Here is a 53,009-nt window from a genome sequence, read left to right as displayed (position 1 = left end):
TTCCCCTGATCGATGCCGGCATCGGCCGCCAGCGTCGCTTCCAGGCTGGCGATGATCGGCTCGACCCTTTCCCGGTCGTCGTGGCGAAGGCTGAATTCAATCCACAGCCGGCGGCTGTCGATCCGGCCGCTGTTGATCACCGGTTTCACCGTGAAGATGCCGTTCGGAACGAAGATGGGTTGCCGCTCCGGGTCCCGCAGGCGGGTGTAGAACCAGCCGATCTGCTCCACGGTGCCAGAAAGGTTCTCCTCGGGGATGCGGATCAGATCGCCCACCACGAACGGGCGGTTGACATACAGGCTGATGCCGCTGAGCGCGTTTTCCACGATCGTCTTGGCGCCGAAGCCCAGGGCGGCGGCCCCGAATCCTCCGGTGGTGGCCAGCACCGCCAGCGGCGCCCCGAGCAACCGCAGGATCAGCAGGGCCAGCAGGGCGAACACCGCCGTGGCGAGCAGCTTGTCGGCGACATCGAAGAGGAACAGCCGATCCCTGACCGGCAAGGTGGGAAAGAGCTGCTCGGAATAGCGCTCCGCCTTGCCCAGCAGCTCGGCCTTGCAGCGCAGCAGCGTCCAGATCACACCGAGGCTGATCACCCCATCGCGCAGGTTTGACCCGCCGATCGGCAGCGAAAACGGCAGGGGGCCGGGCCGGGCGGCCAGCCACCAGCTGAGGCTGGCCACCACCACCGTGGCGCAGAGGCTCAAGCGGCAGCGCTGCAGCAAGGCCCTGCCCACCGACCCTGCCGCCAACCGCCTGCCCAGGAACTCGAGCGCAATCCAGAGGCCGGCCGCGACCAGGGCGCCCAGCAGCGGAAACTCCAGCGAGAACGGCACCCCGCTCACCACGGCAACCCGCTGTCCAGTTCCCAGAGCAGATCACGGCCCAGCCAGCGGCAGGGGCGCCCCTGCCAGGGGGTGGCCGCCTCGACCCGCTCCAGGCCCAGGTCCGCCAGGGGGGTGCGGGCCGCCTCACCCCCCAGCAGGACCGGGGCGACCACGGCGGCGAGCTGCTGCACACAACCCTGGCGCAGCGCCGCCGCCGCCAGGGCGGGACCGCACTCCCAAAGCACCCGGTTGCAGCCCCGCTGCGCCAGGGCCCTGAGCAGTGCATCCGGTTCGCAAGCTGCCAGTTCCAGCCGCTCCACGCCCACCTGATCGAAGGCCTGGCGGCTCTCGGGGCCGGCGTCGGGTCCATGGACCACCAGGGTGGGGGCCACCGCCTGGTCCCAGAGCTGGGCGCGACTGGGCAGATCCAGCCGGCGGCTCAGCACCACCCGCAGCGGCTCCGGTGAACGCCTGCCGCGGCTGGTGAGCAGGGGATCGTCGGCCCGAACGGTGCCACCGCCCACGATCACCGCATCGCAGCGGGACCGCAGCCCGTGCACCCACTGCCGGGCCTCAGGGCAGCTGATCCACTGGCTGTCTCCGTTGGGCAGGGCCGTGCGGCCATCGAGGCTCATCGCCCATTTGAGGATGGCCAGGGGCCGGCCGGTTTGCACCCGGTGGCAGAAGGCGGCATTCAGGCGGCGGGCCTCCGGCTCCCGCACCCCTTCGATCACCTCGATCCCCGCCTGCTTCAGCCGGGCGATGCCTCCGCCGGCCACGCGGGGATCGGGATCGCGCATGGCCACTACCACCCGGGCGACCCCCGCGCCGATCACCGCCTCGCTGCAGGGCGGGGTGCGGCCCTGGTGGCAGCAGGGTTCAAGCGTGACGATTAGGGTGGCGCCGGAGGCTCGCCCGCCCGCCTGGGCCAGGGCCCCCACCTCGGCGTGGGCCTCGCCGGCGCGGGCGTGGTAGCCCTCCCCCACCAGCGTGCCATCGGCTGCCAGTACCACCGAGCCCACCAGGGGGTTGGGGCTGGTGCGGCCGTCGCCGAGAGCCGCCAGTTGCAGGGCGCGGGCCATCCAGGACTTCCAGGCGCTCAGCTTCGGCCGGCGGTGCGGCTCAACCGTACTGGCCAACAACGGCGACCAGCAAAAAGCCGTGGCCAGGAGGCCACGGCTTGGGGTGTGTGTGGAGAGATCCCGGCGCGACCGCCGAGGCAGGGGCTCAGAACTTGAAGGTGGTCTTCACCAGGGCTCCGAAGTTGTTCAACCCCACGCCAGGGCCGCCTTCGACCTGCTGCCTCTTGCCAAGGGGGTTGGCGATGTAGAAGACCGCGGGGGTGACGCTGATGTTGTCGGTGACCTGGAACTTGTACCAGAGCTCCGAGATGAAGTTCTGGTCTCGCGGCGTGTCGCCGAACGTGTTTTTGACGCCGTTGTTGCCACCGAAGCTGGTGATGAAGGGGGCCTGGCCCACGGCCACGCCGAGTTCGTTGCCCTTGATGAAGGCATCCTTCCAGTTGAGGCAGGTGAACCACGACTGGCTGATCAGACCGTTGGCGTTGATGCTACCTACGCCTGGGCTACTAAAGTCGTTGGAGTTGTAGCTGTTGATGCCCCAGCCGGCGCTGATCGAGGGGATCCAGCCGCTGGTGGAGGGCTGCCAGTAGCCATTAATGGAGTAGGCGTTGGTCGTGAGGGAGGTGCCAACACCACCTAAGAAACCGTAGCGATTGATGGCGAAAAATGACCCCATGTTGGGGCCAAGATTCTGGCTGTAGGTGTAGGCGCCCGAGATCGCCCAGCGGGAGCCGGTATAGGCGAGCTGCACGGTGCCGGTGGAGGCGCTGCAGTTGTGTTGCCGATACCCCCACAGGTGCCACCGGTCAGGAGGGCATCCTGGTTCGGGCTGCCGACGTTGCCGTTGGCGCTGATGTATTGGCCGGCGATCGAGAAGCCGTTCTTTCTCCACTAGATGCCGGCGCCTGAGCCTAGGTTGACGCTGTAGGTGCCGTTGGTACCGTTGTGAACGAAGAAGGCCAGGACGGGGTCTGACGAGTAGGCCGTCGGCCACAAGGGCAGCATGTTATCTTGGCGGAACCGCCCCCCTACCGTGGCCACGAAATCGGAGCCGATCGGGAACTGATAGAAGAGGCGGTTGATGCCCACCGTGTCAGCGGTGGCGGGCTCCTGGAAGGCGTCGTAGATGAGGTTGAGGAGGGTGTTCCCGCACCGAAACCGGATTGCTGGAAGTTGCCGGTCCGCAGTTCCGTGCGCAGCAGGTCCTTGCCGGTGAAGCTGGTGTCGAAGGCAAGGCGCACGTCCTAGTTGAAGGTGACGGCGCCTTGAGCGGTCTGGTTTGATTTGACCAGGTCGGTGTTCGAGCCTCCGAAGGCATTGCCTCCCACCACGAAGACGGCCTGACCCCTGAGCTTGGTGGTAGTGGAGAACTGATTCGCCTCCAGTTCAACCACCTTGGCTTCGAGGCCATCCACCCGGCCCTTGAGCACGGCGAGTTCCTTCTCGAACTCCTTCATCAGGCGGCGCAGCTCATCGGTCACCTCGGTGATCCGATCGAGGCAGGCATTGAGCAGGGCGGCGGCTTCCCAGCGGCTCAACGGCTTCTTGCCGCGGAAGGTGCCATCGGGATAGCCGGCCACGCAGCCGTAGCGCTCCACCAGATTGGAGAGGGCCTGGTAGGCCCGGCCCACTCGGTGGGCTGAACATCAGAGAACTGGCTGATGCTGGTGAGCTGCTGCTCAGAGCCGGCGTACTTGTTGACGCCGTCGAGGTTGAGTTCAGCGGCCGTGGCAGCCACCGGAGCGAGAAGGCCCAGGGCTGCAGGAGCCAGCAGAACGTGCTGGAAAAGGTTCATTGAGGTCCTCACACACGACAGAGGCTTTTTGCCACTGTCGTGAAACGAAAACCGAGCTGGAAAGGTGATCGATGCCGCCTATGGCTATGAGTTGGGCCCTGTGTTGTTCAAGCCCACCTTGACGGTGGTTCCCCAGACCTTTCGCACCAGCCGCCAGGAGGCCTTGCCTACTTCATTGGCGGGGACGCTGATTATCCTGGTGACAAGGGATTTGTCCTCAAGGGATGGCGTCAATGCGACATCAAAAATGCTGCCATCTTCATCATCGACAACATCGCCACCACGATGGGGAACGTCATGATCACCGACAAGAATGGCAAGATGGTGACGGTGGACAGGACTTGGGAGTTCTACAAGGGCAGCGATGGCAAGTTGCGGATCATCCTGCATCACTCCTCCCTGCCTTATAATCCGGCCCCCTGACCCAGGCGGAGGCCGCCCTTCGGCAGCTGCCGCCATTCCTGCACCACGTAGGGCGGCACCACCAGCTCGCTGAACACGCCGGGCAGGCGCAGGCGCAACGGCCGGTCCTCGTCAAGGTCGGCCAGCAGGGGGGCCAGATCGAACTCGGCGGCGGCGGAGCGGCCGTCGCCGGCCAGGGCGTCGTTGGCCAGGGTGATGTCCTCCAGCTCCCAGCGGTAGCGCCCGGAGCGAACCTGCAGGGGGGTGGGGTGATCGAGTCGCACCTTGCCCGGATAGCCCACGATCCGCAGCCGCAGCGGACCCCCCGGCCCTCCTTCGCGGTAGCCCACCAGCTGCCAGCTCTGGTCGTCGAGGTCGCGGAGGCTTTCGAGGCTGCGCAGCAGCGGTGTGCCGTTGGCGTCGGGGTGGCCGTGCAGCTGGGCGAGTGGGCCGACTGCCAGGGCAGCGCCGGGTGCGATCAGCAGGCTGAGCCCACTCAGTAGCAGGGCCACCAGCAGGGTCGGCAACGAGCCCAGCCCCATGGGAGCGCTCACGCTTCCAGGGCGGCGCCGGGGATCGGCTGCCAGCCGGTGTGGGTGGCCCAGAGGGCCCAGATCGCCATCGCCCGCAGGTAATGGCAGGCCCGGAAGGTGCCCGCGGCGGTGATCGCCTCGGGGGTGCGGAACTGCAGCCCGCCGCTGTACACCTGCTCCACCACAGCGCCGGTGATTGCCAGGGCCGTGGCTGTCTCGCCCATCAGCCGGTAGTAGGCCGCCAGGCCGAAGTTGATCCCCGTCCACACCTCCAGGGGGTGGGTGCCCTTGGGATCGAGGGGGGTGCCGTCGCGGCGCAGACCGTTGGCCACCCCCAGCCGGCCGCCCTCGAAGGCCTCGAAACAGGACTCCTTGATTGCTTTCAGCGAAGAGCGGGCCCGTTCGTCGGCCACCACAGGCGGCAGCCCCAGCAGGCGGGCATAGAAATCACCGCAGAGTTGGTCGGCCATCACCACCGGCGTGCCGCTGTCGGCATCGATGCGGTAATACTCGCCATTCCAGAGCAGGTCGTCGAAGTTGGCCCGCGATTGCTCCAACCAGCCCCCGAACTCCCGCTGCTCCGCGGAGGTGTCGAGCCCCAGCTCCAGCTGCAGCCGCTGGCCCATGGCCAGGGCCGCCTCCAGGGCGGCGATCCAGAGGGCACCGCAGTAGGCGCTTACCCCTTGCAGCGGCCAGTCGTCGAAGGTTTGGTCCGGGGCGCCGCCGTTGTCGGGCAGGCCGTCGTCGTTGGCATCAAAGGTCTTGAGATACCGCAGGGCCTCCACCGCCGCCGGCCAGCAGTCGGCGAGAAAGCGCAGGTCTTCGCCGCTGGGGGCCAACTTGAAGGTGCGCCACACCTGCAGCACGAAATCGGAGGCCAGGTCTTTCCAGAGGTTGCAGTCCTGGTAGGCGGTGTAGTTGGTCGCGTCGAACGGCCGCTCGTTCGGGGCTCCCAGATCGTGGGGGGTGGCGCCGGCCAGCTTGCGGGCCGCCTCCACGCGCCCCTTGCCCTGGGTGAAGTACCAGCCGATCGGCCGCGGCGTGGCATCGCTGGCGGGAATCGCCCGGGCGAAGCTGCGCAGCACCGCCTTGTCGAGCTCGGGCCAGAGCTGCAGCAGGGCGAAGGAGCCGTAGAGCCGCACGTCGAGGCTCTCGTACCAGGCGTAGTCGAGGCACTCCAGCACCCCGAAGCGGCCCACGGGATCGGTGGGGCTGGCGGCGGTCCAGAGGCTGCCGCCACTCGCCAGGTCGTAGAGCTCGTTGATGAGCGCCATGCGCAGGGGCTCGGGCAGGTCGCTGCGCTCCAGCACCGGCTGCTGCCAAGCCTCGATCTGCGTGCGCCAATCGCGCCAGTCCCTCAGCGCCTCGGCGGCGATAGCGGCGGCGTTGGCCCCGCAAGGGCCAAAGAAGTCGGTGTAGCGCCGCAGGGCCCGGGTGCCGCTGGCGAAGGCGGTCACCGGCAGGTCCCAGCTGATCACCACCGGCAGCTCGATGACGGCCCCGGGGTCCAGGCGGAAGCGCAGGGCGATCGCAGCGCTGGCCTGCTCGCTGCCGGTGCTGCGGCGGTCGTTGTTGCTGTCGGGGATCGAGCCGTCTGTGGCGAACGGGGTCCAGATTTCGGCGCCGCTGCCCGTGGGATCCCAGCGGCTGCAGCGCAGCACCTCGACGCCTTCGAGATCGTCAGGCACCACCAGGCACCACTGACCTTCCCCTTCCGCCAGGGGCTCGCTGCGGCGCCCCTCCAGCAGCACCCCCTTCAAGCCGGGGGCGTCGAGGCAGCGGTTGCGCTGGCCCTCCCCCCGGCCGATCGCCGGCACGTAGTTGTGCTCCGGGCTGCCGTCGTCGCGGAACGTCACGGCGGCGCTGGGGTCGGTGTTGGTGAACCAGCCCACCGTGTTGCGCCAGCTCAGCAGCAGCGAGAGATCCAGGGGCGTTTTGGTGGGATTGGCCAGCCGCCAGCGGAACACCGCCACCGGATAGCTGCTGCGCCTGTAATCACCGGGGAGGATCGGGCTGAAGGCCTCGCAGCTCACCTCCGCCTGGAACACCTTGCTGTGCTCAAACCAGCTGAGCGGGTAGCGGGCGGCGTAGGTGCCGGTGGACTGCTCGGCGGTGCTGGCCGGGTACCAGCTCCAGCTGTTCAGGGGTTCACCGGCATCGGGGCGGGAGGCGTCAAGCGTTGGCTTTACCGCCAAGGCGTGTGCGCGGCTGCTCTCCCCATCACGCTCGAACAGGGCAAACTGGCAGTCGGGCAGGGTGCCGAACCAGTGCTCGCCCCCGTCGAGGTGCCAGAGGTTGAAGCTGCCGTCCGGGGCGCGGCCGATGCAACCGGCGCCGAAGCCCCCCAGCGGCATGCCGTGATTGGGGCCGTCATCGAGGTTGCTGGCGTAGCGCACCGTGTAGGGCTGGGTCCAGCCCAGGCCGAACGGGCGGTGCCAGCTGGCCTCCGGGGCCTGCCAGGGGTGATCGTGGCCACGGCCCCGCCATAAATTGGAGAGGGTGGAGAGACCGAAGCGCGCCATCGAGCCTGAGAAGGTGCGGCCAGCTTGTCAGAGCCGTTCAGAACAGGCCCCCCCGGCCCTGGCGGCGAGCCTGTTCATTGGTGGCGGCCCACTTCCTGATCGATCAAGGCATCGAGGGTGACCGCCGAGCGCACCAGTGCTTGATAGCGCTGTACCACCCGGCGGTTGCGCTCCAACCACAGGGCCGGATCGCCGTCCACCCCACCCACCCCGTCGCCGGCGAGCAGTTCGAGCTCCCCCTGGCGGGCCAGCAGGCCGAGCACCAGGTCATGGAGTCGCCGGCGGCGGTCGGCGGACGGGGTGGGATCGGCCATCGGGGGCACAGCGGAGCGAGCATCATGGCCAGGCTGGTGAGCCGCCCTGGCGCAGGAGACCCATGATCGGCGCGCCAAACCCCTGCCCCGACTCGCTCCAGCCCCAGGACGGCCCAGCGGGATGGCGGCTCGATGTGATCGGCACCGATGCCGGTGGCCTCGAGTCCCTGGCGCCGCTGGCCCTTGCCCTGGTTCGCCAGGCGCGGCTGGTGGCGGCCCCTTCCCGGCTGCTGCCTGGGTTGGAGACCTGGTTGACCGCAGGGCTGCTACAGCAGCCGCAGCAACCCGGGTCACCGCCCATCCAGCTGCGCAGCAGTGACCGGCCTGACGCGCTGATCCTGGCATTGCGGGCCTCGCGGGCGGTGGGCCTGCCGGCGGTGCTGCTGGCCAGCGGCGATCCCCTCTGGTTCGGCATCGGGCGGCTGCTGCTGCAGCATTTCCGCCCCGATCAGCTGCGCTTTCACCCGGCCCCGAGCTCCCTGCAGCTGGCCTTCGCGCGCCTTGGCCGCCCCTGGCAGGACGCCGCCTGGGTGAGCCTGCATGGCCGCGACCCCGAACCGCTGGCGGCGGCGCTGCAGAAACGACCCGCAGCCCTGGCGGTGCTCACAGACCCCGGCCGCGGCGGCGCCGAGGAGGTGGGGAGGATCCTGCGTGCCTCCGGCCTGGAGCACGCCTATGCCTTTTGGCTGTGCGAGCGGCTGGGCCATCCGGCCGAACGGGTGCAGCGCCTCGCTCCTGACTTCGCCCTGCCTGCCGATCTGGATCCACTCCATCTGGTGGTGCTGCTCGCCGAGCCGGCGGCGGCCCCCGATTCGGCCAGCTTGCCCCTGTTCGGCCTCGAGGATGGTCTGTTCCTGCAGCACGTCGATCGCCCCGGCCTGATGACCAAGCGGGAGGTGCGGATCCAGCTGCTGGCCGATCTGGAGCTTCCCCCCACCGGTGCGCTCTGGGACCTGGGGGCCGGGGTGGGCTCGATTGGTCTCGAAGCGCTGCGCCTGCGGCCTGGCCTCGGCCTCTGGGCCGTGGAGCGCCGCGGCGGCTCGGCCGCCCTGATCGCCGCCAATGCCGAGCGGCTGGGGGTGAGTCCGGCGGCGGTGCTGGAGGGGGAAGCGCTGGATCTGATCGCAACCAGGCCAGCCGGCCAGAACTCCCCCTTGCCCGACCCCGACCGGGTGCTGCTCGGCGGCGGAGGGCGCGAGCGGGCGGCGGTGCTCCAGGCTGTGATCGAGCGGCTGCGGCCCGGGGGTGTGGTGGTGATTCCCCTGGCCACCGTGGAAGCCCTGGCGGAGTTGCGCCCCCTGCTGGAGGGTGCCGGGCTCGCTGTTCATGTGAGCCAGCATCAGGCCTGGCGCGGCGCAGCCCTGGCCGATGGCACCCGCCTGGCGCCGCTCAACCCGGTGCTCGTGCTGAAGGGGCGGCGTCCAGGTCCGGTGTTGTCGTGATGATTGGGTGCCGGGCCAACTGGAGGGGCTTTCTCCGGCCTTCTCTCCAGGTGCTGGCCTGCGGGCCATCTCCCGAATCAGCGTTACAACGGGGCAGCTCCAGAGGCGAAAGCATGGCGTCACCCAGGCTTCAGTGGCGGAGGCTTGCAACCTCCTGGATCGCCGCGCCCCTGCTCACCTTTGCGCTCCTGCCCGGTGCTGTGGCTCGGGCCCAGCCCATCGAGGATCCACCTCCGCCCAGGCCAACGAACACACCGGCGGAAATCGAGGTGGCCGCCCTTGGCAGCGCCGAGGGGGTGGGCCTGGCTGCCCTTGCCGGCCTGCCCGCACCCGGCCAGCCCCTCCGCCTCACCTACCCCCTGGATCAGCCAGCCACAGAGATCGATCCCTACGGCTGGCGCTTCTCCACGGCAAGGCAGGCCTGGCGCATGCACACCGGCGTGGATCTGATCGTGGCGGAGGGAACGGCGGTGCGCGCCGTCCTGCCGGGAAGGGTGCGGCTGGTGGAGGTGATCAGCGGCTACGGGCTCACCGTGGTGATCGAGCACGGCAGGGGCTGGCAGAGCCTCTACGCCCACCTGCTCGATGCCTCCGTGCGCCCCGGGGAGGCGGTCGTCGCCGGCCAGTCGCTGGGCCGGGTGGGCCAGAGCGGTCGGGCCACAACGCCCCATCTTCACGTCGAGCTGCGGCGCCTGCGCGAGGGCCGGCTGGTGGCGCTGGACCCAGGCCCCCTCTTGCAGGCGCCATTGGGAACCATGACGAAGCCGTTGCTCAGCTCGGAGCCTTCGCCTTGAATGGGGCGCCTGATCTCAACCGTTCATGACTGTCGGAGACATCTTCCGGATCATCCTCGCCTTCATCCTTCCCCCCTTCGCTGTGGCCACCCAGGTGGGGTTCAGCGGGGCCTTCTGGTTGAATCTGCTGTTCTGGCTGCTGAGCTTCGGAGCCCTTGGCCTGCCTTTCATGGCGGTGATGTGGCCTGTGGCGGTGATCCACGCGATCTACATCATCGTGACAAGAAAGTGAACCTCTAAGGCAATCAATGAGGTCGCACTTGATGGGCCGATCACGACGCTTTTCATGGGCGATACTGGATTCGAACCAGTGACCCCTTCCGTGTGAAGGAAGTGCGCTACCGCTGTGCTAATCGCCCGCACCCCTGGATCTTAAAACACCGCCCGCAGCCTTCTCAGGCCGGTGCGGGCCGGAACAGGTGATCGTGGCTGGCCGAATAGAGCCTGGAGCGGAACCCTGCGGGCTTCTCCAGGGCCGGGCTCACCACGTAAAGGGTGGTGCGGATCAACTGGCGCTCCAGGCTGGTGGCGGCCATCTCCCGCAAGGGCACCACCGTCAGCCACTGGTCCGGCCAGCTCACCCGGTAGCCGATCGCCACGGGGGTGTCGCCGGGATAGTGCTCCAGCAGGATCTCCTGCACTTCCTCCACATGCCGGGCGCTCAGGTAGAGGCAGAGGGAGGCCCGCAGGGCGGCGAGCCGCTGCAGGGATTCCCGCTCCGGCACCCCGGTGCGGCCGGAGGCCCGACTGAGCACGATCGTCTGCACCACTCCGGGGATGGTGAGTTCGGCGTTCAGGGCCGCGGCGGTGGCCTGGTAGGCACTGAGGCCCGGCACCACCTCCACGGCCAGTCCGGCCTCGTTGAGGCGGCAGATCTGCTCGGCCAAGGCCCCGTAGAGGCAGGGGTCGCCGTCATGGAGCCTCACCACCTTGAGCCCGGCCCGGGCCCGATCGATCAGCTGCTCCATCACCTGCTCCAGGGTGAAGCTGCTGGTGCGGATCCGCTCGCAGCCCGCCGGCGCCAGGGCAGCGATCTGGGGGGACACCAGGGAGTCGGTCCAGACGAGCACCTCGGCGGCTTCGATCGCCGCGGCCGCCCGCAGGGTGAGGAGATCGGGAGCACCTGGCCCGGCCCCCACGATCAGCACGGGCCGGCTCAAGAGCCGCTCCCCTGGGGGGTGGGCTGGCCCGGATCGGGCAGGGCCCGGTGGCGTCCGTACAGCCACCAGAGGCCGAAACCGCCGATCGCGATCAGCAGCAGACTCATTAACTGGGCCATCCGCAGGCCTCCATCACAGAAGGGCGGCACGGAAAAAAGGCAGAGCGGATCGGTGCGCAGCCCCTCGATCCAGAAGCGTCCCGCGCTGTAGGCGACCAGGTACACGCAACTCAAGGCCCCGTTCGGCAGGGACAGGCGGCCCCGCTCGCCCAGCCGGAACAGCACCAGCAACAGGGCCAGCACGCCGAGATTCCAGATGGATTCGTAGAGGAAGGTGGGGTGGAAGTAGGGCTCGTCGATGAAGGGGGCTGGCCGATTCAGCGGGGGAATCGAGAGCTTCCAGGGGAGATCGGTGGGGACACCAAAAGCTTCGGAATTGAAGAAGTTGCCCCAGCGCCCGATCGCCTGGCCCAGGGCCACCGACGGAACGAGCACATCGAGCAGGTTCCAGAAGGCGAGCCGGCGCCAGCGGCAGTAACCGATCACGGCCAGGGTTCCTCCGATCAGGGCGCCGTGGATGGCAATGCCGCCCTGCCAGATCGCCAGGGCGCTCAGCCAGTTGAGCTGGTATTGACGCCACTCCAGAAGCACGTAATACAGGCGGGCTCCCACCACGGCGGCCAGCACCAGGATGGGCAACAGGTCGGCGATCTGGGCAGGATCGATGCCGCGGCGACGACCCAACCGGGTGGCCAGGATCAGGCCCACCAGCACGGCCAAAGCGATCAGCAGCCCGTACCACCTAAGGGAAACAGGCCCCAGCTGGAACAGGAGGGGCCCCGGGGAGCTGAAGCTTGCCAGCGCGGGTGCGGGGGGGATCAAATCCCTTCGGCGGCCTGTACCTTCTCCACCTGCTTCTTTTTCAGAACCAGGAGGATCTGGGCGAGGACCACGGCGGCGAAGAAGGCAAGCAGCCCGTAAATCCGCACCGGATTCTGCAACACGATTTCGGCATCCAGCTGGCCGAAGCCCCCCACGTTCGGATCATCGGAAATCGGAGCACCTGCCTCAACGGGATCTCCCACCGCCACCACCAAGGCAGGACCGGCCGGAACGGTGTCGGTGATGCTGGTGCCATCTGCCGTGCTGATCTCCACCACCGATGCGCCATTCTCGCCCGCGTTGATGGCGCTCACCGTGCCGGTTGCGGAGGCGTTGTAGACGGTGTTGTTGCTCTTCTCACCGGTGGGGTACACCTGGCCGCGGCCCCGGTTGCCACCCACGTGAATGGAATACTTGCCGAAATGCACGGCGCTGTCGGCGTTTGGATCCGGAGAGAGGATCGGGAAGACGATCTCCTGGTGCTGATCACCGGGCAGGGGCCCCACCAGAAGGATGTTCGGGTTGTCGTCGCTGTACTGGGTGTAATACACGCCGGCCGTTTCTGCCTTGAGCTCCTCGCTCAGGCGCTCCGGTGGGGCCAGCTTGAAGCCATCGGGCAGCATCACCACCGCGCCCACGTTGAGGCCGGAGCGGCTGCCGTCGGCCGCCACCTGCTGCACGGCGGTGTCATAGGGAATCTTGACCACCGCCTTGAACACGGTGTCAGGCATCACGGCCTGGGGGACCTCCACCTGGGAGAGCTTCTTGGCCAGGTGGCAGTTGGCACAGACGAGCTTGCCCGTTGCCTCCCTGGGGTTGTCGTAGTTCTGCTGCGCCCAGAAGGGATAGGCCCAGCTGGCCTGGGGAGCCGCCAGCAGCACGCTGAAGAGCAGGAGTGTGGACGCCAGCAGGGAAGGCAGCAGGGGGGAGGAGGGGCGGCGCATGGGTTGAGCGGACGGGCGTGGGGAGGAGGAACGAACGCGGACGATCAAGCCCACCAGGGCTTTTCACCGGTACGGAAATCGGTGTCAGACCACTGACTCAGGAAGACGTTGTCGTTCTCGACCGTGACGTTGGCCAGGGCCAGGGAGAGGGGGGCGGGCCCCCGCACCACCTTGCCGGTGGCGTCGTACTGGCTGCCGTGGCAGGGGCAGACAAACCGGTTGGCGCCGTTGTTCCAGGGGACGACGCAACCCAGGTGGGTGCAGATCGCATTGATGCCGTAGCTGCCGATCGCCTCGGGCCCTTCCACCAGCAGATAGGTGGGATCCCCCTTGAGTCCCTGCACCAGGCTCCGGTCCCCTTCCTTATGGGTGGCCAGCCAGCCGCTGGCGGTGACGCTGTTGCCCAGTTCATCCTTGGCGGTGGTGCCGCCACTGCCGCCGGCGGGCCTGGGTGGGATGAAGTAGCGGGCCACCGGGTAGAGGGCCCCCAGGGCGACGCCGGTGACGGAGCCGAAGGTCAGCAGATTCATGAACTGCCGACGACCCATTCCGGGCACGTCGCTCGCTGGGATCTGGGTCATGGGGGCGTTCCTTGCAGCCGAAGCGACGTGCTGCCCATTATGACCATTGGTCTCCCCGCCACGCTTGGCCCCGACTGGGATCCGCCGGAGCCGCGCAACATGCTGTTGTGGAGTTGGTGCTTCAAGCCGCCGTGTCGCCCGCCGATCCCTGCGCCGAATTCGACCCATCCGGAGCCGAGGGGCCCCTGGGGCTGGACGAACTGCTGCAGCTGTTGCGATCGCGCTGGCAGGCCTCCTACGACCTCCAGCTCGTCCAGCGCCAGGGCCGCCTCTACCTCCAGGTGATGTGGGCCTACCTGGAGCAGCAGTCCTTTCCGCTCGATGCCGAGGCCTATGCCAGCAAACTGCAGGCCTTGCTCGAGGTGATCAACGGGTTGGGGGCGGCCGAGCAGGTGCGGCTGTGGCTGCGCACCACCCGGGACAAGCCCCGGCTTGGCAAGGCCATGAACCTGGTTCTGGAGCCCGTCGCCGGCGGCCGCAGCCGGGAATTCCTGCTATGAGGCGCTGGGTGACGGCGAAACCGGCCGGATCCTCTCGGCCAGGGCCACCAGTGCCACCCCCACGAGAAACAGGGCGGTGATCGCCCCGGTGAGCAGCAGCATCGTCACCGGGTCGGTGGAGGGGGTCAGCACCGCACCGGCCAGGGCCGCCACCAGCACCACCGAGCGCCAGGCGCCCAGCATCGCTGTGGAGCTGATCAGGCCGAAGGCCCCGAGCAGAAGCTGAAGGACCGGCAGCTGAAAGGCCAGGCCCGTGGCCACCATCAGCAACAGCACGAAATCCAGATAGCGCTCGATCGACCAGATCGGCTCGACCACATCGGCCCCGTAGCTGACCAGGAAGCGCAGGGCCGCCGGCACCAGGGCCCACCAGGCGAAGGCGAGGCCGGCCAGGAACAGCACGGCGGAGCCGGCCACCGCTGGTGCCACCAGGCGACGTTCGCGGCGGGTCAGGCCCGGCAGCACGAAGGCCAGCACTTCATAGAGGATGTAAGGGAGGACCAGGCTGAGCCCGGCGTAGCCCGCCACCTTGAACGACACGAACAGGAACTCGCCGGGCGCCAGCTGCAGAAACTTGATCCCCTCGGCCGGCACCTCCAACAGCCGCACCAAAGGGCGGGCCAGGGCCAGGCAGCCGCCGGATGCCAGCAGCAACGCCAGCAGGCTGCGCAGCACCCGGCGCCGCAGTTCCTCAAGGTGATCGACGAGGCTCATCTCCACCTCGCCGGGAAACTCATCGAGGTGGCTGGCTGGGACCGGCTGGGGCTGGCAGGAGGGTTCGCTCATGGTGGTGATCCGGCGGTGAGGCTAGGGAACCGGGGCGGCGGGGCGTTCAGCAGGGTCGCGGCGCGGCCCGGCTCAGCCCAGAGCACATCGCCACCGCGATGGTGCACCGTTCCAGGCCCTGCCCCGGCGATCCGCTGCAGTTGCTCGCTGGGCACCATCACCACGGCCACCCGGCGGTTGCCCCGGGCCCGGCTGAAGTGGGCCGCCAGGTCGGCGGCGGCCTGCAGATCCCCCTCGGCGGCAGGGGCTTCCGAGCTCTTCAGCACCACATGGCTGCCCGGACACTCCTGGGCGTGGAACCAGAGGTCACCGCGGCGGGCCTGCCGCAGACTGATCCAGTCGTTCTGGCGGTGGTTGCGGCCCACCTGCACCCGCAGTCCCCCCGGGGTGAGCAGCTCGAGGGGCTGGGGGGTGGCGGGGGGCTCCGGCGGGGCGGGGCGCCGGCGCTGCAGGCGAGGCTCACCGCCACCGCGCCTCAGCATCGCCTCGATGTCCTGCTCCAGGGCGAGCAGGTCGCCAGGCTGCTCGGCGTGCTGCTCCAGGAAGGTGAGGCTGCTCTCGATCTGTTCCAGATTTCTGGCGTGCAGCTCCAGCCGGGGCCTGATCGCTGCCAGCGAGCGCCGCAACCGACGGGCCCGCTTGTAGAGCGCCTGGGCCTCGCCGATCTGCTCCCGGCTGGGGTTGGCTGCACAAAGCAGGGCGTCGGCCTGTCGTTGCAGGGCGTCGCTGCCCGCCACCTGATCCAGCAGGCTCTGCTGCTCATCCCGCAGGCGTCCCTGTCGTGCCCGGGCGCTTTGCAACCGTTGCTCCAGGTGCTGGCGCAGGCGCAGGGCCTCCCGGCTGGCGAGCAGGGGGCCGTAGTAGGCGGCCAGCGCACCATTCACGCCACCCGCCGGAGCGCAGCCAGTGGAGCCCGTGCCCCAGCAGCGGTAGGCGGTGGCGCCACCGGTGACGAAGCCGTAGCGCTCCTGCTCCAGATCAGCGAGCCAGCGCCGCCACTGCCGCCAGAGTTCCGCCCACTGGGGCTCAATGAGGTCGTTCACCGGCAGGGCCAGCAGGCTCTCCGCCTCCCCGGGCTGATCGCCGGCCAGCTGCAGGGCCAGGGAGGGGCTGATCCCCTGGTAACTCTGCTGCAGGGCCCTCCGCAGGCTCACCGGCACCAGGGAAAGGCGGCGGCGCCAGCGCTCCAGGCTCTCGTCGGTGCGGGGCCGATCCCCCTGCAGGGGCGGCGGCGGTGCATAGGGATCGCCGCTGCTGATCGGCCGCAGCCGCGACTGCTGCTGCCGCACCTGCCGGGCCAGGGCGATCACCCGACGGTGGCCATCAAGCAGGAAGACATTGCTGTGGCGGCCCATGAGCTCAACGATCAGGTGGCGGCTGATCGGTTCGCCGGGCCGGGGGGCGAACTGGAGATCCACCACCCGCTCCCAGCCCTCCTGGGCGATGGCCACCAGGGCCAATCCCGCCAAACCATGCTGCAGTTGCTGGGCAAGGGTGCTGCCCTGCCCCTGCCGGGACGGCGGCTCGATCGCCAGCAGGCGTGGCGCCTCGGCCAGCCAGCTGACCTCCAGCCAGTGGCGGCCCTGCTGGCTGCGCAGGCCCAGCTGCAGCGTATGGGCGGCTGGCTGCTGGGCCTTCTCGAAGCGGCTGGGCAGCAGCATCGGCCGCAGCTCCGCCAGCACCGCCCGCAGGGTGGTGAGGTCGATGGCCTGGAGCGTCGTGACGTTCAACGCAGCGATGAAGCGGCCCGGGATCCCTACTCTGCTGTCTCACGGCGCAGCGAAGCCATGGGGGCGGCGGAGGAAGGAGGTCTGGCGATGGGAAAGGAGCCGGTGATCAAGCCGTTGCCGGGCCGGCTCAGCGTGATCACCGGCCCCAGCGGCGTCGGCAAGGGCACCCTGATCGCCGCCCTGCGCCGGCGGCATCCCAGCCTCTGGCTCTCGGTGTCGGCCACCACGCGGGCGCCCCGCAGCGGCGAGCGAGAGGGGGAGCACTACTTTTTTCTGCCGCGGCAGCACTTCGAAGACCTGGTGCGGCAGCAGGGCCTGCTGGAGTGGGCGGAGTTCGCCGGAAACCTTTACGGCACGCCGCGCCTACCCGTGGAGCAGCACCTGGCCCTGGGCCAATCGGTGCTGCTGGAAATCGAGCTGGAAGGGGCGCGGCAGGTGCGGCGCAGTTTCCCGGCAGGCTTTCAGCTGCTGATCAAGCCCCCGTCCTTCGCCGAACTCGAGCGCCGCATCCGCGGCCGCGGCACCGACAGCGCCGAGGCCATCGAACGGCGCCTGGCGCGGGCCCGCCAGGAACTCGAAGCCGAGACGGAATTCGATGCCGTGCTGGTGAACGGAGACCTGGAGGCGGCCTTGGCCCAGCTTGAGGCCCTGCTGGGGCTGGCAGCGTGAAGCATTCTCCGTTCCGCGTTCCGAAGCCTGGCCATGAAAAAGCGGCCCTGGGGGCCGCCGGAGGTGCTCGGAGGATCAGGCCTCCTCAGAGGGGGTGAAAGAGCAGATCAGGGAAGAAGCGATTGAATTCGATCATGATGCCTGCCGTGACGGTAAACCAGATCGCGGCGAAGACTGGAGCGGTGGTGAGGAATTTTTTCATGGATTCAGCGGGGTGAAACGGTGACCTTGCGGTCATCCTCCAGCAGCTTGCCGCTGGTGAATTCCTTGAAGGCGGCCAGGGGCCAGCTGGCGGCAGCCAAGGTGCTCTTGAAGGCGAGGGGAAGATCGATCTGGATCTCCTTCATCGCAGCGTCCTTGCCGCCACGAACGGCCTGGAGATAGCTTCGGCCAGCCCAGCCGATGCACCCGGCGATGTAAAGGAACATCAGGCCAGGCAGGGTGAAGTCACCGGCGTGGCTCCAACGGCCATCCACGATCAGGTGGGGCAGTCCGTCGGCGCCACAGACCGCTTGGCTGTACATCTCGAAGCGTGCCTTGGCCTGGGGAGTGGCGGCGGCACTGGCGCGGGATTGAAAGCGGGGGCTTTCCGCGCAGGGGGTCAGCCCGGCGACATCGGCCTGGGCCACAGGGGCGAAGCCGATGATCAGCAGAGCGGAAATCAGAACGGCGAAGAGGCGGCGCATCGTATCCGGTACCTGGGAATGACCTGCCGCAGGGCAGGATGTCACTGGCGGACAGTAAGAGAGTTCCACCGAGCCCATGCCCACGGTTCTGGCCGTCGAAACAAGTTGTGACGAGTCAGCGGCGGCCGTGGTGCGGGATCGCCAGGTGCTCGCCAGTGCGGTGGCTTCCCAGATGGACGAGCATGCCCGCTGGGGGGGCGTGGTCCCGGAGATCGCCTCCCGTCGCCATGTCGAAGCCCTGCCCCTGTTGATCACCGATGTGATGGCGCGGTCGGGCCTGGCCTACCGCGATCTCGACGCGATCGCCGCCACCGCCGCCCCCGGCCTGGTCGGTGCCCTGCTGGTGGGCTCGATCACCGGCCGCACCCTGGCGAGGCTTCATGACCTTCCCTTCCTGGCCGTGCATCACCTGGAAGGCCATCTTTGCTCCGGGCAGCTGGGGGAGCCGCTGCCGGCCGGCCCCTGCCTGGTGCTGCTGGTCAGCGGCGGCCACACGGAGCTGATCCGGGTGGATGGCCCGGGGGCCTACACCCGCCTCGGCCGTAGCCACGATGACGCCGCTGGCGAAGCCTTCGACAAGGTGGCCCGCCTGCTGGGACTGGCCTACCCGGGTGGGCCGGCGATCGAAGCGGCTGGAGCCACTGGCGATCCACTCCGGTTCCGTCTCCCCCAGGGGCGGGTTTCACGGCCGGAGGGGGGCTTCCATCCCTACGACTTCAGTTTCAGCGGCCTCAAGACCGCCGTGCTGCGCCTGGTGCAGAAGCTGGAAGCTGAGCGGGAGAGAGAGGGGAAATCCGGCTTGCTCCCGGTCGCCGACCTGGCTGCCAGCTTCGAGCACGTTGTGGCGGAGGTTCTTGTGGAGCGCACCTGCCGCTGTGCCCGCGACCATGGCCTCCCCACGGTGGTTCTGGTGGGGGGGGTGGCGGCGAACCGCCGGCTGCGGCAGCGGCTGGAGCGCCGCTGCGGCGAACTGGGCCTGGCCTGGCGCCTGGCCCCGCTGGCCTACTGCACCGACAACGCGGCGATGATCGGCGTGGCGGCGGCCCAGCGCTTCGCTTCCGGGGCCCGCAGTTCCACGGTCCTGGGGGTGGCGGCCCGGCTGCCGCTGGAGGAGGCTGATCGCCTTTACAGCCCGGCCGGGGGCTTTTCTTTCCCGTAAGGTGAAACCATTACTTTTGGGTGGGTCCGATGGCTGCAGCAGAGACCAGCGACCAGGGTCTCGATGCCGCCCAGGACAGTACCGCCCTGCACAATGTTGCCCAAGACAACGACCCGAAGGGGGATGGCGAAATCGAATCGGAGCTGAGCCACCCGGTGGGCCCCGACGAGCTCAATGCCTGGCGACGGGGGTTCACGCCCCAGGCCGAGATCTGGAATGGCCGCCTGGCCATGCTCGGCATTTCCATGGGCATCGCCGCGCTGCTGCTGATCCGGCTGGTCACCCATCCCTGAATCAGGTCCATCCCCGAACTGGAAAGGGGCGCCGATCCGGCGTCAGATCCGGCCCCGCAGGATCTGGGCCAGTTCGTTCGGCCTGTTGCTTTTGGCGAGAGCCTGCTCGGGAGCCACCCGGCCGCTCTGCACCAGCTCCGCCAGGGACTGGTTGATCGTGTGCATTCCATCGAAGGCGCTGCGGGCCATGATCTGCTCCACCTCATCGAGTTCAGCCCGTTGAATATAATCTCGGCAGGCATCGTTGTTGATCAGAATGTCATGAAAAGCAACCATCTTGCCATCCGTGGATTTCAGCAGCCCTTGGGAGATCACGGCCAGCAAGGATTCGGAAATTGCCAGGCGCACCCCATCCTGCTCCTGGGGTGGGTACATCCCCATCGCCCGCTCCACTGTCTTCACCGCTGAATCGGTGTGAAGGGTTCCCAGCACCAGATGGCCGGTCTGGGCAGCCTCCATCACCGTGGACAGTGTTTCCCTGTCTCGGATCTCACCGATCAAGATCACATCGGGATCTTCCCGCATCGCCGCCCGGAGGGCCGTTCTGAACAGGGCCGTGTGGCGACCCACCTCCCGCTGGCGAATCAACGACTGCTGGCTGGTGTGCACAAACTCCACCGGATCTTCGATGGTGATGATGTGCTTGCTCTGGGTGGTGTTGATCCATTGAATCATCGCGGCCAGGGTGGTGCTTTTGCCGCTGCCCGTCGGTCCGGTCACCAGTACCATCCCCTTCTGATAGGTGGTCAGGGTCTTGAGCACCTCCGGCATCTGCAGGGCCTCCAAGCTGGGAATGGCCTGGGGAATGAGACGCAGGACCATGCCAGGCCCGCGCAGGGCATCGAACAGGTTGATGCGCAGGCGCACGAACGGAAAGGCATGGGAGCCGTCGAAGTCGCGCTCGCGCAGGAACTGATCCAGCTCGACCGGGGTGAGGATCTCCCGCATCCAGCCCTGGAACTGGGCCAGGTCGGTGGGCGGCCAGCCCGTGGACCGCATTTCCCCCCGGGCGCGGAAGCGGGGTTCCTCCCCCACCCCCAGGTGCACATCCGAGAACCCATGGGCGGCGGCGATCCGGGCAATCTCCTCAAGGCTGGCCGGCAGTTCTGAGGCCATGGCACAGGCTGGGCCGGCCGATGCCAGCGGTGGCAGGGGAGGGGGTAAGGGGGGCGGCAGGGGCGGGGCTGCCGGCGTCCCAGACAGAACCGATTCCGGCATGGGAGTCAACACGTTGAGTCGAAGGTACTCAGCTTTGCCCGGATCGTGGCTTCTGTCATGGGCCACTCCGGTGCTCGCGGCTCGCTTCCTTAGGATTTCGACCCCCCGCCCTGGCCCCCTTGATCGCCCCTGCACCGTTGGTCAGCATCGTGCTCGGCACCCGGCCTGAAGCGATCAAGCTGGCTCCGGTGATCCTGGCGTTCCAGGCTGCGGCTGACCTGCGCACCAGGGTCGTGCTCACCGGCCAGCATCGCGAGATGGTGGCCCAGGTCATGGAGTTGTTCGGCCTCAGCGCCGACTGCGACCTGGCCCTGATGGAGCCGCGCCAGACCCTCACCCATGTCACCTGTGCGGCCTTGCAGGGGTTGCGCCATGAGTTCAGCGAGCACCGCCCCGACCTGGTGCTGGTCCAGGGCGACACCACCACGGCCTTCGCCTCGGCCTTGGCGGCGTTCTACGAACAGATCCCGGTGGGGCACGTGGAGGCGGGGCTGCGCACCGACAACCTGCTGGATCCCTTCCCGGAGGAGGCCAACCGCCGCCTGATCTCCCAGCTGGGCCAGCTCCACTTCGCCCCCACCAGCGTGTCGGAGGCCAACCTGAAGGCCTCGGGGGTGGTGGGCAGGATTCTTGTGACGGGCAACACGGTGATCGACGCCCTGCTGCGCATGGCTGAAACCGCCCCCCAGCTGGAGCTGCCCGGCCTCGACTGGCAGCGGCAGCGGGTGATCCTGGCCACGGTGCATCGGCGCGAGAACTGGGGCGAGCGGCTCCAATCGATCGGGCGGGGCTTCCTTGAACTGCTCGATCGCCATCCCGACACGGCCCTGCTGCTCCCCCTGCACCGCAACCCCACCGTGCGCGAGCCCCTGGAGGCCTTGCTGGGGAGCCATCCGCGCGCCTTCCTCACCGAGCCCCTCGATTACGACCGGCTGGTGGCGGCGATCCGCGGCGCCACCCTGCTGCTCACCGATTCCGGCGGCCTCCAGGAGGAGGCTCCCGCCCTGGGCAAGCCTGTGCTGGTGCTGCGCCGCACCACGGAACGGCCCGAAGCGGTCAGCGCCGGCACCGCCAAGCTGATCGGCACTGATGCGGAGGCGATCGTGCGAGAAGCGAGCCTGCTGCTCGACGATCCGGCGGCCTATGCCGCCATGGCCCAGGCCCGCAATCCCTTCGGTGACGGCCAGGCCAGCGGTCGCATCCTTGAGGCCAGCCGCGCCTTCCTGGCCAGCCGCACCCTGGAGCCGGCCTAGTCGTTGCTTCCCTTCTTGGCCCAGGGGGGCAGGTCGATGAAGATGCGTGTGCCCTGCTTGAGGCCATTGAGGATCTGGGTGTTGCGGCCGCTGCTTGAGCCGAGCGTCACCGGCTGGAAGCTGGGCTGATCGTCCTTGCCGACCAGCAGGACGCCCGGGCGGCCGCCGCGGGTCACGACGGCCACGGTGGGCACCAGGGTTTCGGCGGGCAGGGTGCCGGTCTGGAAGTCGATGTCGGCGGTCATGCCGATCCTGAGTTCGTTGTGGGGATCAACCAGCTGAAGCTTCACTTCAAAGGAGGTGACGTTGTTGGTCTTCACCGCCCGCGGGGCGATCTGGCGAACCCGGGCGGCAAAGCGGCGTTCGGGGAAGGCATCGACCCGCACGCTGGCCGCCTGGCCCTTCTTGATTCTGCCGATGTCGCTCTCCGGCACGCTGGCAACCGCCTCCAGTCCCTGGGCGATCTCCACCACGGAAGAACTGGAGGCCCCGGCATTGGCGGAAGCGGAGGTGGTGGGGGTGACGAAGGCGCCCGGATCGGCGAAGCGCTGGGTGATCACACCATCGAACGGGGCCCGGATCGTGAGCTCCCCTCGTTCCACGTCCCGCTGGCCGCTGCGTTGCCGGGCCGCATCCAGGGCGGCCTGGCTGGTCAGCAGGCGGGTGCCGAACGAGGCGAAGTCGTCCTGGCTGATCGCCCCTTGCTGGTACAGGGCCCGGCGGCGCTCGAATTCGGATCGGCTGCGGCCGTACTCCGCTGCGGCCTGGCGCACCTGGGCTTGCAGTTCATTCTGGCGATCGCGCAGATCACCACTGTCCATCAGGGCGATCGGCTGACCCTGCCGCACCGCATCCCCTTCCACCACATAGAGCTTTTCGAGCACCCCGCCCCGCTTGGGGCTCACGTTGACGCTGCGGGCCGCCTCGAGTTCGCCTGATGCCGTGACGGTGCCCGGCAGGGTGCCCCGGGCCGCCACGACGGTGAACGGGGAAAGGTTGCGCTGGGCGGCGGCGCGCTGCCGCTGCCAGAGACCAAGCCCGCCGGCCAGCACAAGCGCCGCCACCAGGCCAGCCCAGAGGCGGCGGCGCGGTGGGCGGCGGCCCTTGGCGGGCGGGCGCGGCGGCACGGGAGCGGACGTCGGGGCAGCCTTTGGGGCGGCCGACGGGGCGGATGGATGCGCCGGTGGGGCGGGATCGAGGGTGCGGGGGGGAATGGCGGCGCCGGAATCGCTGCCCCCAGTCTTCCTGGTGCGGGGGAAAACTGTGGCTTGCTGGCCCGCTGGAGGGGGCCGCTCTAGATTCCGGCCCATGCTCAAAGCCGGAATCGTGGGCTTGCCCAACGTGGGCAAATCCACCCTCTTCAACGCCCTGGTGGCCAGCGCCCAGGCCCAGGCCGCCAATTTCCCCTTCTGCACGATCGAGCCCAATGTGGGCAGCGTGGCCGTGCCCGACCCACGCCTGAAGGTGTTGGCAGATGTGTCTGCCTCCAAGGAGATCATCCCCACCCGGGTCGAGTTCGTCGACATCGCAGGCCTGGTGAAAGGGGCCAGCCAGGGGGAGGGGCTGGGCAACAAGTTCCTCGCCACGATCCGCGAGGTGGACGCGATCGTTCACGTGGTGCGCTGCTTCGAGGACGACGACGTGATCCATGTCTCGGGCAGCGTCGACCCGGTGCGGGATGCCGAGATCATCAACCTGGAGCTGGCCCTGGCTGATCTGGGCCAGGTGGAGAAGCGGCGGGAACGGCTGAAGAAGCAGCTCCGCACCAGCAAGGAGGCCCTGGCGGAAGACACGGCACTGGAGCGCATCCAGACCACCCTGGAGGCCGGTGGTGCCGCCCGCAGCGTCGGCCTCAGCGCCGAGGAGATCGCCCAGCTCAGGCCCCTGGGCCTGCTGACGCTCAAGCCGATCATCTATGCCACCAACGTGAGCGAAGACGACCTGGCCCGAGGCAATGGCTTCTGCCAGGCCGTGGCGGAGCTGGCGGCCCGGGAGGGCGCCGAAACCGTGCGCATCTCCGCCCAGGTGGAGGCCGAGCTGATCGAGCTGGGCGAAGCCGAGCGGACCGACTACCTGGAGGGCCTGGGGGTGAGCGAAGGGGGGCTGCGCAGCCTGATCCGCGCCACCTACCAGCTGCTGGGCCTGCGCACCTACTTCACCACCGGCGAGAAGGAGACCCGCGCCTGGACGATCACCGCCGGCATGACCGCCCCCCAGGCGGCCGGGGTGATCCACACCGATTTTGAGCGGGGCTTCATCCGCGCCCAGACGATCGGTTGCCAGCAGCTGGTGGAGGCCGGCTCCCTGGCCGAGGCCCGCACCCGCGGCTGGCTGCGAAGCGAGGGCAAGGAGTACGTGGTGGCCGAGGGGGACGTGATGGAGTTTCTGTTCAACGTGTGAGGGATGGTTCTCTGCCTTCGATCACTCATGGAACATTGTCTGGCGAGAGATCGAAATTCCTCAAAGTGAGCATGGAATCGGAGGCGCCGAAATCAAAACCAAAACGGCCCTCGATTGTTCCCTTCACCAAATGAACCATTCGTTTCAACCTCGAAAGGTGAGGCGTCATGGTGAGCGGCGGCAGCAATGAATTCCAGCCATAGGTGCGCCCATTCAATTTGCTCCTATGGATTCTGCTGGCTGGCAACCAACAGCTTCCAAAGATCCGGCGGGTCACTCCTCAGCGGTGTCAAGAGAACGCTCCACATCAGAAGCAGGCAGGCTCTCTTGGGCATGAAAGATAATCCATGCGCCCATCTTCTGCACCTGGATGCTAGGGGAGCTCTGGACAACAAGCCCGCATAGCCAGTTGCGGTCAGCTAATTGTTCGTCTTGGACTATTTCAGCGCAGATAAGGCTGGAGTCAACCTGATCTCACCATGTTTGGGGACTTGCCGCTTCCATTGAGCCGGAGCAGGACGCCGACGGGCAACCCTGCTGGCCTGCAGTGCCTCAGCCACCCATGCTCGCTGAGGCCACGGCCGCACCGGCTGCACGGAAGAAGCGCTCAGAAGGCGTGCGTTTCCCCCATCAGGCCAATGGCGGCAAGAAGCCCACCCACGCCGAGGTGGAGCAACGCATCGCCACCCTGCAGCTCTGGATCGCCCAGCGCCTTCACCCTCGACACATACATGAGCCTGGCGCGCACGCGGATGGTGGAGGAGCTGATCGACAACCGCCTGGTCCATCAGGCCGAGCAGATCTACGCCCTGATGGATTGCGCCCGCCGCGCTGCGGACGCTCAGCAGTTCTCCGCTGCTGTCGGTGCCCATCGGGTGATCGCCGAGATCGCCGGGATGCTGCGCGCCCCGGCCAAGCCTTACGCGGAGCGGCCATGACGCTGCTGATGCCCCGCTCTCCCGCAAGCCTCACCTGGGCTGGGCGCCCGGTTGATGGCGGCCTGCTCCATGGCCCGCACCACCCGGAGACCCGGGCTGATCCTGGCGTGCTGGCCTACCGCGATCCCGACCTGCTGAACGCTGACGCTGGGCCGCTCTCGCTGGAGCAGTTCATCGCCCTGGCCTTCCCCCGCTACGCCTTTCACCGCTGGGCGCGGGTGCTGATCGCCCTGCTGCAGGCGATCGCCGATGGCGAGCTCTCGCGCCTGATCGTCACCTGTCCACCGAGGTTGGGGAAATCGCTCTTGGTTTCCAAGCTGTTCCCCGCCTATTTCATCTACCGCCACCCGCACCTGTTCGCCGCCATCGCCAGCTACTCCGGCGAGCTGGCCTACGCCCATTCCCGCGAGGCGCGGCACTTCTACAGTTTGCGGCCCTTGCGCCAGGTGGCCATGGCCTCAGCCACGATCCGTTCGGTGCAGCGTTGATCCTCCGCCAGACGGCGCATCAGCTCCTGAATCGGCAGATCGCTTGGCAGATCCTGGAGCTCATGGGTGCGGCTCACCAGCTCCAGGGTCTGGGGCGCCCCAGCGGGGCGCTCGGCGGTGTGGCGGACGGGGCCGCACTGCATCAAGAGAATCGGCTGCAGGCCATCGCGGCGCACCAGCGTGGCCGACAACCTCAGCACCTAGCGGGCCTTCACCTGCCGCAGGATGGCCTCGGAGGCGGCGGCGAGGTGGTGACACTCATCCACGATCACCTGCCCATAGGTCTGCACCAGTGGATTCACCTCGCCCTGGCGTACCAACGACTGCATTCCGGCGATGTCGAGTCGGCCGGTGGGCTTTGCCTTGCCGCCACCGATGCAACCGATCGCGTCGGATGGTGCGTCCAGGAAGGTCTTGAGCCGCTCCTGCCACTGACGCAGCACCTCGGCGCGATGCACCAGCACCAGGGTGTTCACCCCACGGCGAGCCAGGATCGCCGCCGCCACTGTTTTCCCGAAGGCCGTGGGGCTCCTCCAGCACGCCGATGTCGTGGCGCAGCATCGCCGCTACCGCCGCCTCCTGGTCGTCCCGCAGCTGACCCGCGAACGCGAGCCCCAGGGGCGAGCCGTTCTTGTGCTCATCCACCAGATCCAAGCCGATCCCCTGCTCCTGCAGCAGGGCCTGCACCGGCTCCAGACAGCCGCGCGGCAGGGCGATGTGCTGGGGGAAGTTCTCTGCGCAGCCGATCACCCGCGGCTTGTCCCACACCGACAAGCGCATCGCCTGGGCTTTGTAGAAGGCAGGGTTTGCAAAAGCAGCCAGGCGGATCAGGCGATTGAGCAGTGGCTGCGGCAGGTCCGAGCGCTCCATGTAGAGACGATCGGCCAGGGTGAGGGTGATCGAGGCAGCCAACGGTCCGCTGAGCTTCGTCACCGGCGGAGGTGTCTGCCATGGGGTCGCCAGATCCTCGTCATCGATGAAGCGCAGATCAAGGGGATGGGCTCCGCCGCTGGCGCCCTGGATCACGCCCGCCAGCGCAGCCCGGGCAGCCGCTGCAGCGAGGCCAGATAGGCCCACTGATCGGAATACGGGCGCAGCTCCTCATCCACGAAGACGCTGTAACCTCGCTGCCTGGGTTCCTTCTGCAGCGGCAAGCAGGCCGAAAGCCAATCACAGCAAGAGGTTTGAAGCGAAAACCCTTATTGAGAAAAGGAAGCGGGCGGCGGGAATCGAACCCGCATCATCAGCTTGGAAGGCTGAGGTTTTACCACTAAACTACGCCCGCATGAATACAGATGTATTAGGAAGTGGCCATTGCGGCAGGGGATGTGTCCCAAGGCCCATCTGGCTGCTGCATTATGGCTGGCGTGCGGCACCCGCCCGTTGAGAGTTGCTCCCGATCCGGACGCGCCATCCATCCCATCCCCGGTCCTGAAGCAACAGCCCGGGGCTCGTGATGCCATCGATGCCCCCAAGGGGGCCCAGCGGCGCATGCTGCTGGCCTATGGCGTTGGCGATGCCGGCACCGGCATGGCCGCCTCGTTGATCGGCTTCTATCTGTTCATCTTCTATACCGCCGCCGCCGGGCTGCCCGCCTGGATGGCCGGGCTCGTGCTGATGCTGGCCCGCCTCTGGGACGCCATCAACGATCCGATCGTGGGCTGGCTCAGCGACAAGACCCGCAGCCCCTGGGGACCGCGCCTTCCCTGGATCCTGGGGAGCGCGATTCCGCTCGGCGCCGCCATGGCGATGATGTGGTGGCTTCCGCCTGGAAGCCTCTGGGTGAAGTTCACCTTCTTTGTCGCCATTTCGGTGGTGGCCAACAGCCTTTACACCTGCGTCAACCTGCCCTATGCGGCCCTGGCCGCCGAGCTAACCACCGACACCCGGCTGCGCACCAGGCTGAACACCGCCCGCTTCACCGGTTCGCTCATTGCCGGACTGGTGGGAATCGTGCTCGGAGGCCTGCTGCTCAGGAACCACGACGATGCCGGCAGCTACCTGAAGGTGGGTGTGCTCTCGGGCAGCATCATCGCGGTGTTCACCCTGCTCTGCGGCTGGGGCATCGCGCCGGCGGCCCGTCACTGCCAGAAGCCCAGCACTCAGAAGGGCTCGACCCGGCGGCTGTTGCTGCGCGTGGGGCGCAACAGCCGCTTCCTCAAGGTGCTCGGCCTCTACCTGATGCTCTGGTGCGCCCTGCAGATCATGCAGACCGCCGCCCTGATCTATCTGCCGGTGGTGATGCGGCTGCCGGAGAGCTGGAGCAACTGGATCCTGCTTCCCTTCCAGATCAGCGCGCTGGTGGGGCTGCAGATCTGGAACCGGTACTCCCATCACCAGGGCCGCATCAAGGCGTTGCATCGGGGGACGGCGCTCTGGATCGGCGGCTGCCTGCTCGCCATGGTGCTGGTCCCCCTCGATGCCGATCTCTCTCCGGTGGGCTCGGCCGCCAACGCTCTGCGTCTGGCCGCGCTGCTGATCGCGATCATGGTGGTGGGTGTGGGGGCGTCCACCGCCTACCTGATCCCCTGGGCCCTGCTGCCGGATGCCATCGACGCCGATCCGGAAAAGCCCGCCGGTCTATACAGCGCCTGGATGGTGTTCACCCAGAAGATCTGCATCAGCCTGGCCCTGTTCTCCTTCGGCAACCTGATGAGCCTGAGCGGCTACGTGGCCGCCAGGGGCATCGTCCAGCCCGACAGCGCCCTGATCGCGATCCGCCTGTGCATGGGGCTGATTCCGGCCACCCTGGTGGTGCTGGGTCTGGTGGTGATGCGCCGCTGGCCGGAGCGGGGTCTGCATCTGCTGCAGGCGCCCCCATGAGGCCCCCCCTGTGGCTGAGACGCCTGGGCGCCAGCTGCCTGATCGGCGGCCAGACGATCACGGCCATCGCCCGGGGCCGCATCAACCTCAATGACCTTTCCGAGCAGATGCTGGAGGCAGGGCCGGGCAGTTTCCTGATCGTGGCGATCACCGCGCTGGCCGCCGGCACCGTGTTCAACATCCAGGTGGCGGCCGAACTGACCAAGCAGGGCGCCGGTGTCGCGGTGGGGGGGATCCTGTCGGTGGGGCTGGCGCGGGAGATCGCCCCCCTGCTCACCGCCACCCTGCTGACCGGCAAGGTGGCCACGGCCTACGCCGCCCAGCTGGGCACCATGAAGGTCACCGAGCAGATCGACGCGATCACGATGCTGCGCACCGATCCGGTCGAGTATCTGGTGGTGCCCCGGGTGCTGGCCCTGGTGGTGATGGCACCGGTGCAGTGCATGGTGTTCTTCGTGGTCGGGGTGTGGTCGGGGCAGGTGAGCAGCACCTTCCTGTTCTCGGTTCCGCCCACCGTCTTCTGGAACTCCGTCCGCAGCTGGCTGGAGCCCAGCGATCTGCCTTCGATGCTGGTCAAGGCGGTGGTTTTCGGCCTGCAGATCGCCGTGATCGCCTGCGGCTGGGGCCTCACCACCAAGGGCGGCCCGAAGGAAGTGGGCACCAGCACCACCGGCGCCGTGGTGATGATCCTGGTCACGGTGAGCCTGATGGACGTGCTGCTCACCAAACTGCTGTTCGGCGAGTGACGCTGGCGTCCAAGTGATCCACCCGTCCACCAGCATGGAAAGACCCGTGCCCTTTCCGATCCAACGCCATGACCTCCCCCCCGGGAACCGCCCCCACCCCCCCCGACCTCGCCAGCTCACCGTTGGTGGGCCCCTCTCCGGCTGAAACCGCCGGGGTGATCCTCGCCCCGCGCCCCTGGGTGCCGATCGGCGTGCTGCTGCTGGCCCCCGCCAGCCTGCTGCTGTTGCTGCCCCGCTGGAGCGGGGCCCCCTGGTTGGCGGCGGCTGTGGGGGTGTTCGGCCTGTTCCTCCTGCTCCAGACCGCCCTGCTGCGGCTCCAGTTCGGCGACGATGCCCTGCTGGTCTGGCGGCGCAACACCCTGCTGCGCCGTTTCCCCTATGAGGACTGGCTGGGCTGGACCCTGTTCTGGTGGCCCCTGCCAGTGCTGTTCTATTTCCGTGAACAGCGCAGCATTCACCTGCTGCCGGTGTTGTTTGATGCCACCGCCCTGCGCCAGCAGCTGGAGCTGCACCTCAGCCCCTCGCGATGACCGACGCTTCTTCTCCCGCTCCCGAAACCCCGCCGCCCGCCTGGCAGGAGCTGGCGCTGCAGGAACTTCGCCTTCAACGCCAGCTCCTGGAGGAGGAGATCCGCGGCCTGGAAAGCCGCCGCGACCAGCTGGAGAAGGAGCTCACCAGCAGCTTCGCCGGCCAGTCGGATGCGATCGCACGGCGGTTGAAGGGCTTCCAGGACTACCTGGTGGTGGCCCTGCAGGACCTGGCCAGCCAGGCGGAGCAGATCGAGCTGGTGGCACCACCGGTGCTGGTGCAGCCCTCACCCCTCGATCAGCCAGGCCCCGCCTCTGCCGGAGCCGAACCGATGGCGGCGGAGGTGGCGGTGGCGTCGGTGGGCCTGTTCAACCAGGACGAGGCCCTGATCCGGAGCCAGCTGGAGAGCTTCCAAGGCCAGCCCGATTTCTATGCCGACCCCTGGAAGCTGCGCCGCAGCCTGGAGGCGCCCACCGCCGCCCTGCTCGAGGACTGGTTCCTCAACCAGGGCGGGCGGGGGGCCCAGGCCAGCACCGGCAGCCGCAACCGCAATGCCCTGGTGGTCGCCGCCGCCATCGCCATCCTGGGCGAGCTCTACGGCGAGCGCTTTCAGACCCTGGTGCTGGCCGGCCAGCCGGAGCGCCTCGGAGAATGGCGCCGGGGCCTTCAGGACTGCCTGGGACTCTCCCGGGAAGACTTCGGCCCCAACAGCGGCATCGTGCTGTTCGAGCGGCCCGATGCCCTGATCGAGCGGGCCGACCGGCTGGAGGAGCGGGGCGAGCTGCCATTCATCGTGGTCGATGGCAGCGAGCAGGTGGTGGACATCCCGATCCTGCAGTTTCCGCTCTGGCTGGCCTTCGCCGCCAGCCCGCAGGAGCTGGCCCTCGACGAGGACCTGCTGTGACGGCCCTGATCGCGCTGCTGGCGGGCTACCTGCTCGGCTCGATCCCGTTCGGCTGGCTGGCGGGGAAATGGTGGGCCGGGATTGACCTGCGCGAGCTGGGCTCCGGCTCCACAGGCGCCACCAACGTGCTGCGCCAGGTGGGCAAGGGCCCCGCCCTGGTGGTCTTCCTGCTCGATGTGCTCAAGGGCACCGCCGCCGTGCTGCTGGCCCGGGCCCTGCTGCAGCCGGCTGTCGTCAGCGCCAACACAGACTGGTTGGTGGTGGCGGCCGGCCTGGCCGCCCTGGCCGGCCACAGCTGGCCGATCTGGCTGGGGGGCAAGGGGGGGAAAGCCGTGGCCACCGGCCTGGGCATGCTGCTCGGGCTGGTGCCCGCCGTGGGACTGGCCTGCTTCGGCATCTTCCTGGCCACCCTGGCCATCAGCCGCATCGTCTCGTTGTCGAGCGTGGTGGCCGCCCTGAGCCTGCCGCTGCTGATGCTCGGCGAATTCGCCATGGCGGGAGGCGGCCTGCGGCCGGCCTTCCTCGCCCTGGCCATCCTCACCACCGTGCTGGTGGTGTGGCGGCACAGGGCGAACCTGCAGCGCCTGCTCGCCGGCACCGAGCCGAAGCTGGGCGAGAAACGGGCAGGGGGCTGAATCGTCCCGGCCGAATCGTCTGGTCCCTCAAGCTTCTGCCAGGGCCCTGCTCCGTTCAGCTGCCGCCAACACCGCCTCGATCAGGGCTGAGCGCACGCCGCCCTGCTCCAGCCGTCGCAGGGCGGCGATGGTGGTGCCGGCCGGGCTGGCCACCATGTCCTTGAGCTGGCCGGGATGGAGCCCCTGCTGCCGCAGCAGGGCGATGGAGCCGTCCAGCATCGCCAGGGCCGTGTCCAGGGCGAGGCTCCGGGGCAGACCCGCCGCCACGCCCCCATCGGCCAGGGCTTCGATCAGCAGCGCCGCCATCGCCGGCCCGGAGGAGGCGAGGGCAAGGAAGCCATCCAACTGGCGCTCGGGCAGCTCGACGACCTGTCCCAGCGCCTCGAACCAACGGCGCAGTTGATCGCGCTGCTCCTGCTCCACAGCCGCGCCCCAGGCCAGGCCGGTGATCCCGGCGCGCACCAGGCAGGGCGTGTTCGGCACCGCCCGTACCACCCTGGCATGGGGGAAGCACTGCTGCAGCCGTTGCAGGGTGACCCCGGCCAGGACCGAGACCAGCAGCGGGGGGCGAGCCGGATCAAACGGTGGAGCGGCGGCCGCCACCTGCTGCAGCTGTTGCGGTTTGACCGCCAGCAGGAGCACCGGCTGGTCCCAGGCGGGGCCTGGGTCCGTGCCGACGGTGACGCCCAGCTGCTTCTGCAGCCGCTGGGCCGAGGCAGAACTCGCCACGACGGCATGAACACCTTCGGGGCTGAGCTCCCCATGCTCCAGCAGTGGGATGAGCAGGGCCTGGGCCATCCGCCCCAGGCCGATCACGCCCAGGCCGGCGGGAGATGCCAAGCCGATCAGCCCAGACCCGTGCCGAGATCGGTGCGGCCCCAGGCTGGGCTGGGGGCGGCAGCGGTGTCGGCACCAAGATCGCGGGAGGGCACGATGGTGGGAGAGGAGGGTTCCTCTCCGGAGGCGGTGGTGACCGTGACACAGCTGGGGGCGAACAGGAAAATGCTCTCGCCGACCCTCTCCTGGTGGCCATCGATGGCATAGGTGCCACCGGCCACGAAATCCACGGCCCGCTGGGCCTGATCCGGCTCCATCATTGTGAGATTGATGATCACCGTCTTGCGGTCCCGCAGGGCCTGGATCGCCCGGGGCATTTCATCGAAGCTGCGGGGCTCCATCAGGGTGACTTCCGCTGCCGAGGAAGAAAGGCCGGGCATGCCCACCACCTTGCTGCCACCGAACGGATCCTGGCTGAGGAAATCGGAGGAGAGGGCCAGGGCACTGCCACTGTCTCCCTGGCCGGCGGCGGTGCCGCGGCTGGAGCCGACCGGCTGGGTGGTCTCACCGGCGTCGTAGTCGAGGTCGTCGTCGTAGTCGCCATCCAGGTAATCGTCACCAGAGACGACGGCACGCAGGCGAGAGAACAACGACACCTTAGAAATCCTTCGTGTTGATCTTGTCCTAAATAGCGTCCCATGCCAGCGGTGGCAACCGGTCGCACCCTCGACAAGCCTGTTCCGACACAACGCCTTCCCCCCTGGGCCAACCGAGCGGCGTCAGAGCGATCGGGATCCGAACAGCGCCGAGCCGAGCCGCACCCAGGTGCTGCCCGCCGCCGCCGCTTCCAACCAGTCGCCGCTCATGCCCATCGAGCGTTCCCTCAGCCCCAGACGGTCCGCCAAGGCCGCGCAGTCACGGAACAGCGCCGGGCGTTCCACGGGGGGCAGATCGATGGGCGCGATCGTCATCAATCCTTCCAGCCGCAGGGGTGCAAGCCCCTGGAGTTCGGGCCAGAGCCGCTCCAGCTCCGCCGGCTCGAACCCGGTCTTGCCCGGGTCGGGGCGCAGCTTCACCTGCAGGAACACCCTGGGGCTGAGGGCTTCCTCAGCGGCGATCCGCCGCAGCCGTTCCGCCAGCTCCAGGCTGTCGAGCGAGTGGATCGTGCCGAACTGACGCAGCACCCCCCGGGCCTTGTTGGCCTGCAGCCTGCCGATGAAGTGCCAATCCAATGGCTCGAGATCGCGCAGCTCGGCCTGCTTGGCCACTGCCTCCTGCAGACGGCTCTCGCCGAAGCTCTGCTGGCCCAGGGCCACCGCCCGGCGGATCCGATCGGCCGGCTGCCCCTTGCTCACCGCCAGCAGGCGGCATCCCGGGGGCAAGGCGGCGCGGATCCCGGAGAGTCGCTCCTCGAAGCCATCGCCCGCTGCGGCCATTGCACCGGCGGCAGCCATTTCAGATGAAGGTCTGGTCGAAAAGCTGGCGCCAACGCGGCAACTGGGCGCTGCCATCGCGGCGGGCCCTTGCCAGGTTCTGCTCCGCGTAGTGGCGGGCATCCATCAGGGGAATCACCTCGAACTGGGCGTTCCTCGCCTGCAACGTGACCAGGAAGAACATCCGCTGGGCATAGAGCGTGGCGAAGAGATCACGCCCTTCTCCCGCCGGCGCCACCCGATAGAGCAGGCCGAAGGTGGGGTGGTTGAGATAGCTCTCGGTACTCGCCTCTGCGCTCACTGAACGTTCTTAACGCTACCAATTACATCGCACCGTACTGCCAGCGCAATCCGAGCAACAGGAGCAGGGCAGCCCCTGCCACCAGATTGAGGCGCCGGGCCGCCCGCACCGCCAGGCGCAACTGACCGGGAGGCAGCCAGTGCCCCCCCCGGGCCATCAGGGCCTCGGCACCCTGCTCGGCCCGCAGCAGCAGGTTGGCCAGCAGCCTCTCCGCCACCGCCAGGACCAGCCCAAGGCTGGCCTTCCAGCCAAGGCTGCGCACGTTAACGGCGCGGGTGGCGATCGAGCGCAGCAGGTTCTGGAACTCCTCCTGAACCAGGGGCAGGAACCGAAGGGCCAGCAGCAGGGTGAAGCCGAGACGGTCCACCGGCAGGCCCAGGGCCTTCAGGGGCGCGATCGCCCAGCTCAGCGCCCAGACCAACTCCTCGGGCGGCGTGCAGACCAGCAGCAAGTTGGCGCTGTGGATCAGGGTGAACAGCAGGCTGGCGCTGTTCAGACCCAGTTCCGCCGAGCGGCGGTTCACCACCAGCGGCCCGATCGGCACAGGGCCGATCTGCACGGGCCCCCAGCGCACCAGCTCCCAGGCTTCGCCGGAGCGCTCGGGCGGGGACTGGCCCGCCGGGGTGGGCGCCAGGTGCAGCTCGGCGGGCGAACGGCTCAGGCTGGACGCAGGGACCGCTCCGGCTGGCACCAGGGCCGAGAGCAGTCCCACCAGCAGGCTGAGGCCCAGCAAGGTGGGCAGGCTGAGGCGCCACAGCCGCCAGGGCAGGCCGCTGCAGGCCGTGATCAACAGCAACAGCCCCACCAGGGCGAGGCGCCAAGCCGGCCCCGCCAGGATCGGCGTCATCAGGAAGGCGATGGTCCAGCCGAGCTTGAGGCGGGGGTCGAGGCGGCGCAGCCAACTGGTGTCCCCATCGACGAACTGGCCGATCGGGAGCTGCCGGAGCCAATCCATCAGGAAGGAGCCATCAGATCGGAACCTTCAGAAGGCCTCGGCGTGGGCCCCGTTGTGGGCGTCCATGCCGGCTTCGCTGTGCGCCTCGCTGTGGGCCTTCGAGCGAGCCTGCTGGCGGGCCAGTTCCTTGTCGGCGTCACGCTCCTGCTTGCCACGCCAGAACAACTTGATCGGCGAGCCATCGAAACCGAGGCCCTGGCGGATCTGACGTTCCACGTAGCGCCGGTAGGTGTCGCCGAACAGCTTCGGATCATTCACGAACAAGGTGAAGCTGGGTGGCCGGGTGGCCACCTGGGTGCCGTAATAGAGGCGACCCTGGCGGCCGCCGCGGCTGGTGGGGGGCGAGCGCCAGCTCAGGGCCTCCTGCAGCACCTCGTTCACCACCGAGGTGCTCACCCGACGGCGGTGCTGCTCCACCGCCAGAAAGGCTAGGGCGAAGATGCTCTCCACCCGCTGGCCGGTGAGGGCCGACGTGAACAGCATCGGCGCCCAATCGAGGAAGTAGAGCTTGGCGCGCAGCTCCTTCTCCATCGCTGGCATGGTGTGGCTGTCCTTCTCGATCGCATCCCACTTGTTCACCACGATCACGCAGGCGCGACCCTCTTCCTCGATCCGCCCGGCCACGCGCTGATCCTGCTCGGTGACGCCATCGAGGGCATCGATCACCAGCACGCACACATCACTGCGCTCCACCGCCTTGAAGCTGCGGGTGATGCCGAAGTACTCCGGGCCGTAGCTGACGCTGCGGCGGCGGCGGATGCCGGCGGTGTCGAGGATCTTCCAGGTGCGGCCCTCCCGCTCGATCGTGGTGTCGATCGTGTCGCGGGTGGTGCCGCGGATCGGGCTGACGATCGCCCGCGGCTCGCCGCAGATCGCGTTGAGCAGGCTGGATTTGCCCACATTGGGGCGGCCGATGATCGCCAGCTGGATCGGCTCCTCCGTGTCGACGTCCTCGGCCTTCGGCAGGAAGCCGATCACCTGATCGAGCAGGTCGCCCGTGCCAGCGCCATGGATGGCCGAGATCGGATGGGGCTCACCCAGGCCCAGCCCCCAGAAATCGGCGGCCATCGCCAGGCCCTGGTCGGGTGACTCGCACTTGTTCACCGCCAGCAGCACCGGACACGTCTGGCTGCGCAGCCAGTCGGCAATGGCCTGATCCGCCGCGGTGACGCCCTGCTGGCCATCGACGATCACCACCGCCACGGACGCCTCGGCCATGGCCAGGTTGGCCTGCTGGCGGATTTCGGGCAGGAATTCGCTGTCGTCATCAAAAACGAGGCCGCCGGTGTCCACCACCCGGAAGGTGCGATCCCCCCAGAAGCCTTCCTGGTAGGTGCGGTCGCGGGTCACACCGGGCTGATCGTGCACGATCGCCTCACGGCTCTTGCACAGCCTGTTCACCAGGGTGGACTTGCCCACATTGGGCCGGCCAATAATGGCGACGACGGGAAGCGCCAAAATCGCTTATCTCCTTCTTTTAACGACAGTTAGCTTCTTTGACCCTACAGAGCGGTGCCGCTGGGAGCTATCGGGCCTGCAGTGATTCTCCTTGCGCTCAGCGGATCGGCAGATCGCCGGGGTGGCCGCGCACCGGATCCGCCGGCACCTCCAGCAGAGCCGGCAGCGGGCCGGAGTCGGGCAGCGGCTCACCGCGCTCGGCCAGGTGGGCCAGCAGCCAGCTCACAGCGGTGGCCCGGCGGGTGCGGCGGGGGTAGAGCTCACCGATCCGGTAGCCGGCGAAGCCCAGCTGCTCCTTCAGCAACTGCTTGTGGGTCTTCGGGATCGAACGGGTGAGGGCGACGCTGGCGGGGCGCTCGGCGATCAGCTCGGGAGCGGTGGGAAAGGACTCCCGCCAGGGGGCGCCCGTGGCCGGGCCCGCGCTCCAGATTCCTGCGCCATCGGGCCCGTAACCCAGGCGCCGCCAGATCAGCTCACACACGAACCGGTCGCTGACGCGGTCGGCCAGCACCGCCTCCAGCAGCGCCTGGCTGAGGGGGTAGGGATCGGGGATGGTGGTGGCTGGATCGGGCGCCATCGGCTGGAGTCGCAGAATCGAATCACCATGATCACCGCCTCCCCCCTGCTGCTGGCCGGCAACGGCACGTCGCGCCAGCTGAACTGCCGGGTGCTGCAGTCACCCCTGGCGGGGGTGAGCGACCGCATCTTCCGGGGCCTGGTGCGCCGCTGGGCCTCCGATGCGCTGCTGTTCACGGAGATGGTGAACGCCACCAGCCTGGAGCTGGGTTTCGGCACCCAGAAGGTGGAGGAGCTCAGCTGTGAGAGTGGGCCGATCGGCGTGCAGCTGTTCGATCACCGGCCTGACGCCATGGCCGAGGCCGCCCGGCGCGCGGAGGCGGCCGGTGCCTTTCTGATCGACATCAACATGGGCTGCCCGGTGCGCAAGATCGCCCGCAAGGGGGGCGGCAGCGGCCTGATCCGCGATCCCGAGCTGGCGGCCCGGATCGTGGAGCGGGTGGCGGCGGCCGTGCGCATCCCCGTGACCGTGAAGACACGGTTGGGCTGGTGCGGGGGCTCAGACGATCCCGATCTGCGCGAATCGGCCGTGGCCTTTGCCCGCACCCTGCAGAACGCCGGCGCCCAGCTGCTCACCCTGCACGGCCGCACCCGCGAGCAGGGATTCAAGGGCCAGGCCGACTGGGCCGCCATCGCCCAGGTGAGACAGGCACTGGCCATTCCGCTGATCGCCAACGGCGACATCAACGGCCCCGAGGAGGCGCTGCGCTGCCTGGCGCTCACCGGCGCCGACGGGGTGATGGTGGGGCGGGGCACCATGGGCGCCCCCTGGCTGGTGGGCCAGATCGATGCCGGCCTGCGGGGCCTGCCGATTCCGCCCACCCCGGGGGCGCTGGAGCGGATCCGGCTGGCCCAGGAGCAGCTCCAGGCCCTGGTGGCGGCCAAGGGGAAGCACGGCCTGCTGATCGCCCGCAAGCACATGGGCTGGACCTGCCACGGCTTCGCCGGCGCGGCCCAGCTGCGCCATGACCTGATGCGGGCCCCCGATCCGGCTCAGGCCGAGGCGCTGCTGGAGGCGGCTGCAGATGGAGCTGACGAGGTGGCTGGGGCCGGTGCCGCCGGTGCCGGCGGGGGTGTGCGGCAGGTGCGCTGCTCGAAGTTGCAGGCGTAGATCGCCGGCTTCTGCCAGCTCAAGGGGATGTTGAGCAGATCGCGGGTGCCGGTGATCGCCAGCACCGCCAGCAGCACAGCAGTGAGCACCCCTGCGCTCACGTGCAGACGGCGGAAGCGCAGGGACTTGAAGATCTCCGGCTTGGCCGCCGTTGAGAAGAGCAGCAGACCGGTGAGGAGCACGCCGGCCCAGTAGTGGGAGCTCCAGAACTCGCCGGAGAAGGGGTTGTCGGAGAGGCGCCAGATCTCCGGTTGGCTGCCCAGCCCCAGCACCCCCGCCCAGGTGAGGAGGGCGAAGCTGGCCCGGTACGGCGCCTTCCTCACCCGCCAGAGGGCCAGCAGGCTGGCCAGGGTGCCGGCGCCCACCAGCAGCAGCAGGGCCAATCGGGTGCCGCCGCCGGCGAACGGCGTACCGGCGTCGAAGAACTTGGAGACGAAGGAATAGAGCAGGGCGATCAGCACCGCCACCACCACGCCACTGGTGAGCCAGCGGCCATGGTCGGCGTGCTCGACCCCAACGCTGGGCGGCTGGGGATGGATCTTGAGCCGCCGCTCCCGCGCCAGGATCCCCAGCCGGATCGTCGCGCCCACCACCGGGTAAACGAACAGGATGATCAGCACCGGATGGAGCAGCAGGAGCCAATCGGTGGCCGTCATGGAAGGGCGGAGCGAAGGACCTAGGGAAGCACTGGGGGCCAACCCTGGCGGACCAGCAGCAGCGAAAAGTAGGGCTGGCCCTCCGCCGGCACCTGCTCTCCCGCACAGAGCAGCTGGTCGGGCCAGCCCACCCGCCGGGCGAACAGGCTGGCCGCCAGCAGGCCCCGGCTCTCCAGCAGCGGCCGCACCCAGCTCCAGCGCGCCCCCAGCTTGAGCAGGGCCAGAACTGCCTCGGTTGCCTTGGCCATTTCCAGCAGCGTCTGCAGTTCACCAGGCGTTTGGGGGGTGGGGCGGATCAGCAGCGGCTCCTGCTGAAACGCCAAGGGCCAGGCCGCCGCCGCCGCCGCCGCCGCCACCGCCGTGATCCCTGGGATCAATCGCAGTGGGCAGCCGGGATGGCGCCGTCGCAGGGCCAGCACCACGTAGGAAGCGCTGGCATAGAGCGACACGTCGCCTTCGCAGAGCAGCACCACGGCATGGCCAGCCGCCACCTCCGCCGCCAGGGCATCGGCCGCGGCCCGCCAGGCCCGCTTGCGCGGTTCGGCCTCCTCCACCATCGGGAACACCAGGGGCAGATGCTGCTGCTGCGCCCCCAGCCAGGGGGCGGCGATCCGGGCCGCCATGCCTTCGGCCTCCAGCCGTGCCACCGGGTAGGCCACCATCGTGGCGGTCTGTATCGCCCGCACGGCCGCCACCGTGAGCAGGTCGGAATCGCCGGGGCCCACCCCCACAAGGGTCAGTCCCGGTTTCTGGGCCAGATCAGCTCCGATGCAGTCCCACACACTCGGCGATCAGCAGCCCTCTTTCTAGGCTCCATCCCATCGAGCCACGAGCCCTGCCAGCCCCATGAGCCGCCTGAGCCTCTACCCCGACACCGCCAGCGCCGATCAGCCCGCCGAGCTGATCCTGGACAGTGAGGATCCTGCGGTGATCGCCCAGGCCCTGGGCGAGCGGGGGCTGGGCTTCGAGCGTTGGCCGCTCAGGCCTGAGTTGCCGCCGGATGCCGACAGCTCGGCCGTGTTGGAGGCCTACGCCGAGGAGATCGCCCGGGTTCAGGCCCGGGGCACCTACCCCACGGTCGATGCGATCCGGCTGGGCCCAGGCCACCCCGATCGGGTGGCCCTGCGCCGGAAGTTCCTCTCCGAGCACACCCACGCGGAGGACGAGGTGCGCTTCTTCGTGGAGGGCCGCGGCCTGTTCGTGATTCACATCAAGGGCGAGGTGCTGCAGGTGCTGTGCGAGCAGGGGGATTTCCTGCAGGTGCCCGCCGGCACCCGCCACTGGTTCGACATGGGAAGCGCACCGCGCTTCACCGCACTCCGCTTCTTCGACAACCCCGAGGGCTGGGTGGCCAGCTTCACGGGCGACCCGATCGCCGAGCACTACCCGCTGCTGGATTGAAACGTCAGTTGCTCAGCGCCGGCAGGCCGGCGGGGGGGAGCACCAGCAGCTGTCCCAGTTCCGCCTCCATCTGCCGACGGAAGAGCTGCCATTGGGGCGAGGTGAGCACATCCCGGGTCAGGGCTGCCGCAAGCCGTTGGCTGGCCAGCACGTCGCTGGGGTAGTGCACACCGCAGTAGGTGCGGGAATAGCCCCCCTGCAGTGCGGTGTCCAGGAGCCGCTCGCGTCTCTGGGGCAGCAGATCCGCCAGAAGCAGTCCCGCGGCCGCATACCAGGTGGCATGGCCGCTGGGGAACGAGAAGGAGTTCTCGGGCGGCAGGCAGGGTCTGAATTCCCCATGGCTCACGTAGGGCCGGGGCCTAGCCAAGGAATCCTTGAGCTGGTCCTTCACCTGATCAATCCGCTTCAGGAAGGTGGGCAGACCCGCCGAGAGGGTGGGAGCCGTCTTGAGCAGATCGGCGCCGATGGCGGCATCAAAAGAACTGAGGCTCAGGGAGAGAAAGCGCCAGCTATGGAGCACGCCGGTTGAGGTGCGGGTGCGTTCGTTCCAGCGAAGAATCGCCAGGTCTGCCTCCTCCTCCTTGCTGCCGGTGGTGGGGGGGCGGCCGATCACCGCCCGGTAGCGCTCCGCAGGCAACAGGAGGCCGGCAGCGGGATCGACGGGTGCACCCGCTTCCTTGGCCCAACCGGGGTTCGAGGTCCCCAGCGGCGCCAGGGCCAGCGCCATGGCAACCACGGGAGTGAGAAGAGGAAAGTGGCTCATGGAATCAGCTGTGCATGCGGGGGTGCGGGTGAAGCGAGGCCACAAGGGCGGATTCCAGATCCGCCAGCTCCTCCAGCCTGGCCGACACCACTGGCCGCGGCCAGCGCCGCTCGCACAGGAGCCAGTAGAGGCCGAAGTGGCGGGCTTCGCTGGCGAGCAGATCCCCCCAAAGGTCAGCGAGTTCCTGCTCGGGGCTGTGGCGGGCCAGCAGGGCCAGGCGCTCGTGGCTGCGGGGTTCGATCAGACCGGCCACGAGGAAGGAATCCAGCATGCGCTGGGGCTCCTGGCGCCGCACCTGGGCGGTCAGGGCTGCTCCGTAGGGGGGCGCGGCCAGGGGTCGCATCGCGACACCCCGCCGTTGCAGCAGGGCCAGCACCCGCTCGAAATGCTCCAGCTCCTCCCGCGCCAGGGGGCTGAGGGCCGCAGCGAGGGTTTCGTCGGAGGGGTAACGGAACATCAGCTGCAGGGCCACGCCGGCCGCCTTGCGCTCGCAGTGGGCGTGGTCGATCAGCACCGTGTCAGGGTCGGCCAGGGCCTGCTCCAGCCAGGCAGGGGAGCTGGGCTGCTTCAGCCAGCGAACCCGCACCAGCGGGGACGGCAATGGTTCTGGAACCTGGGTCACGGTCATGGCCGCGCCCGCAGGTGATCCACCAGGCCCTCCAGGGCCAGGCGGTAGCTGGTGGGGCCGAAACCGCAGATCACCCCCAAGGCCTTGTCTGCGAGGGTGGAGGTGTGGCGGAAGGACTCCCGGGCGTGGGTGTTGCTCAGGTGCAGCTCCACAAAGGGCACGGCCGCCGCCAGCAGGGCATCGCGCAGGGCGATCGACGTGTGGGTGAAAGCCCCGGCGTTGATCAGGATTCCGGCGCTCTCCTGGCCGGCCTGCTGGATCCGGTCAACCAGGTCCCCCTCATGGTTGCTCTGGAAGCAGCTGAGGGCGACACCCAGTTCCAGAGCCCGCTGCTGAAGGCTTTCGTTGATCTGATCCAGGCTGGTGGTGCCGTAGAGGCCGGGCTCGCGGCGGCCCAGCAGATTCAGGTTGGGGCCGTGCAGCACGAGCAAATGCATGGGGGAGGTTGGCTGGTAAGTTGTCGAGGTGTGGTGCGGGTCGGTGCCCGAGTGGTTAATGGGGGCGGACTGTAAATCCGCTGGCTTCGCCTACGTTGGTTCAAATCCAACCCGGCCCACCTTCCACATGCCCTTGTAGCTCAGCGGTAGAGCACTCCCTTGGTAAGGGAGAGGTCACGAGTTCAAGTCTCGTCAAGGGCTTCTCCAGCATGGCCCAAGACGACCAATTGCGGCGTCCAGCGTTATTGCCAATTCAGGCAGTTTGATCATCTTTGCAACCGTGATCCTGTCATTGGATCAATCATTCCATCTGCTTCACCCCCGACAATCTGATCTGGGTGATCCGGCCCGGGCAATCCCAGGCGCCATTCCCATCCAGACACTGGTGAAGAGCAACTGGTCGTGATTTTTGGGCTCGCGGGTTTCCTGCCCAGGCTTGCTCGCCATCTCGATGGCATCCGACCCGAAGGACGCGTCAGAGTGGCTTCATTCGGCCCCATCCACCCCCGATGACCGTCGCCCCTGCCCCGTTGCCGGCCATCGAGGTCTTGCGGGAGCCATTCCGCAGCGGCAGCAGCAGGCCTCGCGCCTGGCGTCTGCAGCAACTCCAGCGGATCGAGACCCTGCTCGGCGCCTGTGAGCAGGAGGTTCTCGAAGCCCTGGCCGCCGATCTGGGCAAGCCGCCGGTGGAGGCCTACTTCGAACTGGTGGCCGTCAAGCAGGAGCTCAGGCTGGCCCAGCGCCAGCTGCGGCGCTGGATGGCGCCCCGGCCCGTCAACCTGCCCCTGTCCCAACGACCCGGCCGCGCACAGCTGATCGCCGAGCCCCTCGGTTGCGTGCTGATCATCGGCCCCTGGAACTACCCGTTCTCGCTCACGCTGCAACCCCTGGTCAGCGCCCTGGCGGCCGGCAACACGGCAGTGCTCAAGCCCTCCGAGCACGCCCCCCGCACCTCGGCCCTGATCAGCGAACTCGTGGACCGGTATTTCGATCCTTCGGTGGTGGCCGTGGTGGAAGGGGATGGCGCCGTGGCCGCCGAGCTGCTGGAGCTGCCGTTCGATCACATCTTCTTCACCGGCGGTGGCCGCGTCGGTCGCCTGGTGATGGCCGCCGCCGCTCGGCACCTCACCCCGGTCACCCTGGAGCTGGGCGGCAAGAGCCCCGCCATCGTCCTGGCCGATGCCGACCTGGCCGTGACGGCACGGCGGATCGCCTGGGGTAAAGGGCTCAATGCCGGTCAGACCTGCATCGCCCCTGACCACCTGCTGGTGGAGGAAGCGGTGCGGCCCGCCCTGATCGCGGCCCTGCAGGCGGAGTTCCTGCGGGCCTACGGCAGCGATCCGCTCCAGTCGGCTGATCTGGCCCGGATCGTCAACCGCGCCCAGTTCGATCGCCTCTCGGCCCTTCTGGAGGGGGCACGGCAGCGGGGCCAGATCCTCGCTGGCGGCCAGAGCGATGCCGCCAGCCTGCGGATCGCCCCGACCCTGCTGGCCGTGGAGCGCACCGACGACCCCCTGATGGCGGAGGAACTGTTCGGCCCCCTGCTGCCGGTGCTGGGCATCGGGTCGCTGGAGGAGGCGATCCGCCGCATCCGCTCTGGCCCCAAACCCCTGGCGCTTTACCTGTTCGGCCGCAGCGCCGCCGCCCAGGAGGCGGTCCTGGCTGGCACCAGCTCCGGTGGGGTCTGCTTCAACGATGTGGTGATGCAGGTGGGCGTGCCGGAACTCCCTTTCGGCGGGATCGGCGCAAGCGGCATGGGGACCTACCACGGCAAGGCCGGCTTCGACACCTTCTCGCACCAACGCAGCGTGCTGCGGCGACCGTTCCGGCTCGATCTGCCCTTCCGCTACCCCCCCTACGGCGACCGGCTCGGCCTGATCAAGCGTTTGCTGGGCTGAAGCCCCAGGGGGACTGGCGCATCGGGTGGTTCTCCTTATGGTTCAACCAATCCGCCCACCGCCATCCATGCGTCGTTCCCTCGCCGCCCTGGTTCTTGCCCTGGTGCTGCCGCTGCCAACCATGGCCGCCGAGCAGTACGTGGTGAAGCCGGGTGAAACGCTCTCCGAAATCGCCGAACGCCAGGGCGTTTCCACCTCTCGCCTGATGCAACTGAACGGCATCAAGGACGCCGACCTGGTAGTCACCGGCACCCGGCTTCGGTTGCCTGGTTCTCAGCCCTCAGCCGAGGCCCGATCCGGCCGGGGGAACTACACGGTCAAACCGGGCGAAACCCTCTCAGAGATCGCCGAGAGCCAGGGCATCTCCCTCAAGCGGCTGATGGATCTCAACGGCATCCAGCAGGCCGATCACGTCGAAGCGGGCAGCCGCATCGTGGTGCCGGGAGCTCCGGGAAGCTCCGTCCCAGCCAAGCCGGCGGTGGTGAACAGGAACGCCCGCGAGCATGTGGTCCAGCCGGGTGAAACGCTCTCGGGCATTGCCGATCGCTACGGCATCCCGATGAGCCAGCTGGTGGCATCCAACGCCATCACCAGCCCGAACCACGTTGAAGCTGGCACCCGCCTGGCCCTGCGCTCCAGCGCCGCCACCAGCCAGCCAGCGCCAGCTAAACCAGCCAAGCCAGCCAAGCCAGCCATCCAACCATCGCCCAAATCAGTGAGCCAACCGGCGGCCAAAGCGGTGAGCAAACCGATGGCCAAGCCTGCGGCCCCAGCGGCGGCAAACCCGGTGGTCGCCGAAAAACCGGCATCAGGCGGTGCCCCGGACTGGCGCTCCTATGGGCCCCTCCAGGTGGATTTCGCCAATTGGCAACCGCTGGGCGGCAGCCAGGTGGCCCCGGCCCTGAACAGCAAAGGTCAGCAGATCTTCCTGGCCGTGAACTGTGGGGCCAGGAAGCTGAACAGCACCGGAGAGGCCGGCACCTGGAAGAGCTGGGATCAGCCCCAGAGCGACTTCGAAGAGCGGTTGATGGTCGACGCCTGCAAGGCGCCGGCCGGTTGAGCCGCCTGACGATCAGGCCGCCCAGCGCAAGGGCCAGGGCTGCTGCAGATAGCGGCGTCCGGCCGAGCGCAGCCAGAGGCGCTGGCTGCCGTCATCGCTTTCGCTGATCAGTTCCTCCTGCACCAGCCGCCGGGCCAGCCAGCCCCAGCGGTCTTCCTCGCTGGCGTCTTCATCGGCCAGGTCGTCGGCCAAGCGCCGCAGGTCCAGGCCGCTGCGCTGCTCCAAAGTCGCCAACACCTGGGCCGCCTGTTCTGACCAGTCGGTGGGGCGGCGTAGGCCCAGGCAGTTGTCACAGCGGCCACAGGGAGCCACTAGCTCGCCAACGCTGAGCAGGAGGGTCTGCTCACGGCAGGCTGACCCTTCCGCCACCGCCTCCATGCGGCGGAGCTGCTGCTGGGCCAGCTCGAGTCGATGGCGTTCCTGCTCCTGAACCTCGGCGGGCAACTGCCGCACCGAAGCCCGCATCGCCCAGCCCAGGGCGGTGCGATCGGCGGGATCAAACAGCACCAGGCACCCCGCCGGCAAGCCATCCCGTCCGGCCCGGCCTGATTCCTGCAGGTATCCCTCGGCGCTTGCTGGCAGATCGAGGTGCAGCACCACCCCCACGTCGGCGCGATCCACCCCCATGCCGAAGGCCACCGTGGCCACCAGTACCGGCTTGGGATGGTGCTGGAAATGCTCCAGGGCCAACAGGCGGCTCTCCGGGTCCATGCCGGCGTGATACGCAATCGCCGCCGCCCCCGCCCCCGCCAGCCGCACCGCCCAGGCCTCCACCGAGCGGCGGGTGCGGGCATAGATCAGCACAGCCCCCCTGGCACCAGCCACTGTGTCCAGCAACAGGGGCAAGGGATCCTGGGGACGGCGTCGCATGGTGTAGGAGAGATTTGAACGCCGTGCCGAGCGCACCTGAACCAGCGGGCGCCGCAACTGCAGCAGCCGAATGATGTCGGCCCGGACCCGGGGCGCCGCCGTGGCGCTCAGCGCCACCAAGGGAACGCCAGGACACTGGCTGCGCAGTTGGCCCAGGCGGCGATAATCCGGCCGGAAATCATGGCCCCAGGCGCTGATGCAATGGGCTTCATCCACCGCCAGGGCCACCAGGCGCCCCTGCTCCAGCACGTCGTCGAGCAGTTGGCGGGTGGCCTCGGCCTGGAGCCGCTCAGGAGCCAGGTAGAGCAGGCGTAGCCGGTTCTCCCCCAGACGCCGCAACAGCGCTCGACGCGAGGCGGTGTCGAGCCCCCCATGCAGGCAGGCCGCCGGAATGCCACGGCGTTGCAGCTGGCTCACCTGGTCCTGCATCAGGGCCACCAGGGGCGAGATCACCAGAACCAGCCCTTCACGCACCATGGCCGGCAGCTGGTAGCAGAGGGACTTCCCGCCACCGGTGGGCAGGACCGCCAGGCAGTCCTGGCCGGCCAGCAGGGCCTCGACCACCGGCCGCTGACCCGGCCGGAACGCGGACCAGCCGAAGTGGCTCTCCAGGGCAGCCTCAAGCGGTTCCGGCCTCAAACGCACCACAGCCCTGGGGTGCAGCGACCCTAATGCCACCAGATCTGGCGTTCAGGGCAAGGGCGGTGCCTCCAGCTGATCCGCACTCTCCTCGACCAGCTGCAGCCGCACCCGCTTGCCGCCGGCCAGCTCCCCGAGCGACACCCTCAGGGTGCTGCCGCTCAGGCTCTGGAGCACGGTGAGCAGGTCGCGCAGGTGGGGAGTGCTGCTGCCACTTTCCACCCAGAGGCGCTCCTGCAGCCCCCCCAGCCGCCGCCAGCCGGTGTGGAGCTTGAGCACGGCGCTCTCGATCTGCTGGGCCTGGCCCACGGCGTCCGCCAACAGCCCCAGGGCATCAAGGCGCTGGGCTTCCTGGAGAGCCTTCTCCAGGTTGAGCTTCCCCTGCTGAAGGGCCCGCACCGCCGCCCCCGCCTCGGCGGCCCTGCTCAACCAGCGGGCCGTGTGGGTCACGTCCTTGACCCGCTCCAGCTCGGGCTCCTCCCGCAGGGCCCGGCGCAGATCGTCCTGCTGCGCTAAAGGAAGCTTGGCCAGCTCCCGCACCAACGGGGCCACGGCCCTCGGCGGCAGCAGGTTCTCCTGGGTGCGCTGGCGGATCTCCTCCGGCAGCAGGGGGCTGGTGGCGGCGGTGAACTCGTCGGTGAGGCGCCGCACCTGCTTGCGGGTGATCTGCTGGCCGTCGTTGGCCGCCTCGCTGATCATCAGCTGCACCTCCACCTCGGCCTGGGCCGTTTCCAGGAAGGCCCGCTTCGAGAAGTTGTTGACGCTGGTGGCCTCCAGCATTCCCTCCCCCACGAGATTTTCTGCCGACTCCGCCAATTGGATCAGGCCGTAGGCGCGGCTCTTGCTGATCTCCCGTTCCCGCAGCCACTGCAGGAAACCCGTGCCCCGCCCCTCGCCCCCCCGTTTCTCCCGATCCCGGACGGAGGCAAGGATCCTGCCGCGCCAGATCTCCGTCTGCAGGTCGAAGCGGTCACAGACCGCCCAGGCCTCCTCCAACCGGGCCAGGAACTCGACCGTGCTGATGTCGTCGCGGTCGGGATCCGGCAGTTCCAGGCTGAGGACGGGTGCCTGCATCGACGGCCATGGGCAAGGACAGCGATCGTGCCACGCAGCGGCGGCGACGATTCGTGACATGCCTGCTCTGCCGCGGCCATGCCGCGGGTATCTTCCGAATCGAAGTCCCCCTCATCAGCGCAGCGATGGCCATTTCCCGCGGCGACAAGGTGCGCATCAAGCGTCCTGAGTCCTACTGGTTCAACGACGTGGGCACCGTGGCCTCCGTCGACACCTCCGGCATCAAGTACCCCGTGGTGGTGCGCTTCGAGAAAGTGAACTACACCGGGTTCAGCGGCACCGATGGCGGCATCAACACCAACAATTTCGCCGAATTCGAGCTCGTCAAGGCCTGATCCCCCCAAGTTGACGGGAGCTCACCCTCCATGCTGTTCGGCTTGGGACGCTGGTCCCCAAGCCAAACCGTGTCTTGCCTGAGCTCCCAGAAGTCGAAACTGTCCGGCGTGGTCTGGAGCTGCACCTCCGCCAGTTCCAGATCCATCGCATTGAGGTGCTTCGGGAGCGGGCCATCGCCGCCCCTGCCCAAAGCGCCCATTTCTGTGCTGCCCTGTGCGGCTGCCAGGTGGGAGCCTGGCAACGGCGCGGCAAGTACCTCTATGCCGCCCTGCAGCGCCAAGGAGTCCCGGCTGGGTCCTTGGGCGTTCACCTGCGCATGACGGGCCAGTTCCTCTGGCTTGAGTCTCCCCGGGAGCCTTGCCCCCACACGCGGGTCCGCTTCTGGAACAGGAACGGCCAGGAGTTGCGCTTCGTCGACATCCGCAGCTTCGGCCAGATGTGGTGGGTGCCGCCAGGAGTGGTGATCGAATCGGTGATCACGGGACTGGGCCGGTTGGGGCCTGAGCCCTTCAGCCCGGACTTCAACGCCAGCTACCTGCAGAGCCGCTTGAAAGGATCGATCCGCCCGATCAAGAACGCCCTACTCGACCAGGGATTGCTTGCTGGGGTCGGAAACATCTATGCCGATGAAGCCCTGTTCGCCGCAGGGATCCATCCACACCAGCCCAGCGGCCGGCTGTCGCTGCAGACACTCGAGGCGCTGTGCCAGGCGGTCGTGCAGGTGCTGGAGGTCAGCATCGGCTCCGGTGGCACCACCTTCAGTGACTTCCGTGACCTCACCGGAAGCAACGGCAACTATGGGGGCGTCGCCTGGGTGTACCGCCGTGGCGGTGCTCCCTGCCGCCGCTGCGGCTCGACAATCCAACGGGATCGCCTCGCTGGCCGGAGCACCCACTGGTGTCCGAGCTGCCAGCATTGAGCACTTGCCACACTGCAATGCCCCATCCAGGCCATACAGCCCCAGCCGCAGAAAGCCTCGGCCAAGCCCTGATCGCCACGATGGGGGCCCTTCATGCCCGCGGCTGGTGTGATGGTACGGGCGGCAACTTCAGTTGCGTGCTCCAAAGCGATCCCTTGCAGCTGCTGATGGCACCCAGCGGCGTCGACAAAGGATCCGTTCGGCCGGAGCAGCTGATCGTGGTGGACGAGAATAGCGTTGTGGTGCAGGGTATCGGCCGTGCCAGTGCCGAGACCCTGCTGCATCTGGAAATCGTGCGCAGCTGTGGGGCGGGGGCCGTCCTGCACACCCATTCCCAGGCCGCGACCCTGCTCTCCAGCCGAGCACTTCAGGCAGAAGCGCTCGGCCGGGGGGCTTCGGGTTCGGCGATGGCGAGCCATCTGGGCCTGGAGGGACTGGAGATGCTGAAGGGGCTCGAAGGGGTCACGACCAATCAGGCGCGGATCGCCATTCCTGTTCTCTCCAATGACCAGGACCTGGCCCGATTGAGTAAGGCGGCTTCAGATCATCTGGCGGAGGCCCCGCAGGGGTTGCTGATCGGCGGCCATGGCCTCTATGCCTGGGGCAAGGACCTGTTCAGCGCCAAGCGCCATCTGGAAGTGCTTGAGTTTCTGCTGGAGCAGCATTGGCGCACCTGGCAGATGGAGATGTTGAGCAATCTTGTTGATCAGCGGGCCGTCCGGTTCCATGGCTGAGAGCATCACCCACGTCCTGCTGGACATCGAGGGAACGACCTGCCCCGTTGATTTCGTCGCGAACACCCTCTTCCCCTACGCCAGCACCCATCTGAAGGCTTACATGCTCTCCCATGGCCATGAAGCCCCAGTGGAGGCCCTGCTGCAGGAAGTTCGAGAGGCCTGGCGACTCGATCACAAACCCCCGGCCCCAGCCGCCGGAGCAACGAACGTACTGATGATCCAAAACCCTGGGGTCGAGGCGTTGGCGGATTACCTGATCAAGCTGATCGAACAGGACCGCAAGCTGCCCGCCCTGAAGGAACTGCAGGGGCTGGTGTGGGAAGAGGGCTACAGCCATGGCGCCATCCAAGCTCCACTCTTCCCCGAGGTGACGACATGCCTCCAACAATGGCGGCAGCAGGGCCTTGTCCTGGGGGCCTATTCGTCAGGGTCGGTGACGGCGCAACAACTTCTCTATGGTCACACTCTTCGCGGTGACCTGCGTCCACTGTTCAGTGCGTGGTTTGACACGCGAACTGGAGCAAAACAATCATCTTCAAGCTATCGAAGGATTTCAGAGATTATGGGTGCAGAACCAGCATCAGTTCTGTTCGTCAGTGATTCATGCCCTGAACTCACCGCAGCCCATGGGGCTGGCATGGAGGTGGCCTTCAGCGATCGAGAAGGAAATCCCAACCGAGAGGCGAAGGGATTTCCGCGAATCACAAGCCTTGAGCAACTGTCACCGATGCTGCTGGGAAGACGATCCCCCCGATAAGGCCTCGGAATAAAGTCAACCACGCTGGATGTCAGTCAGGAGCAGGCAATCGGGCACGAGTCCTACCATCAACATCCCATCAACGAGAACAAAAGCAAGCCCGATAGCCTATGCTCGTAGCCCTGGGGCCATTGGCATCCTCAGCGGCCTGTCGCCAGCGGGCAACCTGTTTGGGGTAGAGGTCCCTCTCACTGCAGAAGGCGCCCAGATCCGTGCCGCTCAGGCCAGAGGCCTGTATCACGGCCGCCAGGTTGTCAGCAGCGCTCCACTGCTGCGGAAGCTTGGTGGTGGCCGGCACCAGCTGACCCTGTTTCTACAACTGGCTGCGCCATTTGTAGAGCGTTTGGGTGGTAATCCCGGTGGAGCGGGCCATCTCGGCGACGCACTCCCGGTTGGGCGGGCTCATGCGCTTGCTGATCGCATCCCGCACAGCGGTGTCATAGGTCGGTTTCATGGTCGTCGGTTTGGCCCCCTGGCGGATGGGTCAGACCGAGCGGACAACTTTTCTGACGCTGGGCTCTTGACACCACTTGCTTTCCTCTTTCTCTTCCTGGTGTGTGTTACTGCCATGAAGTTGGTCGAGAAGCCTGGCATTTTGCTTGGGAGGCGAGTCCTGAGATTGCTGCGAGCCAAGGATTAACTGAATTCGTATGCCAGCTCATGATCTTGCGACCAGTCCTGGGCGTGCTTTGGTGGATGTTAAGCGAGGTATCTGGGCACCTGATCTGCAACTTTCCATTGCATGGACACGCTTGGTCCACGGAAACATAAGTAGAATTTCACCGAGAATGCTGATAGAAAGGCACTTTGTATCAACTGAGGTGCGCCCTACGGTGGGGAATCCTGAGGTGGGCCTGTGCCCCGCCTCAGAGGTTAACGACGGCCCTGGTCACAACACCCCGACACCCTCACTCTATATTGTTCTAGCCATAGTGATTCAACTCCCAGGGGTACCTATGACAAATGGATGCCCACCTCTATTTATTTTGTGCGCTCCTCGCTCCTTCACATCGCTCTTGGCGGCCATGCTTGGCCAGCACCCGGAGGCCTACGGTGTCCCTGAGCTCAACCTGTTTGTGGAGGACACGCTACAGGAAATGGTCGGCGCCATGACCGATGTCTACGCCATTCAGCTGCACGGTCTGCTGCGCACCGTGGCCGAGCTCTATGCAGGAGAACAGACCATAGATGCCATAGATATGGCACACCGCTGGATTGTCAAGCGCATTGACATGACTACTGGAGAGATTTACAAAGAGCTTTGCCGCCGGGTGGCGCCGCTGCGCATCGTCGATAAAAGCCCCGCCAATTCTGCCACTTTAAGGCGGCTTGAGCGTATTAGCCAGGCTTTCCCAGATGCCTGCTACTTGCACCTGATTCGCCATCCCTTTGATATGAGCAAATCTCTGATGAATCTTCAAGGAGGCCAGATCATGGCCACCTTAACTAACTCCATCGATCATTCCCAGGGCTATGAGGTGCTAGATCCACAAATTCTCTGGTATCGGCTCAATCGAACCGTCTGTGACTTTTTGGCAACCGTCTCCGATCGACAACAAATGAAACTCAGAGGCGAGGATCTTCTCAACGACCCAAAACAATATCTACAGCTTATTTGTCAATGGTTGGGGTGGTCATGGCATGATTCTGCTTACGAGGCCATGCTGCATCCTGATGATTCAGTGTATGCACGGTTTGGCCCCTTTGGTGCTCAGCTTGGGAATGACCCCAACTTTCTTAAATCACCTATTTTTAAACAGAGGCATGTATCAACCGGCAGTCTTTTGGGTGCCTTGCCTTGGAGACCCGACAATCAGGGGTTTTTCCCTCACGTGATCGAGCTGGCTAATAGTTTTGGCTATGAATAGTCATACGAATATACATGAATGCCATCAATCTAGCCACCATAATAAGGGAGGCCAGGTGCCAGGGAGACCCTGGAAAATCCCGCCTTCTCACGCGAACATACTTGAGTGATCGCAGGAATGAATGGACTGGGTTCATGGGCGGCAAGCAGTTTGGGTTTGGTGATTACGAGCAGACCACGGTCCGGAAGCGCACCCGACGCGTGCGGTTTCTCGGCGAGATGGAGGCCGTTGTGCCTAGAAAGCCACTGATCAATCTGATCGAACCCGACTACCCCAAGACCTGCTCCAAGGGCGGTCGCTCGGCCTACCCGCATGGAGACCATGCTCCGGGTCGCTCTGATGAAGCAGTGGTATGACCTCTGCGATCCAGCCATGGAGGATGCGCTGATTGAGGTGCCGACGATGCGTCGGTTCGCGGGGATCGACTTGATCAGGGAGCGGATCACGGATGAGACCACGATCCTGACGTTCCGCCACCTGTTGGAGACGCACAATCTCGGTGAGCAGATCTACTGCTGCGCAGAAGACTTCGTCTATGAGACGGTGAAGGCCCATATTAAAGCCAACGGCATGGCCATGAAGCAAGGCACGCAATGCGCCCTCTTAAGGAGTTGACACAAGGGCACCTCGAAAACTTTAAAAAAACCGCAAAGTCCAGCAAGACCCGCAAGTAGACGTGCTGCAGACGGATGAATCCTGTCTGGGTCCCAGGTGAGACTGGCTGATGCTTGGCTATTGTTCGAGGTGACCAAAAGGCAAATCTGGCTGTATCTCAACAAATGTTTGAAGTCTGGAGGCAAAGAATCGCGGCCTGGCACGTCGCTGAACGAGAGGCCCCAACGATCGCTGCAGAATTAGTGACCCAGGCATTTCTGAAGGAGCGGATCATCAAGCGCAGCGAGCTGCCGCTCATCCTCCACGCCCACTACGGCAACGGCATGGGCACCGCCGCGCTGGCGGGCTGGCTCAAGGAACATGGCCTTCTGAGGTCGTACTCAGAGCAGCGCATGTTCAACGACGATCCCCACTCGGATACGCTGCTCAGCACTGAGAAGTGTTGGTAAGATTGCCCCAACAGACTATTTTGCTACATATTAGAAGCAATCTATAGGTGGCAGCCTTTTGGAGTGATACAAGCATCGGCACCGCTCAGTGGCATCAAGTTCGTGACGCCTAACCAGCGCTACGGCGGCCAAACCCCCCGGGTTCAGGAAAGATGTCACCCCTTTCATCCGTACACCCGGGGGCTTGAGGAGATGACCGATGCGTCGCTACAGCGAGGCCGTCAAGGCTGATGTGAGAAGGCGGATGAGCCCGCCGCACAG

General features: G+C 67.4%; 62 protein-coding genes, 4 tRNA genes and 2 pseudogenes (1 of these 68 running past the window's edge). 30 read left to right on the top strand and 38 right to left on the bottom strand.

The features are described 5' to 3' along the window. The 7 genes and pseudogenes from KBY66_RS12300 to KBY66_RS12270 form a co-directional block, all read right to left on the bottom strand. A protein-coding gene (locus KBY66_RS12300; protein ID WP_255089851.1) for a mechanosensitive ion channel family protein crosses the window boundary here: on the bottom strand, nt 1–833 show its 5' portion. The gene continues 190 nt to the left of window position 1, outside the view; 833 of the gene's 1,023 nt are visible here — the first part of the coding sequence; it begins with the start codon at nt 831–833; its stop codon lies beyond the left edge, outside the window. A 5-nt stretch (nt 834–838) separates the two neighbouring features. After that, nucleotides 839–1,906 carry a bifunctional diaminohydroxyphosphoribosylaminopyrimidine deaminase/5-amino-6-(5-phosphoribosylamino)uracil reductase RibD gene (ribD, locus tag KBY66_RS12295; protein WP_255089850.1) on the bottom strand — a complete coding sequence of 356 codons (1,068 nt, stop codon included), beginning with the start codon at nt 1,904–1,906 and terminating at the stop codon, nt 839–841. Between the two features lie 145 nt (nt 1,907–2,051). Further along, a pseudogene (locus KBY66_RS15905) lies at nt 2,052–3,701 on the bottom strand (iron uptake porin). A gap of 84 nt (nt 3,702–3,785) precedes the next feature. Beyond that, on the bottom strand, nt 3,786–4,091 hold the full coding sequence (locus KBY66_RS12285) for a hypothetical protein (RefSeq protein WP_255089849.1): 306 nt from the start codon (nt 4,089–4,091) through the stop codon (nt 3,786–3,788). Between the two features lie 14 nt (nt 4,092–4,105). Next, nucleotides 4,106–4,645 (bottom strand): DUF3122 domain-containing protein, encoded by a 540-nt coding sequence (locus KBY66_RS12280; RefSeq protein WP_255089862.1) that lies wholly within the window; start codon nt 4,643–4,645, stop codon nt 4,106–4,108. Between the two features lie 8 nt (nt 4,646–4,653). After that, a complete protein-coding gene (locus KBY66_RS12275) occupies nt 4,654–7,158 on the bottom strand; it encodes a GH116 family glycosyl hydrolase (RefSeq protein WP_255089848.1) in 2,505 nt (834 codons plus the stop codon). 74 nt (nt 7,159–7,232) lie between these two features. Next, nucleotides 7,233–7,472, bottom strand: coding sequence for a hypothetical protein (locus KBY66_RS12270; protein WP_255089847.1), 240 nt, complete (start codon nt 7,470–7,472; stop codon nt 7,233–7,235). Nucleotides 7,473–7,534: 62 nt separating this feature from the next. On the opposite strand from KBY66_RS12270, the gene cbiE reads away from it, so the two are divergent. From cbiE to KBY66_RS12255, 3 genes are all read left to right on the top strand, one after another. Beyond that, on the top strand, nt 7,535–8,914 hold the full coding sequence (gene cbiE, locus KBY66_RS12265; RefSeq protein WP_255089846.1) for a precorrin-6y C5,15-methyltransferase (decarboxylating) subunit CbiE: 1,380 nt from the start codon (nt 7,535–7,537) through the stop codon (nt 8,912–8,914). Between the two features lie 113 nt (nt 8,915–9,027). After that, nucleotides 9,028–9,708, top strand: a complete 681-nt coding sequence (locus tag KBY66_RS12260) for a M23 family metallopeptidase (protein ID WP_255089844.1) — start codon at nt 9,028–9,030, stop codon at nt 9,706–9,708. 25 nt (nt 9,709–9,733) lie between these two features. Next, nucleotides 9,734–9,940, top strand: coding sequence for a YqaE/Pmp3 family membrane protein (locus tag KBY66_RS12255; protein WP_255089843.1), 207 nt, complete (start codon nt 9,734–9,736; stop codon nt 9,938–9,940). Between the two features lie 55 nt (nt 9,941–9,995). On the opposite strand, the gene KBY66_RS12250 is transcribed toward KBY66_RS12255, so the two are convergent. The 5 genes from KBY66_RS12250 to petC form a co-directional block, all read right to left on the bottom strand. Continuing rightward, nucleotides 9,996–10,067: transfer RNA gene (locus KBY66_RS12250), tRNA-Val, on the bottom strand. A 36-nt stretch (nt 10,068–10,103) separates the two neighbouring features. After that, entirely contained in the window at nt 10,104–10,868 is a 765-nt protein-coding gene (gene cobM / locus KBY66_RS12245) for a precorrin-4 C(11)-methyltransferase (RefSeq protein ID WP_255089842.1), read from the bottom strand. Next, on the bottom strand, nt 10,865–11,746 hold the full coding sequence (gene lgt / locus KBY66_RS12240) for a prolipoprotein diacylglyceryl transferase (RefSeq protein WP_255089861.1): 882 nt from the start codon (nt 11,744–11,746) through the stop codon (nt 10,865–10,867). The genes cobM and lgt overlap by 4 nt, the downstream gene beginning before the upstream one ends. Beyond that, nucleotides 11,746–12,693: a cytochrome f gene (gene petA / locus KBY66_RS12235; RefSeq protein WP_255089841.1), complete on the bottom strand. Its 948-nt coding sequence runs from the start codon at nt 12,691–12,693 to the stop codon at nt 11,746–11,748. The genes lgt and petA overlap by 1 nt, the downstream gene beginning before the upstream one ends. Nucleotides 12,694–12,737: 44 nt before the next feature. After that, nucleotides 12,738–13,274 (bottom strand): cytochrome b6-f complex iron-sulfur subunit, encoded by a 537-nt coding sequence (petC, locus tag KBY66_RS12230; protein ID WP_255089840.1) that lies wholly within the window; start codon nt 13,272–13,274, stop codon nt 12,738–12,740. 131 nt (nt 13,275–13,405) lie between these two features. Here petC and KBY66_RS12225 point away from each other — a divergent pair, with 131 nt between their 5' ends. Further along, on the top strand, nt 13,406–13,774 hold the full coding sequence (locus tag KBY66_RS12225) for a DUF3067 family protein (RefSeq protein ID WP_399225394.1): 369 nt from the start codon (nt 13,406–13,408) through the stop codon (nt 13,772–13,774). Here the strand turns inward: KBY66_RS12225 and tatC are convergent. Both tatC and KBY66_RS12215 read right to left on the bottom strand, forming a co-directional pair. After that, nucleotides 13,769–14,560 (bottom strand): twin-arginine translocase subunit TatC, encoded by a 792-nt coding sequence (gene tatC / locus KBY66_RS12220; protein ID WP_255089839.1) that lies wholly within the window; start codon nt 14,558–14,560, stop codon nt 13,769–13,771. The genes KBY66_RS12225 and tatC overlap by 6 nt on opposite strands. Continuing rightward, nucleotides 14,557–16,290: an NFACT family protein gene (locus KBY66_RS12215; protein WP_255089837.1), complete on the bottom strand. Its 1,734-nt coding sequence runs from the start codon at nt 16,288–16,290 to the stop codon at nt 14,557–14,559. The genes tatC and KBY66_RS12215 overlap by 4 nt, the downstream gene beginning before the upstream one ends. An 87-nt stretch (nt 16,291–16,377) precedes the next feature. On the opposite strand from KBY66_RS12215, the gene gmk reads away from it, so the two are divergent. Beyond that, complete coding sequence (gmk, locus tag KBY66_RS12210) at nt 16,378–16,959, top strand: guanylate kinase (RefSeq protein WP_255089835.1); 582 nt, start codon at nt 16,378–16,380, stop codon at nt 16,957–16,959. Between the two features lie 85 nt (nt 16,960–17,044). Here gmk and psaJ read toward each other — a convergent pair whose 3' ends face one another. Both psaJ and KBY66_RS12200 read right to left on the bottom strand, forming a co-directional pair. Then, complete coding sequence (gene psaJ, locus KBY66_RS12205) at nt 17,045–17,161, bottom strand: photosystem I reaction center subunit IX (RefSeq protein ID WP_011935127.1); 117 nt, start codon at nt 17,159–17,161, stop codon at nt 17,045–17,047. A gap of 4 nt (nt 17,162–17,165) precedes the next feature. Next, nucleotides 17,166–17,645: a Photosystem I reaction center subunit III gene (locus tag KBY66_RS12200; protein WP_255089833.1), complete on the bottom strand. Its 480-nt coding sequence runs from the start codon at nt 17,643–17,645 to the stop codon at nt 17,166–17,168. A gap of 76 nt (nt 17,646–17,721) precedes the next feature. Here KBY66_RS12200 and tsaD point away from each other — a divergent pair, with 76 nt between their 5' ends. Beyond that, nucleotides 17,722–18,804, top strand: a complete 1,083-nt coding sequence (gene tsaD, locus KBY66_RS12195; RefSeq protein ID WP_255089832.1) for a tRNA (adenosine(37)-N6)-threonylcarbamoyltransferase complex transferase subunit TsaD — start codon at nt 17,722–17,724, stop codon at nt 18,802–18,804. A gap of 86 nt (nt 18,805–18,890) precedes the next feature. Next, nucleotides 18,891–19,097: a high light inducible protein gene (locus tag KBY66_RS12190; protein WP_399225397.1), complete on the top strand. Its 207-nt coding sequence runs from the start codon at nt 18,891–18,893 to the stop codon at nt 19,095–19,097. A gap of 42 nt (nt 19,098–19,139) precedes the next feature. On the opposite strand, the gene KBY66_RS12185 is transcribed toward KBY66_RS12190, so the two are convergent. Next, nucleotides 19,140–20,315 carry a type IV pilus twitching motility protein PilT gene (locus tag KBY66_RS12185; RefSeq protein WP_255089830.1) on the bottom strand — a complete coding sequence of 392 codons (1,176 nt, stop codon included), beginning with the start codon at nt 20,313–20,315 and terminating at the stop codon, nt 19,140–19,142. 122 nt (nt 20,316–20,437) lie between these two features. Between KBY66_RS12185 and wecB the strand changes: the two genes are divergently transcribed. Continuing rightward, entirely contained in the window at nt 20,438–21,568 is a 1,131-nt protein-coding gene (wecB, locus tag KBY66_RS12180; RefSeq protein ID WP_255089859.1) for a non-hydrolyzing UDP-N-acetylglucosamine 2-epimerase, read from the top strand. Here wecB and KBY66_RS12175 read toward each other — a convergent pair. After that, entirely contained in the window at nt 21,565–22,878 is a 1,314-nt protein-coding gene (locus KBY66_RS12175; protein ID WP_255089829.1) for an efflux RND transporter periplasmic adaptor subunit, read from the bottom strand. The genes wecB and KBY66_RS12175 overlap by 4 nt on opposite strands. On the opposite strand from KBY66_RS12175, the gene ychF reads away from it, so the two are divergent. Further along, nucleotides 22,877–23,968 (top strand): redox-regulated ATPase YchF, encoded by a 1,092-nt coding sequence (gene ychF / locus KBY66_RS12170; RefSeq protein WP_255089828.1) that lies wholly within the window; start codon nt 22,877–22,879, stop codon nt 23,966–23,968. The genes KBY66_RS12175 and ychF overlap by 2 nt on opposite strands. A gap of 25 nt (nt 23,969–23,993) precedes the next feature. Here the strand turns inward: ychF and KBY66_RS12165 are convergent, their stop codons facing one another. Both KBY66_RS12165 and KBY66_RS12160 read right to left on the bottom strand, forming a co-directional pair. Continuing rightward, nucleotides 23,994–24,245, bottom strand: a complete 252-nt coding sequence (locus tag KBY66_RS12165; protein ID WP_255089827.1) for a hypothetical protein — start codon at nt 24,243–24,245, stop codon at nt 23,994–23,996. A 330-nt stretch (nt 24,246–24,575) separates the two neighbouring features. After that, the gene (locus tag KBY66_RS12160; RefSeq protein WP_255089826.1) at nt 24,576–24,716 is read right to left on the bottom strand and encodes a hypothetical protein; all 141 of its coding nucleotides are present in this window, start codon (nt 24,714–24,716) and stop codon (nt 24,576–24,578) included. 4 nt (nt 24,717–24,720) lie between these two features. Here KBY66_RS12160 and KBY66_RS12155 point away from each other — a divergent pair, with 4 nt between their 5' ends. After that, nucleotides 24,721–24,906: a hypothetical protein gene (locus KBY66_RS12155; RefSeq protein ID WP_255089825.1), complete on the top strand. Its 186-nt coding sequence runs from the start codon at nt 24,721–24,723 to the stop codon at nt 24,904–24,906. Continuing rightward, a complete protein-coding gene (locus KBY66_RS12150) occupies nt 24,903–25,394 on the top strand; it encodes a hypothetical protein (RefSeq protein ID WP_255089824.1) in 492 nt (163 codons plus the stop codon). The genes KBY66_RS12155 and KBY66_RS12150 overlap by 4 nt, the downstream gene beginning before the upstream one ends. On the opposite strand, the gene KBY66_RS12145 is transcribed toward KBY66_RS12150, so the two are convergent. Then, entirely contained in the window at nt 25,328–25,585 is a 258-nt protein-coding gene (locus tag KBY66_RS12145) for a hypothetical protein (RefSeq protein ID WP_255089823.1), read from the bottom strand. The two genes, KBY66_RS12150 and KBY66_RS12145, sit on opposite strands and share 67 nt — an antisense overlap. Nucleotides 25,586–25,594: 9 nt before the next feature. After that, nucleotides 25,595–25,900 carry a DEAD/DEAH box helicase family protein gene (locus KBY66_RS12140; RefSeq protein WP_255089822.1) on the bottom strand — a complete coding sequence of 102 codons (306 nt, stop codon included), beginning with the start codon at nt 25,898–25,900 and terminating at the stop codon, nt 25,595–25,597. 16 nt (nt 25,901–25,916) lie between these two features. Between KBY66_RS12140 and KBY66_RS12135 the strand changes: the two genes are divergently transcribed. Then, nucleotides 25,917–26,465 carry a hypothetical protein gene (locus KBY66_RS12135; protein ID WP_255089821.1) on the top strand — a complete coding sequence of 183 codons (549 nt, stop codon included), beginning with the start codon at nt 25,917–25,919 and terminating at the stop codon, nt 26,463–26,465. Nucleotides 26,466–26,608: 143 nt separating this feature from the next. On the opposite strand, the gene KBY66_RS12130 is transcribed toward KBY66_RS12135, so the two are convergent. Beyond that, nucleotides 26,609–26,679: transfer RNA gene (locus KBY66_RS12130), tRNA-Gly, on the bottom strand. A gap of 206 nt (nt 26,680–26,885) precedes the next feature. On the opposite strand from KBY66_RS12130, the gene KBY66_RS12125 reads away from it, so the two are divergent. The 5 genes from KBY66_RS12125 to plsY all read left to right on the top strand — a co-directional run bounded on the left by KBY66_RS12125 (nt 26,886) and on the right by plsY (nt 31,030). After that, nucleotides 26,886–28,217, top strand: a complete 1,332-nt coding sequence (locus tag KBY66_RS12125; RefSeq protein ID WP_255089820.1) for an MFS transporter — start codon at nt 26,886–26,888, stop codon at nt 28,215–28,217. Continuing rightward, nucleotides 28,214–28,963, top strand: a complete 750-nt coding sequence (locus KBY66_RS12120) for an MlaE family ABC transporter permease (protein WP_255089818.1) — start codon at nt 28,214–28,216, stop codon at nt 28,961–28,963. The genes KBY66_RS12125 and KBY66_RS12120 overlap by 4 nt, the downstream gene beginning before the upstream one ends. Nucleotides 28,964–29,031: 68 nt before the next feature. Next, nucleotides 29,032–29,493, top strand: coding sequence for a DUF3119 family protein (locus KBY66_RS12115; RefSeq protein WP_255089817.1), 462 nt, complete (start codon nt 29,032–29,034; stop codon nt 29,491–29,493). Next, entirely contained in the window at nt 29,490–30,395 is a 906-nt protein-coding gene (locus KBY66_RS12110) for a DUF3086 domain-containing protein (RefSeq protein ID WP_255089816.1), read from the top strand. The genes KBY66_RS12115 and KBY66_RS12110 overlap by 4 nt, the downstream gene beginning before the upstream one ends. Then, nucleotides 30,392–31,030 carry a glycerol-3-phosphate 1-O-acyltransferase PlsY gene (plsY, locus tag KBY66_RS12105; RefSeq protein ID WP_255089815.1) on the top strand — a complete coding sequence of 213 codons (639 nt, stop codon included), beginning with the start codon at nt 30,392–30,394 and terminating at the stop codon, nt 31,028–31,030. Before KBY66_RS12110 ends, plsY begins: the two co-directional genes overlap by 4 nt. A 27-nt stretch (nt 31,031–31,057) precedes the next feature. Here plsY and proC read toward each other — a convergent pair whose 3' ends face one another. The 7 genes and pseudogenes from proC to KBY66_RS12070 form a co-directional block, all read right to left on the bottom strand. Then, on the bottom strand, nt 31,058–31,828 hold the full coding sequence (gene proC, locus KBY66_RS12100; protein ID WP_399225399.1) for a pyrroline-5-carboxylate reductase: 771 nt from the start codon (nt 31,826–31,828) through the stop codon (nt 31,058–31,060). A 47-nt stretch (nt 31,829–31,875) separates the two neighbouring features. After that, nucleotides 31,876–32,463, bottom strand: a complete 588-nt coding sequence (locus KBY66_RS12095) for a cell division protein SepF (RefSeq protein ID WP_255089813.1) — start codon at nt 32,461–32,463, stop codon at nt 31,876–31,878. A 123-nt stretch (nt 32,464–32,586) separates the two neighbouring features. After that, nucleotides 32,587–33,261: a YggS family pyridoxal phosphate-dependent enzyme gene (locus tag KBY66_RS12090; protein ID WP_255089812.1), complete on the bottom strand. Its 675-nt coding sequence runs from the start codon at nt 33,259–33,261 to the stop codon at nt 32,587–32,589. A gap of 1 nt (nt 33,262) precedes the next feature. Beyond that, entirely contained in the window at nt 33,263–33,541 is a 279-nt protein-coding gene (locus KBY66_RS12085; RefSeq protein ID WP_255089810.1) for a PipX family protein, read from the bottom strand. 22 nt (nt 33,542–33,563) lie between these two features. Beyond that, the gene (locus tag KBY66_RS12080; protein ID WP_255089809.1) at nt 33,564–34,496 is read right to left on the bottom strand and encodes a CbiQ family ECF transporter T component; all 933 of its coding nucleotides are present in this window, start codon (nt 34,494–34,496) and stop codon (nt 33,564–33,566) included. Between the two features lie 102 nt (nt 34,497–34,598). After that, a pseudogene (der, locus tag KBY66_RS12075) lies at nt 34,599–35,954 on the bottom strand (ribosome biogenesis GTPase Der); the annotation flags it as partial. A gap of 97 nt (nt 35,955–36,051) precedes the next feature. Then, nucleotides 36,052–36,531 (bottom strand): DUF1823 family protein, encoded by a 480-nt coding sequence (locus KBY66_RS12070; RefSeq protein ID WP_255089807.1) that lies wholly within the window; start codon nt 36,529–36,531, stop codon nt 36,052–36,054. 27 nt (nt 36,532–36,558) lie between these two features. Here KBY66_RS12070 and dusB point away from each other — a divergent pair, with 27 nt between their 5' ends. After that, nucleotides 36,559–37,641, top strand: coding sequence for a tRNA dihydrouridine synthase DusB (gene dusB / locus KBY66_RS12065; RefSeq protein ID WP_255089805.1), 1,083 nt, complete (start codon nt 36,559–36,561; stop codon nt 37,639–37,641). Here dusB and KBY66_RS12060 read toward each other — a convergent pair. Further along, complete coding sequence (locus KBY66_RS12060) at nt 37,524–38,297, bottom strand: DUF4079 domain-containing protein (protein ID WP_255089804.1); 774 nt, start codon at nt 38,295–38,297, stop codon at nt 37,524–37,526. The genes dusB and KBY66_RS12060 overlap by 118 nt on opposite strands. 20 nt (nt 38,298–38,317) lie before the next feature. Further along, complete coding sequence (cobI, locus tag KBY66_RS12055; protein WP_255089857.1) at nt 38,318–39,028, bottom strand: precorrin-2 C(20)-methyltransferase; 711 nt, start codon at nt 39,026–39,028, stop codon at nt 38,318–38,320. Between the two features lie 115 nt (nt 39,029–39,143). On the opposite strand from cobI, the gene KBY66_RS12050 reads away from it, so the two are divergent. After that, entirely contained in the window at nt 39,144–39,698 is a 555-nt protein-coding gene (locus tag KBY66_RS12050; RefSeq protein WP_255089802.1) for a 1,2-dihydroxy-3-keto-5-methylthiopentene dioxygenase, read from the top strand. 4 nt (nt 39,699–39,702) lie between these two features. Here KBY66_RS12050 and KBY66_RS12045 read toward each other — a convergent pair whose 3' ends face one another. The 3 genes from KBY66_RS12045 to aroQ are packed head-to-tail and all read right to left on the bottom strand — an operon-like array spanning nt 39,703 to nt 41,526. Beyond that, a complete protein-coding gene (locus tag KBY66_RS12045) occupies nt 39,703–40,461 on the bottom strand; it encodes a phosphatase PAP2 family protein (RefSeq protein ID WP_255089801.1) in 759 nt (252 codons plus the stop codon). Nucleotides 40,462–40,465: 4 nt separating this feature from the next. Then, entirely contained in the window at nt 40,466–41,083 is a 618-nt protein-coding gene (locus tag KBY66_RS12040; RefSeq protein ID WP_255089800.1) for a tRNA-(ms[2]io[6]A)-hydroxylase, read from the bottom strand. A gap of 2 nt (nt 41,084–41,085) precedes the next feature. Next, nucleotides 41,086–41,526, bottom strand: a complete 441-nt coding sequence (gene aroQ, locus KBY66_RS12035; RefSeq protein ID WP_255089799.1) for a type II 3-dehydroquinate dehydratase — start codon at nt 41,524–41,526, stop codon at nt 41,086–41,088. A gap of 37 nt (nt 41,527–41,563) precedes the next feature. Here aroQ and KBY66_RS12030 point away from each other — a divergent pair. The 4 genes from KBY66_RS12030 to KBY66_RS12015 all read left to right on the top strand — a co-directional run bounded on the left by KBY66_RS12030 (nt 41,564) and on the right by KBY66_RS12015 (nt 44,484). Then, a tRNA-Tyr gene (locus tag KBY66_RS12030) sits at nt 41,564–41,645 on the top strand. Nucleotides 41,646–41,655: 10 nt separating this feature from the next. Beyond that, a tRNA-Thr gene (locus KBY66_RS12025) sits at nt 41,656–41,727 on the top strand. Between the two features lie 308 nt (nt 41,728–42,035). Continuing rightward, nucleotides 42,036–43,424, top strand: coding sequence for an aldehyde dehydrogenase family protein (locus tag KBY66_RS12020; RefSeq protein WP_255089798.1), 1,389 nt, complete (start codon nt 42,036–42,038; stop codon nt 43,422–43,424). Nucleotides 43,425–43,491: 67 nt separating this feature from the next. Continuing rightward, nucleotides 43,492–44,484, top strand: a complete 993-nt coding sequence (locus tag KBY66_RS12015) for a LysM peptidoglycan-binding domain-containing protein (RefSeq protein WP_255089797.1) — start codon at nt 43,492–43,494, stop codon at nt 44,482–44,484. Between the two features lie 12 nt (nt 44,485–44,496). Here KBY66_RS12015 and KBY66_RS12010 read toward each other — a convergent pair whose 3' ends face one another. Next, entirely contained in the window at nt 44,497–45,993 is a 1,497-nt protein-coding gene (locus KBY66_RS12010) for a RecQ family ATP-dependent DNA helicase (protein ID WP_255089796.1), read from the bottom strand. Nucleotides 45,994–46,044: 51 nt separating this feature from the next. Then, a complete protein-coding gene (locus KBY66_RS12005) occupies nt 46,045–47,067 on the bottom strand; it encodes a hypothetical protein (protein ID WP_255089795.1) in 1,023 nt (340 codons plus the stop codon). Nucleotides 47,068–47,192: 125 nt separating this feature from the next. Here KBY66_RS12005 and KBY66_RS12000 point away from each other — a divergent pair, with 125 nt between their 5' ends. The 4 genes from KBY66_RS12000 (at nt 47,193) to mtnC (ending at nt 49,816) form a co-directional block, all read left to right on the top strand. Then, on the top strand, nt 47,193–47,402 hold the full coding sequence (locus KBY66_RS12000; protein WP_255089856.1) for a photosystem I reaction center subunit IV: 210 nt from the start codon (nt 47,193–47,195) through the stop codon (nt 47,400–47,402). A gap of 74 nt (nt 47,403–47,476) precedes the next feature. Next, nucleotides 47,477–48,322 carry a DNA-formamidopyrimidine glycosylase gene (locus KBY66_RS11995; RefSeq protein ID WP_255089794.1) on the top strand — a complete coding sequence of 282 codons (846 nt, stop codon included), beginning with the start codon at nt 47,477–47,479 and terminating at the stop codon, nt 48,320–48,322. 17 nt (nt 48,323–48,339) lie between these two features. Further along, the gene (mtnB, locus tag KBY66_RS11990) at nt 48,340–49,056 is read left to right on the top strand and encodes a methylthioribulose 1-phosphate dehydratase (protein WP_255089792.1); all 717 of its coding nucleotides are present in this window, start codon (nt 48,340–48,342) and stop codon (nt 49,054–49,056) included. After that, nucleotides 49,049–49,816 carry an acireductone synthase gene (gene mtnC, locus KBY66_RS11985; RefSeq protein ID WP_255089790.1) on the top strand — a complete coding sequence of 256 codons (768 nt, stop codon included), beginning with the start codon at nt 49,049–49,051 and terminating at the stop codon, nt 49,814–49,816. The genes mtnB and mtnC overlap by 8 nt, the downstream gene beginning before the upstream one ends. Before the next feature lie 313 nt (nt 49,817–50,129). Here the strand turns inward: mtnC and KBY66_RS11980 are convergent, their stop codons facing one another. After that, nucleotides 50,130–50,270: a hypothetical protein gene (locus tag KBY66_RS11980; RefSeq protein ID WP_255089789.1), complete on the bottom strand. Its 141-nt coding sequence runs from the start codon at nt 50,268–50,270 to the stop codon at nt 50,130–50,132. Between the two features lie 196 nt (nt 50,271–50,466). Here KBY66_RS11980 and KBY66_RS11975 point away from each other — a divergent pair, with 196 nt between their 5' ends. From KBY66_RS11975 to KBY66_RS11965, 3 genes are all read left to right on the top strand, one after another. After that, nucleotides 50,467–51,684 carry a sulfotransferase gene (locus KBY66_RS11975; protein ID WP_315855509.1) on the top strand — a complete coding sequence of 406 codons (1,218 nt, stop codon included), beginning with the start codon at nt 50,467–50,469 and terminating at the stop codon, nt 51,682–51,684. A 312-nt stretch (nt 51,685–51,996) separates the two neighbouring features. Further along, nucleotides 51,997–52,299, top strand: a complete 303-nt coding sequence (locus KBY66_RS15900; RefSeq protein ID WP_410001005.1) for a transposase — start codon at nt 51,997–51,999, stop codon at nt 52,297–52,299. Between the two features lie 242 nt (nt 52,300–52,541). Further along, complete coding sequence (locus KBY66_RS11965; RefSeq protein ID WP_255089787.1) at nt 52,542–52,748, top strand: hypothetical protein; 207 nt, start codon at nt 52,542–52,544, stop codon at nt 52,746–52,748. Nucleotides 52,749–53,009: the final 261 nt, after the last annotated feature.

It is taken from the genome of Synechococcus sp. Tobar12-5m-g (genome assembly GCF_024345415.1).
Taxonomy (GTDB): Bacteria; Cyanobacteriota; Cyanobacteriia; order PCC-6307; family Cyanobiaceae; genus Regnicoccus.
Note: the sequence above shows the minus strand (reverse complement) of the source record. Positions and strands in the feature narration are given on the sequence as shown.

What these genes read in the sequence shown, in the direction of transcription:
- ribD (WP_255089850.1), bottom strand. Translation starts at nt 1,906, where the DNA reads ATGGCCCGCGCCCTGCAACTGGCGGCTCTCGGCGACGGCCGCACCAGC.
- KBY66_RS12285 (WP_255089849.1), bottom strand. Translation starts at nt 4,091, where the DNA reads ATGCAGGATGATCCGCAACTTGCCATCGCTGCCCTTGTAGAACTCCCA.
- KBY66_RS12280 (WP_255089862.1), bottom strand. Translation starts at nt 4,645, where the DNA reads ATGGGGCTGGGCTCGTTGCCGACCCTGCTGGTGGCCCTGCTACTGAGT.
- KBY66_RS12275 (WP_255089848.1), bottom strand. Translation starts at nt 7,158, where the DNA reads ATGGCGCGCTTCGGTCTCTCCACCCTCTCCAATTTATGGCGGGGCCGT.
- KBY66_RS12270 (WP_255089847.1), bottom strand. Translation starts at nt 7,472, where the DNA reads ATGGCCGATCCCACCCCGTCCGCCGACCGCCGCCGGCGACTCCATGAC.
- cbiE (WP_255089846.1), top strand. Translation starts at nt 7,535, where the DNA reads ATGATCGGCGCGCCAAACCCCTGCCCCGACTCGCTCCAGCCCCAGGAC.
- KBY66_RS12260 (WP_255089844.1), top strand. Translation starts at nt 9,028, where the DNA reads ATGGCGTCACCCAGGCTTCAGTGGCGGAGGCTTGCAACCTCCTGGATC.
- KBY66_RS12255 (WP_255089843.1), top strand. Translation starts at nt 9,734, where the DNA reads ATGACTGTCGGAGACATCTTCCGGATCATCCTCGCCTTCATCCTTCCC.
- petA (WP_255089841.1), bottom strand. Translation starts at nt 12,693, where the DNA reads ATGCGCCGCCCCTCCTCCCCCCTGCTGCCTTCCCTGCTGGCGTCCACA.
- petC (WP_255089840.1), bottom strand. Translation starts at nt 13,274, where the DNA reads ATGACCCAGATCCCAGCGAGCGACGTGCCCGGAATGGGTCGTCGGCAG.
- tatC (WP_255089839.1), bottom strand. Translation starts at nt 14,560, where the DNA reads ATGAGCGAACCCTCCTGCCAGCCCCAGCCGGTCCCAGCCAGCCACCTC.
- gmk (WP_255089835.1), top strand. Translation starts at nt 16,378, where the DNA reads ATGGGAAAGGAGCCGGTGATCAAGCCGTTGCCGGGCCGGCTCAGCGTG.
- psaJ (WP_011935127.1), bottom strand. Translation starts at nt 17,161, where the DNA reads ATGAAAAAATTCCTCACCACCGCTCCAGTCTTCGCCGCGATCTGGTTT.
- KBY66_RS12200 (WP_255089833.1), bottom strand. Translation starts at nt 17,645, where the DNA reads ATGCGCCGCCTCTTCGCCGTTCTGATTTCCGCTCTGCTGATCATCGGC.
- tsaD (WP_255089832.1), top strand. Translation starts at nt 17,722, where the DNA reads ATGCCCACGGTTCTGGCCGTCGAAACAAGTTGTGACGAGTCAGCGGCG.
- KBY66_RS12185 (WP_255089830.1), bottom strand. Translation starts at nt 20,315, where the DNA reads ATGCCGGAATCGGTTCTGTCTGGGACGCCGGCAGCCCCGCCCCTGCCG.
- ychF (WP_255089828.1), top strand. Translation starts at nt 22,877, where the DNA reads ATGCTCAAAGCCGGAATCGTGGGCTTGCCCAACGTGGGCAAATCCACC.
- KBY66_RS12175 (WP_255089829.1), bottom strand. Translation starts at nt 22,878, where the DNA reads ATGGGCCGGAATCTAGAGCGGCCCCCTCCAGCGGGCCAGCAAGCCACA.
- KBY66_RS12155 (WP_255089825.1), top strand. Translation starts at nt 24,721, where the DNA reads ATGGTGGAGGAGCTGATCGACAACCGCCTGGTCCATCAGGCCGAGCAG.
- KBY66_RS12150 (WP_255089824.1), top strand. Translation starts at nt 24,903, where the DNA reads ATGACGCTGCTGATGCCCCGCTCTCCCGCAAGCCTCACCTGGGCTGGG.
- KBY66_RS12125 (WP_255089820.1), top strand. Translation starts at nt 26,886, where the DNA reads ATGCTGCTGGCCTATGGCGTTGGCGATGCCGGCACCGGCATGGCCGCC.
- KBY66_RS12120 (WP_255089818.1), top strand. Translation starts at nt 28,214, where the DNA reads ATGAGGCCCCCCCTGTGGCTGAGACGCCTGGGCGCCAGCTGCCTGATC.
- KBY66_RS12115 (WP_255089817.1), top strand. Translation starts at nt 29,032, where the DNA reads ATGACCTCCCCCCCGGGAACCGCCCCCACCCCCCCCGACCTCGCCAGC.
- KBY66_RS12110 (WP_255089816.1), top strand. Translation starts at nt 29,490, where the DNA reads ATGACCGACGCTTCTTCTCCCGCTCCCGAAACCCCGCCGCCCGCCTGG.
- proC (WP_399225399.1), bottom strand. Translation starts at nt 31,828, where the DNA reads ATGGCCCAGGCCCTGCTCATCCCACTGCTGGAGCATGGGGAGCTCAGC.
- KBY66_RS12090 (WP_255089812.1), bottom strand. Translation starts at nt 33,261, where the DNA reads ATGGCTGCCGCCGGTGCAATGGCCGCAGCGGGCGATGGCTTCGAGGAG.
- KBY66_RS12080 (WP_255089809.1), bottom strand. Translation starts at nt 34,496, where the DNA reads ATGGATTGGCTCCGGCAGCTCCCGATCGGCCAGTTCGTCGATGGGGAC.
- KBY66_RS12070 (WP_255089807.1), bottom strand. Translation starts at nt 36,531, where the DNA reads ATGGCGCCCGATCCAGCCACCACCATCCCCGATCCCTACCCCCTCAGC.
- dusB (WP_255089805.1), top strand. Translation starts at nt 36,559, where the DNA reads ATGATCACCGCCTCCCCCCTGCTGCTGGCCGGCAACGGCACGTCGCGC.
- KBY66_RS12060 (WP_255089804.1), bottom strand. Translation starts at nt 38,297, where the DNA reads ATGACGGCCACCGATTGGCTCCTGCTGCTCCATCCGGTGCTGATCATC.
- KBY66_RS12050 (WP_255089802.1), top strand. Translation starts at nt 39,144, where the DNA reads ATGAGCCGCCTGAGCCTCTACCCCGACACCGCCAGCGCCGATCAGCCC.
- KBY66_RS12045 (WP_255089801.1), bottom strand. Translation starts at nt 40,461, where the DNA reads ATGAGCCACTTTCCTCTTCTCACTCCCGTGGTTGCCATGGCGCTGGCC.
- aroQ (WP_255089799.1), bottom strand. Translation starts at nt 41,526, where the DNA reads ATGCATTTGCTCGTGCTGCACGGCCCCAACCTGAATCTGCTGGGCCGC.
- KBY66_RS12020 (WP_255089798.1), top strand. Translation starts at nt 42,036, where the DNA reads ATGACCGTCGCCCCTGCCCCGTTGCCGGCCATCGAGGTCTTGCGGGAG.
- KBY66_RS12015 (WP_255089797.1), top strand. Translation starts at nt 43,492, where the DNA reads ATGCGTCGTTCCCTCGCCGCCCTGGTTCTTGCCCTGGTGCTGCCGCTG.
- KBY66_RS12005 (WP_255089795.1), bottom strand. Translation starts at nt 47,067, where the DNA reads ATGCAGGCACCCGTCCTCAGCCTGGAACTGCCGGATCCCGACCGCGAC.
- KBY66_RS12000 (WP_255089856.1), top strand. Translation starts at nt 47,193, where the DNA reads ATGGCCATTTCCCGCGGCGACAAGGTGCGCATCAAGCGTCCTGAGTCC.
- mtnB (WP_255089792.1), top strand. Translation starts at nt 48,340, where the DNA reads ATGCCCCATCCAGGCCATACAGCCCCAGCCGCAGAAAGCCTCGGCCAA.
- mtnC (WP_255089790.1), top strand. Translation starts at nt 49,049, where the DNA reads ATGGCTGAGAGCATCACCCACGTCCTGCTGGACATCGAGGGAACGACC.
- KBY66_RS11980 (WP_255089789.1), bottom strand. Translation starts at nt 50,270, where the DNA reads ATGAAACCGACCTATGACACCGCTGTGCGGGATGCGATCAGCAAGCGC.
- KBY66_RS11975 (WP_315855509.1), top strand. Translation starts at nt 50,467, where the DNA reads ATGCCAGCTCATGATCTTGCGACCAGTCCTGGGCGTGCTTTGGTGGAT.
- KBY66_RS15900 (WP_410001005.1), top strand. Translation starts at nt 51,997, where the DNA reads ATGGAGACCATGCTCCGGGTCGCTCTGATGAAGCAGTGGTATGACCTC.